Origin of the sequence: Pseudomonas sp. NPDC087029, assembly GCF_044745345.1 — a bacterium.
GTDB classification, from domain to species: Bacteria; Pseudomonadota; Gammaproteobacteria; order Pseudomonadales; family Pseudomonadaceae; genus Aquipseudomonas; species Aquipseudomonas faucium.
Map to the genome: position 1 here is coordinate 1 of NZ_JBIVAB010000006.1, position 56977 is coordinate 56977.

A 56977-nucleotide genomic window follows, 5' to 3' on the forward strand; every position below is an offset into this window, starting at 1 on the left:
CGCGCGGCGCATCGCGGATAAATCCGCTCCTACATTTGTTGCAACGTGCCACGGTCTGTCAGGCCATGGTTGTCCGCCTTTGGTGCCCGCCGAGACATCGTGTCGTACCACCCAGGCTGACAACCATGGCCTATCAGGCATAGGCACGTTGCAACAAATGTGGGAGCGGATTTATCCGCGATGCGCCGCGCGGGCGGCGCTCGATTTCAAAACCGCTAAAAAACCCACGACAAGCACCTCCCCCCGACCCAACCCAAACGAACTTCCCAACCCTGGCCCCGCTCCTAACTGATAACCCCAGCTACCAGCGCCCACGCCATGGACCTCGTCATCGCCCGCCCCGAAGGCCTGTACTGCCCGCCCGGTGATTTCTACATCGACCCCTGGCGCCCGGTGGCACGCGCGATCATCACCCACGGCCATGGCGACCACGCCCGCAGCGGCAATCGCCATTACCTGACGGCCGCCCCCGGCGCCGGCATCCTGCGCAGCCGCCTCGGCCAGGACATCGACCTGCAGACCCTGGCCTACGGCGAGCGCATCCAGCACCACGGCGTCACCCTCAGCCTGCACCCGGCCGGGCATGTGCTGGGCTCGGCGCAAGTGCGCCTGGAGCACCAGGGCGAAGTCTGGGTGGCTTCCGGCGACTACAAGGTCGAACCCGACGGCACCTGCACCCCCTTCGAGCCGGTGCGCTGCCACACCTTCATCACCGAATCGACCTTCGGCCTGCCCATCTACCGCTGGCCCGAGCAGGCGCAGATTTTCGCCGGCATCAACAGCTGGTGGCGCAGCAACCGCGACCAGGGCAAGGCCAGCGTGCTGTTCTGCTACGCCTTCGGCAAGGCGCAGCGGATTCTCCATGGCCTGGACCCAAGCATCGGCCCGATCCTGGTGCACGGCGCAGTCGAACCGCTGAACCGGGTGTACCGCGAAGCAGGCGTGCACCTGCCCTCAACACGCTACGCAGGCGACATTCCACGTAACGACCCGCTGATGCGCCAGGCCCTGGTGCTGGCGCCGCCCTCCGCGGCCGGCAGCAGCTGGATGCGCCGCTTCGGTGACTACAGCGACGCCTTCGCCAGCGGCTGGATGCTGCTGCGCGGCACCCGCCGCCGGCGCGGCGTGGATCGCGGCTTCGTGCTCTCCGACCACGCCGACTGGCCCGGGCTGCTGTGGGCCATCGGCCAGACCGGCGCCGAACGGGTGATGGTCACCCACGGCTCGGTCAACGTGCTGGTGCGCTACCTCAATGAACAGGGCCTGGATGCCCGGTCATTCGTCACCGAATACGGCGACGAAGACGACGCACCTGCCACGGAGCCGGAGCCATGAAAACCTTTGCGGCGCTGTATCTGCGCCTGGATGCGACCACCTCCAGCAACGCCAAGCTCGAGGCCCTGCGCGACTACTTCGCCAGCGCACCGGCCGAAGATGCCGCCTGGGCGGTGTACTTCCTGTCCGGCGGCCGGCCTCGGCAACTGGTGCCAACCCGCCTGTTGCGCGAGCTGACCACAGAACTGGCCGGCCTGCCGGAGTGGCTGTTCGAGGAGAGCTATCAAGCGGTGGGCGACCTGGCAGAAACCATCTCCCTGGTGTTGCCAGAAACCCATCCAGGCAACGACGAGGGCCTGGCCCATTGGGTCGAGGCGCACCTGCTGCCGCTGCGCGGGTTGGCCCCGGAACGCATACGTGAGCGCCTGCCCCTGCTCTGGGCGCAGCTCGATCGGGCGAGCCTGATGCTCTGCCTGAAGCTGATCACCGGCAGCTTTCGCGTCGGCGTGTCGAAACTGCTGGTCACCCGCGCCCTGGCGCAGTTGGCCGGCCTGGACAGCAAACGGGTGGCACAGCGCCTGGTCGGCTATACCGACATCGGCCACCGCCCCACGGCGCAGGCCTACCACAAGCTGATTGCCGCCGAATCGGCCGATGAACACCTGCAGCGTGGCGGCCAGCCTTACCCCTTCTTCCTGGCACACGCCCTGCAAGCGCCCACCGAGCAATTCGACGCCTTGCTCGGCCCGCCCAGTAACTGGCAGGTCGAATGGAAGTGGGACGGCATCCGCGCCCAAGTGGTCAAGCGCGAGGGCACGCTGTGGGTCTGGTCGCGCGGCGAAGAACTGGTCACCGAGCGCTTCCCCGAGCTGCACAGCCTGGCCCAGAGCCTGCCGGACGGCGTCGTGCTCGATGGCGAGATCCTGGTCTGGAAACCCGGCGCCAGCAACGACGCGCTGGCCGTGCAGCCCTTTGCCTTGCTCCAGCAACGGCTGGGGCGCAAGACCCTGGGCAAGAAGCTGCTGGCCGACGCGCCGGTGATCCTGCAGGCCTACGACTTGCTGGAATGGCAAGGCGAGGACTGGCGCAACCGCCCGCAACATGAACGCCGCCGGCAACTGCAATGGCTGGTTGATAACCACTCGCTGGGCCCGGTACGGCTCTCGCCGCTGCTGCATGGCGACAGCTGGGAAGCGCTCGCCGAGCAGCGCGAGCAGTCACGCAGCCTGGGCGTCGAAGGGCTGATGCTCAAGCAGCGCGAGGCCCTGTACGGCGTGGGGCGGACCAAGGACATGGGCCTGTGGTGGAAGTGGAAGATCGACCCGTTCAGTGTCGACGCCGTGCTGATCTACGCGCAACGCGGCCATGGCCGGCGCGCCAGCCTCTACAGCGACTACACCTTTGCCGTGTGGAACGCCCCGGCCGGCACCCCGCAGCGCGCCCTGGTGCCCTTCGCCAAGGCCTATTCGGGGCTCAGCGACGATGAAATGCGCAAGGTCGATGCCATCATCCGCAAGACCACGGTGGAAACCTTTGGCCCGGTGCGCAGCGTCACCCCGACGCTGGTGTTCGAGCTCGGTTTCGAAGGCATTGCCTTGTCCAAGCGGCACAAGAGCGGAATTGCCGTGCGTTTTCCGCGCATGTTGCGCTGGCGCCTGGACAAACCGGTGGAAGAAGCCGACGACCTGGCCACCTTGCAGGCACTGCTGGCCTGATCGCCACGCGGTGAGGCGCGCTGGCCAAATTTATGCTTCTATCTTTGTCGCAGATTGTTTTCGCCACGCCGCCAGGACCACCATGCACCATACGACCCACGACCTACTCTCCCCCGTACCCGGCATCAGCCGCCAGCTGCACAGCTTCCACTTCGGCCCGCGCGGTGGCGCCAAGGTGTATATCCAGGCCTCGCTGCACGCCGACGAACTGCCCGGCATGCTGGTTGCCTGGCACCTCAAGCGCCGGTTCGCCGAACTGGAGCAGCAAGGGCGCCTGCGCCGCGAGATCATCCTGGTGCCGGTGGCCAACCCGGTGGGCCTGGAACAGGTGGTGCTCGACGCGCCGCTGGGGCGTTTCGAGCTGCAGAGCGGCGAGAACTTCAACCGCAAATTCGTCGACCTTTCCGACAGCATCGGCGACCAGATCGACGGCCACCTGACCCAGGACCCCGCGCACAACCTGGCGCTGATTCGCGAGTACCTGCGCCGTGGCCTCGACGCCCACCCGGCCCGCACGCCCCTGCAATCGCAACGCCTGACCTTGCAGCGGCTGGCCTGCGACGCCGACCTGGTGCTGGACCTGCATTGCGACTTCGAAGCCGTCGAACATCTCTACACCACGCCCGAAGCCTGGCCCCAGGTCGAGCCGCTGGCGCGCTACCTGGGCGCCCAGGCCAGCCTGCTGGCCACCGATTCCGGCGGGCAGTCGTTTGACGAATGCTTCAGCCTGGTGTGGTGGCAGCTGCAGCAACGCTTCGGCAAGCGCTACCCGATCCCCCTGGGCAGCGTCGCGGTGACGGTCGAACTGCGGGGCCAGGCCGACGTCAGCCATGACCTTGCCACCCAGGACTGCCAGGCCATCCTCGACTACCTGACCCATGCCGGGGTCATCGAAGGCAGCCCCGCGCCGCTGCCGCCACTGCCACGCCCGGCCACGCCGCTGGCGGCGGTGGAGCCGGTGTCGGCGCCGCTGGGCGGCTTGCTGGTGTATCACGTGCGCCCTGGCCAGCAGGTCGAGGCTGGGCAACTGATCGCCGAGGTCATCGACCCCATCAGCGACCGCGTCACTGCCGTGCGCGCCGAGCAGCCCGGGCTGCTCTACGCCCGCAGCGTGCGCCGCATGGCCACCGCAGGCATGGTCATCGCCCATCTCGCCGGCGAGCAGGTATGCCGCAGCGGCTACCTGCTGGCCAACTGATTCGGTAAAACCAATAGCGCTGGCCAGCGGTCTGTAGAAGCACAGCCCTGCAAGGACCACCGCGCATGCCTGCTTCTACCGACCTTGCCAGCGCCTGGTTCACTGCCCGCGGCTGGAAGCCCTTCGCCTTCCAGCGGCAAGTGTGGGCCGCCATCGGCCGTGGCGAATCCGGGCTGCTGCACGCCAGCACCGGGGCCGGCAAGACCTACGCCGTATGGCTGGGCGCCCTGCGCGCCTTTGCCGACGCTGCCCCTGCCCGCCAACCCGCTGCGCTGCAGGTGCTGTGGATCACCCCCATGCGTGCACTGGCGGCCGACACCGCCCGTGCCTTGCAAGCCCCGCTGGGCGACCTGGGCCTGAACTGGACCGTCGGGGTCCGCAGCGGCGATACCGGCAGCGCGGAACGCGCCCGCCAGGCCCGGCGCCTGCCGAGCACGCTGATCACCACACCCGAGAGCCTGACCTTGCTGCTGACCCGCGCCCAGGCCGAAAACGACTTCGCCAGCCTGCGCCTGGTAGTGGTCGATGAATGGCACGAACTGCTCGGCAACAAGCGTGGTGTGCAGCTGCAGCTCGCCCTCGCCCGCCTGCGCCGCTGGACGCCCGGCCTGGTGACCTGGGGCCTGTCGGCCACCTTGGGTAACCTGACTCACGCCCTGCAAGTGCTGCTGCCCCACGGCGGCCAGCTGATACGCGGCCGCCAGGACAAACGCCTGGTGGTCGATACCCTGCTGCCGCCGGCCATCGAGCGCTTTCCCTGGGCCGGCCACATGGGCCTGAAGATGCTCGACCAGGTCGCCCATGAACTCGATGACTGTGCCAGCAGCCTGGTGTTCACCAATACCCGTGCCCAGGCCGAGCTGTGGTACCAGGCCTTGCTCGATGCGCGCCCTGACTGGGCCGGCCAGATTGCCTTGCACCATGCCTCGTTGGCGCGGGCGACCCGCGACTGGGTGGAACTGAACCTCAAACAGGGCACGCTCAAGGCGGTGGTCTGCACCTCCAGCCTCGACCTGGGCGTGGATTTTCTGCCCGTGGAGCGGGTGCTGCAGATCGGCTCGGCCAAGGGCATCGCACGCCTGATGCAGCGCGCCGGGCGCTCCGGGCATGCGCCGGGGCGGCGCTCGCGCATCACCCTGGTGCCCACCCACAGCCTGGAGCTGGTGGAAGCCGCCGCAGCGCGCGAGGCGCTGGCGGCGGGGCATATCGAGGCGCGCAACTCGCCGCGCCTGTGCATGGACGTGCTGGTCCAGCACCTGGTCAGCATGGCCCTGGGCGCAGGCTTTCGCCCGCCAGAGCTGCTGGCCGAGGTGCGTGATACCTGGGCATTTCACGACTTGCGCGACAGCCAGTGGCAGTGGGCGCTGGATTTCGTCAGCCATGGCGGCAGCTCGCTGAGCGCCTACCCCGACTACCAACGCGTCGAAGCCCACCCCGACGGCATCTGGCGGGTGGCCAGCGAGCGCCTGGCGCGGCGCCACCGGATGGGCATCGGCACCATCGTCAGTGACGCCAGCCTGCAGCTCAAGTATTGGAGCAAGGGGGGCGGCGGCAAGCACCTGGGCAGCGTCGAGGAGGCCTTCATCGCCCGCCTGCGGCCAGGCGACACGCTGGTTTTTGCCGGGCGCGTGCTGGAGCTGGTGAGGGTCGAGAACATGACGGCCTATGTCCGCCGCAGCACCGCCCGCAAAGCCGCGGTGGCCCGCTGGAATGGCGGGCGCATGCCGCTGTCCAGCGAACTGGCCGATGCGCTGGTCGAGCAACTCGATGGCGCCGCCCATGGCCGCTACGCCAGCCCGGAAATGCGCGCGGTGCGCCCACTGCTGGCGCTGCAGGCTCGCTGGTCGGCGTTGCCCACCACGCAGACGCTGCTGGCCGAGACCTTGGCATCGCGCCAGGGCTCGCACCTGTTTCTCTACCCCTTCGCCGGGCGCATGGCCAACCTTGGGCTGGCCACCCTCATCGCCTGGCGCGTCAGCCGCACTCAACCGCTGTCGGTGTCGATCGCGGTGAGCGACTACGGCTTCGAGCTGCTCAGCCCGAGCCCCGTGGATTGGGCCGCGCACCTGCCTGGCGCGCTATCCAGCGAGAACTTGCTGGAGGATGTGTTGGCCAGCCTGAACGCCGGGGAGATGGCCCTGCGGCGTTTTCGCGAAATTGCCCAGATCGCCGGCCTGGTGTTCGGCGGCTACCCTGCGGCGCAAAAAAGCACCCGGCAGATCCAGGCCTCCAGCGGGCTGTTTTTCGAGGTATTTCGCAAACACGACGCCAGCAACCTGCTGCTTGGCCAGGCACGCGATGAAGTGCTGCGCGAAGAGCTGGAAATCGAGCGGCTGCAGCGCCAGCTGCACAAGATGAGCCAGCTGCGGCTGGACCTGCAGGCGCTGCAAAGGCCAGGGCCGCTGGCCTTCACCTTGCTGGTGGAGGGCATGCGCGAAACCTTGAGCACGGAGAAGCTGGCGGATCGCATCGCGCGGATGGTGGCGGACCTGGAAAAAGCAGCCTCACGCGGCAGCGGCGCGCAATGAACAGTCATCTGGTTGTCGAGCATTGCGGCCAAACCCTATGGCTGCTCGCCGACAAGGCCATCTACTGGCCTGCCCGCCACACATTGCTGGTGGCCGACGTGCATATCGGCAAGGCCGCGAGCTACCGGGCGTTGCACCAGCCGGTGCCGCGGGGCACCACCGAGGCGACCCTGGCGCGCCTGGACGCCCTGCTGGCGGCATACGACTGCAGGCAATTGGTGATCCTTGGCGATTTTATCCATGCACGCACGGCGCGGGCACCTAACACACTGGCCAGGCTTCGGGAGTGGCGTAGTCGACACGATGGGCTGCAGATCGTGCTCATTCGCGGCAATCACGATCGCCACGCAGGCGACCCGCCAGCCGAACTGAGCATCGAGGTAATCGACCAACCCTGGCTGCTGGCGCCTTTCGCCTTGCAGCACGAGCCGACCGCTCACCCTGAGCACCCGGTGCTGGCAGGCCATGTGCATCCGGTGTACCTGCTGCGCGGCCGAGCACGCCAGAAACTGCGCCTGCCGTGCTTCGTGCTCGATGCCCGGCTCAGCCTGCTGCCGGCCTTCGGCGAATTCACCGGGGGCTACACGGTCGCCCCCGGCGACGAAACGCGGGTTTTCGTCACCGGCGACGGGCAGGTCTGGGCGCTGGGAGGTTGATCACGCCACAGGCGCGGGAGGCGGCTCGTCGGGCCGGATGGGGTCGCCTGGCTCGCTGGGCTCGGGCGGCTGTGGGGTGTCGGGTTCGGGCTGGTGCGGCACGCCCCCGGCCTGCATCGGCAGCGGGTGGGCCAGCAACGACCAAGGCAGCATGCCGACCTGGTTGGGTTGCAGCACCGCGAGTTTCGCGCTGATTGCGGGATGGAGTTTCATTGGCTGCTCCTGACGAGAGCCGATGCGCTTCATGCACATCGGCACGGTTACCCGTTGGAGTGCCAAAGGCGCAGGGAATTCCCCGCGCTCGTCGGCTCAGGTACGCGGCAGGGTGACGCCGCGCTGGCCCTGGTACTTGCCGCCACGGTCTTTGTAGGACACTTCGCACTCTTCGTCGGATTCGAGGAAGAGCATCTGTGCCACGCCTTCGTTGGCGTAGATTTTCGCCGGCAGCGTGGTGGTGTTGGAGAACTCCAGGGTCACGTGCCCTTCCCACTCGGGCTCGAGTGGCGTCACGTTGACGATGATGCCGCAACGCGCGTAGGTGCTCTTGCCCAGGCAGATGGTCAGCACATTGCGCGGAATGCGGAAGTACTCGACGGTGCGGGCCAGGGCGAAGGAGTTCGGCGGGATGATGCAGACATCGCTTTTGACATCGACGAAGCTGCCGGCGTCGAAGTTCTTCGGGTCGACGGTGGCCGAATTGATGTTGGTGAACACCTTGAATTCGTCGGCGCAACGCACGTCGTAGCCGTAGCTGGAGACGCCGAAGGAGATGACCCGGCTGTCGTGCTCGCCGCGCACCTGGCGCTCGACGAACGGTTCGATCATGCCGTGTTCCTGCGCCATGCGGCGAATCCACTTGTCCGATTTGATGCTCATGGCGGGGTGTCCTGAAGGGTTGCGAGGTGAAAAACAAGACGCGCATCTTACCGGTCCCGGCGCCCAAGTTGAAGTTCCGCGCCGTATCCCGCGCCGGACGGGGGTTGCGGCCGCCGCCGATCTGAATTTCATCAAAGGCCATCTTGGAGATTGGCAGGCTGCGGAAAGTGGGTTAAGGTGGCGCCACTGTGCTGCACGTGACACCGAGAATCTCTAGTTTGATGCACGATCCTGATCGGCCCATCGCTGAATTTTCTGCTCTCTTTGCGCTCAGTCCCGGCCAGGGATTTTCCTGACCGTTTTCAACTTTGTCCAAGGAGACAGAAAAATGTCCAACCGTCAATCCGGTGTTGTTAAGTGGTTCAACGATGAGAAGGGCTACGGCTTCATCACCCCTCAGTCGGGCGACGACCTGTTCGTGCACTTCAAAGCCATCCAAGCTGACGGCTTCAAAACCCTGAAAGAAGGCCAGGCTGTTACTTTCGTCGCTACCCGCGGCCAGAAAGGCATGCAGGCTGAAGAAGTTCAAATCGCCTAAGTCGATTTAGCTTCCTAGCTTTCAAAAAAACCCGCCTTCTGGCGGGTTTTTTTATGCCTGGCTGAAAACCCGTGTCGCTGCCTGCCAGGCAACGACACGGTGCGCCGATCAATCTTCGCTGATGGTAATGCTCGGCATCGCCGGCGCCGCCGCTTCCTGCAGCACGATCCGCGCCCCAACCTGGCGGGCCAGTTCCTGGTAGACCATGGCAATCTGGCTTTCTGGTTCGGCGATCGCCGTCGGCTTGCCGCTGTCGGCCTGCTCGCGAATCAGCATCGACAATGGCAACGAGGCCAGCAGTTCGACGCCGTACTGCGCCGCCAGCTTCTCGCCACCGCCTTCACCGAACAGGTGCTCGGCATGGCCGCAGTTCGAGCAGATGTGCACCGCCATGTTCTCCACCACGCCGAGCACCGGAATGTTGACCTTGCGGAACATTTCCACGCCCTTCTTGGCATCGAGCAAGGCCAGGTCCTGGGGCGTGGTGACGATCACCGAGCCGGCCACCGGCACTTTCTGCGCCAGGGTCAGCTGGATATCACCGGTGCCTGGCGGCATGTCGATCACCAGGTAATCGAGGTCGTCCCAGGCGGTCTGGGTCACCAGCTGCAGCAGCGCCCCCGACACCATCGGGCCGCGCCAGACCATGGGCGTGTTGTCGTCGGTGAGAAACGCCATGGACATGACTTCCACGCCATGGGCCTTGATCGGCACGAACCACTTCTGCTCGCGGATCTGCGGGCGCGTGCCTTCGGCGATACCGAACATCACGCCCTGGCTGGGCCCATAGATGTCGGCGTCGAGAATGCCGACCCGGGCACCTTCGCGGGCCAGGGCCAGGGCCAGGTTGGCCGCGGTGGTCGATTTACCGACACCGCCTTTGCCCGAGGCCACCGCGACGATGTTCTTGACGTTGGCCATGGCCGGCACCTGGGCCTGGGCCTTGTGCGCGGCGACCACGCAATCGATCGACACCTGCGCCGAGGTGACGCCTTCGAGGTTCTCGATCGCGGTCTGCAGCACCTGGGCCCAGCCGTTCTTGAACAGGCCGGCGGCATAGCCGAGCTGCAACTGCACAGCGACCTGCCCGCCCTGGATATCGATGGCGCGCACGCAACCGGCGCTCACCGGGTCCAGGTTCAGGTAGGGGTCGGTGTACTGGCGAAGCGCGCCTTCGACGGCGGCACGGGTGACGACACTCATGGACACTCCCATTGGCAAACTGAATGTGAAACAGGCGCCTATCCTAACCCGTCAATCGTCAGCAGATGCGTGCGCGGGGTGAAATATATTCGCGAGCCCTTTATAGTGGCCGATCACCCTCAATTTTACCCGAGCCGAATAAGTAGCCGAGCCACTATGTCCGAGCCACGTCAGATTCTCGTTACCAGCGCCCTGCCCTATGCCAATGGATCCATCCACCTTGGCCATATGCTCGAGTACATCCAGACGGACATGTGGGTTCGCTTCCAGAAACTACGCGGCAACCAGTGCATCTACGTCTGCGCCGACGACGCCCACGGCTCGGCCATCATGCTGCGCGCCGAAAAGGAAGGCATCACTCCCGAGCAGCTGATTGCCAACGTGCAAGCCGAGCACAGCGGCGACTTCGCCGATTTCCTGGTGGACTTCGACAACTTCCACTCGACCCACAGCGAAGAAAACCGCGAGCTGTCCAGCCTGATCTACACGCGGCTGCGTGACGCCGGGCACATCGCCACCCGTTCGGTGACCCAGTATTTCGACCCGGAAAAGGGCATGTTCCTGGCCGACCGCTTCATCAAGGGCACCTGCCCCAAGTGCGCGGCCGAAGACCAGTACGGCGACAACTGCGAAAAGTGCGGCGCCACCTATGCCCCAACCGAGCTGAAGAACCCGAAGTCGGCGATTTCCGGTGCCACCCCGGTACTGCGTGACTCCCAGCACTTCTTCTTCAAGCTGCCGGACTTCCAGACCATGCTGCAGCAGTGGACCCGCAGCGGCACCCTGCAGGACGCGGTGGCCAACAAGCTCGCCGAATGGCTGGACTCAGGCCTGCAGGAGTGGGACATCTCGCGCGATGCGCCGTACTTCGGCTTCGAGATCCCGGGCGAGCCTGGCAAGTACTTCTACGTCTGGCTGGATGCGCCCATCGGCTACATGGCCAGCTTCAAGAACCTCTGCGCACGCCGCCCGGAGCTCGACTTCGACGCGTTCTGGAACGAAGGCTCCAAGGCCGAGCTGTACCACTTCATCGGCAAGGACATCGTCAACTTCCACGCCCTGTTCTGGCCGGCCATGCTCGAAGGCGCGGGCTTCCGCAAGCCGACCGCGGTCAACGTGCACGGCTACCTGACCGTCAACGGCGCCAAGATGTCCAAGTCGCGCGGCACCTTCATCAAGGCCCGCACCTACCTGGACCACCTGCAGCCGGAATACCTGCGCTACTACTACGCCGCCAAGCTCGGCCGTGGCGTCGACGACCTCGACCTGAACCTCGAGGACTTCGTGCAGAAGGTCAACTCGGACCTGGTCGGCAAGGTGGTGAACATTGCCAGCCGCTGCGCAGGCTTCATCCACAAGGGCAATGACGGCGTCATGGTTGCCGGCGATGCCGCACCGGAGCTGACCGAGGCCTTCCTCGCCGCCGCCCCGTCGATTGCCGAGGCTTACGAAGGGCGCGACTTTGGCCGCGCCATGCGCGAAATCATGGCCCTGGCCGACCGCGCCAACGCCTGGATCGCCGACAAGGCCCCGTGGTCGCTGGCCAAGCAGGAAGGCAAGCAGGACGAAGTGCAGGCAATCTGCGCCCAGGGCGTCAACCTGTTCCGCCAGTTGGTGATCTTCCTCAAGCCGGTATTGCCGGTGCTGGCTGCCGACGCCGAGGCCTTCCTCAACGTCGCGCCGCTGACCTGGAACGACCACCAGTCGCGCCTGGAAAACCACCAGCTCAACCCGTTCAAGGCACTGATGAGCCGCATCGAGCCGGCCAAGGTCGAAGCCATGGTCGCCGCCAGCAAGGAAGACCTGCTGGCCGCCGAAGCCAAGGCCCCGGCCGGCAACGGCGAACTGGCCAAGGACCCGCTGTCGGCGGAAATCGAGTTCGACACCTTCGCCGCCGTCGACCTGCGCGTGGCGCTGATCGTCAAGGCCGAAGCGGTGCCCGGCGCCGACAAGCTGCTGCAGCTGACCCTGGACATCGGCGACGAGCGTCGCAATGTGTTCTCCGGCATCAAGTCGGCCTACCCGGACCCTTCCAAGCTCGAAGGCCGGCTGACCATGATGGTGGCTAACCTCAAGCCGCGCAAAATGCGCTTTGGCGTGTCCGAGGGCATGGTCATGGCCGCCGGCCCAGGCGGCGAAGAGATCTACCTGCTCAGCCCTGACAGCGGTGCCAAGCCAGGCCAGCGCATCAAGTAACGCCCCCCTGCCCCGGCCTTCGTGCCGGGGCATTCTTATCCACCCCTGCATGGCCGCACGCGCAGGCGAAACGCGGCTATCTTCATCTACATGAACGATCATGTCCTGGTTCTGGTCAGCGCTGCGCTGGTCAGCCACCTCTTCCTGCAACAACAGCCCTTGTCACGCCTGCGGGTGCATGTGTGCGGCCTGGCGTGCGCGCTGACCATCGCCCTGGGCATCTGTGGCGGCCAGGTGCTGGAGCACTGGGTGATAGCGCCATGGCAGCTCGAAGACCTGCGCCTGTTCCTGCTCCTGCCCTGGCTGGGGCTGCTGGCGTGGGGCGTGACGCAAGCGCTGGCAAGGTTACGCCCGCAGTGGCCCAGCGCCGGGCTCATGCTGCCTTTGCTGGGCAATGCCACAGCGCTTGGCCTGGCCCTTCAGGGCATGGCCGATCAGCCCGGGTGGCTTGCAACGCTGGGCTGCAGCGTGGTGGCCGGGCTTGGTTTCTGGCTGGCCCTGGCACTGTTCGACGACCTGCTGCAACGCAGCGAACATGCCGAGATTCCGACAGCATTGCGCGGTTTGCCCATTACCCTGCTCGGTGCCGGCGTGATGGCCATGGCGTTCTCGGGACTCAACGGATTATTCGCACAATGAGCGGATCGAGCATCGCCGCACCAGACCCGCGCTTGCGCACTGCCATGGGCCTGGTGCTGCTGGCCTGCATCCCTGGGCTGCTGGCAGCGTTCTGGCTGCAAGGCTGGGGGCTGCTGCTGAGCCTCGCCCTATGCGCCGCCAGCGCGCTGTGCTGCGAAGCCGCCCTGCTGGCCCTGCGCGGCCAGCCGCTGGCCGCCAACTTGAACGACGGCAGTGCCTTGGTGACTGCGGTGCTGCTGGCCATCGCCCTGCCCACTCAGGCGCCCTGGTGGCTGCCAATGACGGCGGCGGCCATCGCCATCGGCCTGGGCAAGCAGGCATTCGGCGGGGTGGGCCGCAATTTGTTCAACCCGGCGATGCTGGGCTATGCGTTCGTCCTGCTGAGTTTTCCGCTGCAGATGAACCATTGGCCCGGGCAACCCCCCGGGTTCGTCGACAGCTTGCACCTGGTGTTTGGCGGTGGCGAGCAGATCGACGCCTGGGCCAGCCCGACCATTCTCGATGGCCTGCGCCACAACCGCAGCCTGACCGTCGATGAACTGTTCGCCAGCCACCCGGGCTTCGGCAGCATCGGCGCCCGGGGCGGCGAGTGGATTAACCTGGCTTTGCTGCTCGGCGGGATGTTTCTGTTGCAGCGCAAGGTGTACAGCTGGCACGCACCGGTGGGCCTGCTGGGCGGGCTGGTGCTGTTCAGCCTGCTGGCCTGGAATGGCTCCGGCTCGGATTCCAATGGCTCGCCTTTGCTGCACCTGTTCTCCGGCTCGACCATGCTGGCGGCCTTTTTCATTGCCACGGAACCGGTGTCCGGGCCGAAGGCCGGCCTGGCCAGGCTGCTGTTCGGGTTTGGCGCCGGGGTGCTGATCTACCTGATCCGCACCTGGGGCAACTACCCGGATGGCACGGCGTTCGCCATCTTGCTGATGAATTTGATGGTTCCGGCCCTCGACCGGCTTGCCTTGCGGCGCCAGCAGGCGGCGCCATGAACCGGCGCATGCTTGGCGCTGCCTTGCTGCTGGTGGTGGCCGGGATCACGGTGACGGCCACACTGGCATGGCGCCAATGGACCCGCGCGCCCATCCTCGAAGCCGAACAGCAGTTGCACGCGCAGCAGTTTCTCGCCGTATTGCCTGAACAACGTTATGACAACCACCCTCTGAGCCAGCCGCTGCCACTTCCAGGCGAGCAGCCCGCGCACAGCCATATCAGCGCCGCCTACCGCGCTACGCTGGGCGCAGTGCCAACAGCGGTGGTTCTGCTGAGCCAGGTGCAAGGCTATGGCGGGCCAATCCGGCTGGTCATCGCCATCAGCGCCGATGGGCGCCTGATTGGCACGCAAGTGATCGAACACCAGGAAAGCCCTGGGCTGGGAGGCCGCATCAGCGATACACAGGTGAACTGGTTGGGGCAATTCGCCAACCGTGGCCTGGATGACCACTGGGCGCTCAAGCGCGATCAGGGCGACTTCGATCAGCTGGCCGGGGCGACGGTTACCTCGCGTGCCGTGATCACTGCGCAGCAGGAGGCGCTGGTCTATTTTGACCAGCATCGCACGCTGCTGCTGGGAAGCCCCGCCCATGAATAGGTATTGCCTGCTGGTGGCCGGCCTGGCGCCGCTGCTTGGCGCAACCGGCACGTTCATCCTAGCCGCTACCCTGGGTACCGGCATGCTGCTGGTGAGCATCCTGCACCAGGCGCTGCTGGCGCCATTGCGCACCAGGCTCAGCGGTGCAATGTACTGGCTGGCCAGCCTGTTGCTGATTGCAGCCCTGGTCAGTTGCCTGCAACTGGCGCTGCGCGCCTGGGCATTGCCGCAGGCCTTGGCACTCGGCCACTTCCCGGCGCTGCTCTGCCTGCAGTGCGTGGTTGCTGATGGGCTGCTGCCAGCCGCCGGGCGCTGGCGGCAATTGCTCACGCAGCTGGCGGGCCTGCTGCTGCTCTACCTGCTGCTCGGTGCCAGCCGTCAATGGCTCGAACAAGGCCTGGGCTGGCATGGGGCCAGTCTCGGCTTCGGCGCACTGCTACTGCTCGGCAGCCTGTTGGCCTTGTACAATCGCCTACGTCTGGGCCACGCCCCCTCTCGTCGTCAAGGAACCCGTTGACCCCATGAATGCTGCCAAACGCCTGGAGATCTTTCGCAGGCTGCACGAAGACAATCCCGACCCGAAGACAGAACTGGCCTACACCACGCCCTTCGAACTGCTGGTCGCCGTGACCCTTTCGGCACAATCCACCGACGTCGGGGTCAACAAGGCCACCGCCCGCCTGTTCCCGGTCGCCAATACCCCGCAAGCCATCTACGCGCTGGGCGTCGAAGGCTTGAGCCAATACATCAAGACCATCGGCCTCTACAACAGCAAGGCCAAGAATGTCATCGAAGCCTGCCGCCTGCTGATCGAACGCCATGGCGGTGAGGTGCCGCAAACCCGTGAAGCGCTCGAGGCCCTTCCGGGCGTAGGGCGCAAGACTGCCAACGTGGTCCTCAACACGGCCTTCCGCCAGCCGACCATGGCGGTGGACACACACATCTTCAGGGTCAGCAATCGCACCGGCATCGCGCCAGGCAAGACCGTACTCGAGGTGGAAAAGAAGCTGGTGAAGTTCGTGCCCAAGGACTACCTGCTCGATGCGCACCATTGGCTGATCCTGCACGGGCGCTATGTGTGCCAGGCACGCAAGCCCCGCTGTGGCAGTTGCCGTATCGAAGATTTGTGCGAGTACAAGCAGAAGACGTCCGACGATTGATTCGATAGCGAAAAGGCATGGGTTTCGATTGAAAAAATCTTTTTTACCAGGCTTCGCTTTCTGGTTATAAGGACGGCCAATGGCCCATTGGCTTGGAGCGACCCATGAGTACCGATAAAGACGACCTGTCGATCGAAGATGACTTTGCCACCGCTGACGACGAAGCGGAGCCGCAGGTGGAACCCGCGAAGACCAACCTGAGCAAGCGCCGGACCATTGACAACCTGCTGGAAGAACGCCGCCTGAAGCGGCAACTCGCCGATTTCGACTACGATTTGTAGTCCAGACAGAAAGCCTCCCTGCGGAGGCTTTCTGCATTGTGGCCTCACGAAAGGCCGTGCCGCCGGGCCAGCTCGATCAGGTCTACCAGCGAGTGGGCGTTGAGCTTCAGCAGCAAGCGGGTCTTGTAGGTACTGACCGTCTTGTTGCTGAGGTACATGCTCTCGGCGATTTCCTTGTTCGACCTGCCCCGCGCCAATTGCTGCAACACCATCATTTCCCTTGCCGACAGGCGATCGACCATCTCCATCTCACTCACCGCCCCTACCCGCCCTCGCGACTTGTGCAAGGCCTGGTTGGGGAAGTAACTGTAACCAGACAGCACCGCCTTGATCGCGCTCAGCAACTCCGTGAGCTCCTGCTGCTTGCACACGTAACCAGACGCGCCCGCCTGCATGCAACGCATGGAGAAGTGCCCAGGTGCCTGCGAGGTCAATACCAGCACGCGACTTCCGGGGCTGGCAGATGACAGACGGGCAATTACCTCCAACCCGTCAAGTTTGGGAATACCGATATCCAGCACCACGATATCGGGGAGGTATTCCCGCGTAAGCTGCAAGGCTGCCACTCCGTTGTCGGTTTCCGCGACCACATCGTAGCCATGCCGCTCCATCAGCATGCGCACTGCCAGGCGTATGACCGGATGGTCATCCACGATTAGGACTTTATTCATGCGATATCCATTCATTCATTATTTTCTTTGAGACGGCTCACCTTAACCGAGCCGCACGTTCAATGGCGCGCCAAACACCAGAGCAAATACATGAATAGATGAGCCTTACGTCGCTTTAGGAATTTTCCTACAAGTAGGAATTTTCATCGCACCTGAAAACCGCTCGAAAAATGCAGGATTACTTCATGGCTCGGAAACAGTCCAGCATTCGCTTGCACGACATACTCGGCTATAGATGGGCAAAAGCGCAGGAGGCGCACGATGACAAGCCAGCCCGCAGCCCCATTGACCATCATCGCCATCTTCGCCGGGATCATCGAATCCTCGGCGCTGGCGACACTCCCTTTCTTGAGCGATGAGAGCCAGAATCTGTACACCTGGTTCCTGGTGGGTTTTCCGTTTTTTCTCACAGCGCTGTTTTTTCTTACGCTCAACTTCAACTACAAATCACTCTACAAACCCGAAGTTGCCGGCGCCGGAACCGTGAACGCCGCAAGCACCTTGGCAAACAATGGCAAACCTCTCACTTGCAGCGAGGAGGAGCCTATTACCATCATGCTGTCTGGCCCAAGTGCACAATCGATGATTACCCAACACATACTCCACACCCTGGCCCAACCTCAGGCGCTGGGCCGCACTTGGGTTTTCTGCGACCTGGATAAACAACAATGCGTTCGCCTTTGCGTGAGCGAGCTGCCAGAGAACACAACACCGTTCATGAAATAGACGCATAAAAAAACCCCGACAGGTGTCGGGGTTCTTCATGCGCGTTGCCTAACTTGAAGTTAGAGCATGCCGCGGCCTTTGTTAGCTGCAATGCGCATGCGCAGCGCGTTGAGCTTGATGAAGCCAGCGGCATCGGCCTGGTTGTAGGCGCCGCCATCTTCCTCGAAGGTCGCGATGTTGGCATCGAACAGCGAGTCGTCCGACTTGCGGCCGACCACGGTCACGTTGCCCTTGTACAGCTTCAGGCGCACTACGCCATTCACGTTGACCTGCGAAGCATCGATCATCTTCTGCAGCATCAGACGCTCCGGGCTCCACCAGTAGCCGGTGTAGATCAGGCTGGCGTACTTGGGCATCAGCTCATCTTTAAGGTGAGCGACTTCGCGGTCCAGGGTGATCGACTCGATGGCACGGTGGGCCTTGAGCATGATGGTGCCGCCAGGGGTTTCGTAGCAGCCGCGCGACTTCATGCCCACGTAGCGGTTTTCGACGATGTCCAGGCGACCGATGCCGTTGGCCCCGCCAATGCGGTTCAGGTCGGCCAGCACGGTGGCTGGGGACTTCTCGACACCGTCGATGGCGACGATGTCACCGTTGCGGTAGGTAAGCTCGATGTAGGTGGCCTGGTCCGGTGCATTTTCCGGCGAGACGCTCCAGCGCCACATGTCTTCCTCGTGCTCGGTCCAGGTATCTTCCAGGACACCGCCTTCGTAGGAGATGTGCAGCAGGTTGGCGTCCATCGAGTAGGGCGACTTCTTCTTGCCATGGCGCTCGATCGGGATGCCGTGCTTCTCGGCGTAGTCCATCAGCTTCTCGCGGGACAGCAGGTCCCACTCACGCCATGGCGCGATGACCTTGACGCCGGGCTTGAGTGCGTAGGCACCCAGCTCGAAACGCACCTGGTCGTTACCTTTGCCGGTAGCGCCGTGGGAAATGGCGTCAGCGCCGGTTTCGTTGGCGATCTCGATCAGGCGCTTGGCGATCAGCGGACGGGCGATGGACGTACCCAGCAGGTACTCGCCTTCGTAAACGGTGTTGGCGCGGAACATCGGGAAGACGAAATCACGCACGAATTCTTCGCGCAGGTCGTCGATGTAGATCTCTTTGACGCCCATAGCCTGGGCTTTGGCGCGAGCCGGCTCGACTTCTTCGCCCTGACCCAGGTCAGCGGTGAAGGTCACCACTTCGCAGTCATAGGTATCCTGCAGCCACTTGAGAATCACCGAAGTATCAAGGCCGCCGGAATACGCCAGTACGACCTTTTTTACGTCCGCCATGCCATCACTCCACGGGGTTGTACGGAAAAGGCCCGATTCTACCGGCGTTACGGATAAATTTACAGTGGGGCGACAGCTTCTGACGACAAAGCGACAGGAACTGTCGTGGGCGCGACGCCCTGTCGCACGCTCAGGATGCTTTGGCAGCAGGCGTGGCAGGGGCGTTGCCAGGGGCGCTGGTGGCAGGCGCCGCCGCCGGCGCTGCAGCAGGCGCGGGAACGGGCTGCTGGGCCGGCTGCTGGGCCGGCTTTTCGATCGGCGTGACGCGGTCCAGCTCGATGTTCACGCGGCGGTTGCGGGCGCGGTTGGCGGCGCTGTTGTTCTTCACCAGCGGGTAGCGCTCGCCATGGAAGCGCACGGTGATCTGGTCTTCGGCGATGCCATGGGCCACCAGGTAATCGGCGACTGCCAGCGCGCGGCGGCGCGAGGTGTCGCGGTTGGTCAGGCGGTTGCCGCTGTTGTCGGAGTGGCCGTTGAGTTCGATGTGGTTGACCGTCGGGTCTGCCTTCAGGTACTCGACGACCAGGTCCAGGCGCGCGCGGGCCGCGGCATCCAGGTCGATACCTGCCCCCGGGAAGCCGATCTGGGTCTGGCGCACCTGGTCGTAGTTCATCGCCAGCATCTTGCCGGCACAGACCTGGTAATCGCTGTAGGCCTTGGCAAAGCTCACCGGCAGCACCCGCACTTCCATCGGCCGCCCGCCTTCGCTGGCGTAGCTGCGCACCACGGTGCTGCGGCCATCGAGCAGGCCATTGATCAGGCGGCTGGCCTGGCCCTGGGAGGTGGTGAACAGCACACCGTTGCGGGCCATGCGCACGGCGCCGAGGTTGATGTCGCCACGCCCTGGCTGCCAGGGCGCGGCCGCTGCCAGCAAGGTCGCCGAACCGGCGCCGAGCACATTGCTGCTGGAGCGAAGCTGGAACACCGGCTGCTCACCCGCCCTGCGCACGAATTCGCCACTGCCAAAGCCGTCGATCGGCTGAATCAGGCGGCATTCGAACTGGTCACCCTCGACCTTCCAGGCAATGCTCTCCATGCGGGTCTGGAAAGTCAGCGCGCCGGCCGGCAGGCTGGCGAACAGGGTCAACAGGGCTAGGTAACGCTGGCGCACAGGCGGCTCCACTATTTCTGACGGCTTACCTGGAGGCTATCGGACGCCGATCGGAAAACTTGATAGCCGTGCTCAGCCCAGGGATTTCCGGTAGCATTGGCGCTTGAGTTCGACCCGCCTGGAATCCCCAATGTCCGATCGCCTGACCCTCCTGCGTCCCGACGACTGGCACATCCATCTGCGCGATGGTGCCGTCCTGCCCCATACCGTTGGCGATGTGGCGCGTACCTTCGCCCGTGCCATCATCATGCCCAACCTGGTTCCGCCGGTGCGCAATGCCGTCGAAGCCAGTGCCTACCGCGAGCGCATCCTCGCCGCCCGCCCGGCCGGCAGCCGTTTCGAGCCGCTGATGGTGCTGTACCTCACCGACCGCACCAGCCCCGAGGACATCCGCGCGGCCAAGGCCAGCGGCATCGTGTACGCCGCCAAGCTGTACCCGGCCGGCGCGACCACCAACTCCGATTCGGGCGTGACCAGCATCGACAACATCTTCCCGGCCATCGAGGCACTGGCAGAAGTCGGCATGCCATTGCTGGTGCACGGTGAAGTGACGCGCAGCGAGATCGACGTGTTCGACCGCGAAAAGCGCTTCATCGATGAGCACATGCGCCGCCTGGTCGAGCGCTTCCCGACCCTGAAAGTGGTGTTCGAGCACATCACCACCGCCGATGCCGCGCAGTTCGTCAGCGAAGCGCCGGCCAACGTCGGCGCGACCATCACCGCCCAGCACCTGCTGTACAACCGCAACCACATGCTGGTCGGCGGCATTCGCCCGCACTTCTATTGCCTGCCGATTCTCAAGCGCAACACCCACCAGGTGGCGCTGCTGGACGCGGCCACCAGCGGCAACCCGAAGTTCTTCCTCGGTACCGACTCGGCGCCCCACGCCCGCCACGCCAAGGAAGCGGCCTGCGGTTGTGCCGGCTGCTACACCGCCTACGCGGCGATCGAGATGTACGCCGAGGCCTTCGAGCAGCGCAACGCCCTGGACAAACTGGAAGGTTTCGCCAGCCTGCATGGCCCGGCCTTCTATGGCCTGCCGGCAAACACCGACAGCATCACCCTGGTCCGCGAAGAGTGGACTGCCCCGGACAGCCTGCCCTTCGGCGAGCAGACCGTGATCCCGCTGCGCGCCGGTGAGAAACTGCGCTGGCGCCTGCTGGAGGGCAACGCGTGAGCGAAGATCTCTACGAAGACGACCAGGACGGCCAGGCCGGCGGCGGCTCGCGCCACCCGATGGCCGAGCGCTTCCGTGGCTACCTGCCAGTGGTGGTGGATGTCGAGACTGGCGGCTTCAACAGCGCCACCGACGCCCTGCTGGAAATCGCCGCCGTGACCATCGGCATGGACGAGAAGGGCTTCCTGTTCCCCGAGCACACCTACTTCTTCCGGGTAGAGCCGTTCGAGGGCGCCAACATCGAGCCTGCTGCCCTGGAGTTCACCGGCATCAAGCTGGACCACCCGCTGCGCATGGCAGTGAGCGAAGAAAGCGCGCTCACCGACATCTTCCGTGGCGTGCGCAAGGCGCTCAAGGCCAATGGCTGCAAGCGGGCGATCCTGGTCGGCCACAACAGCAGCTTCGACCTGGGTTTCCTCAATGCCGCCGTGGCGCGCAACGATCTGAAACGCAACCCGTTCCACCCGTTCTCGAGCTTCGATACCGCCACCCTCGCGGGCCTGGCCTACGGCCAGACCGTACTGGCGCGGGCCTGCCAGAGCGCCGACATCGACTTCGACGGGCGCGAGGCGCACTCGGCGCGGTACGACACCGAGAAGACCGCCGAGCTGTTCTGCGGCATCGTCAACCGCTGGAAGGAAATGGGCGGCTGGCGCGACTTCAACGACTGAGTCGGGCCCCCATCGCCGGCAAGCCGGCTCCCACAATCACCAGCCTGTGGTGCCCCCTGTGGGAGCCGGCTTGCCGGCGATGGGGCCAGAACAGGCACTGCAAGCCTTGAATGCCAAGCATAAAAAAACCGGCCACCAGGGCCGGTTTTTTTCATTCACGCGGCAATTACAGCTTGCCAGCGTTCTCGCTCAGGTAGGCAGCAACGCCTTCTGGCGAAGCGTTCATGCCCTTGTCGCCTTTCTTCCAGTTGGCCGGGCAGACTTCGCCGTGCTCTTCGTGGAATTGCAGGGCATCGACCAGACGCAGCAGCTCGTCCATGTTGCGGCCCAGTGGCAGGTCGTTGACGATCTGCGAACGCACGACACCGTTGGTGTCGATCAGGAAGGCGCCACGGAAGGCCACGCCGCCTTCGGACTCGACGTCGTAGGCCTTGCAGATTTCGTGGGTCATGTCGGCCGCCAGGGTGTACTTGACCTGGCCGATGCCGCCGTTGTTGACCGGGGTGTTACGCCAGGCGTTGTGGGTGAAGTGCGAGTCGATCGACACGCCGATCACTTCCACGTTGCGCGCCTGGAAGTCAGGAATGCGGTTGTCCAGGGCGATCAGCTCGGACGGGCAGACGAAGGTGAAGTCCAGTGGGTAGAAGAACACCAGGCCGTACTTGCCCTTGATGGCCGAGGCCAGGTTGAAGCTGTCGACGATCTCGCCGTTGCCCAGCACAGCTGGAACGGTGAAGTCGGGGGCTTGTTTGCCAACGAGTACGCTCATTGTAATCTCCTGATGAGGGTGAAGAACCGTTTGCCGGGCCAAGGCAGGCTTGCCCGACTTCCAACAAAGGCCGACCATCATACACGGCTTCTGATGACAGGCCGAATCCAACCGCCGGTCGCTCAAGCGCGGCCCTTTCAGAAAGTCCTTTGACAAGCATTCTCATTAACATTAAGCTCCAACCCATCGACTCAACCCGCGATGGTCAGCCCTTATGTATGTGTGTCTTTGTGTCGGCGTTACCGACGGACAGATCCGCGATGCGATCTATGAAGGATGCTGCAGTTACAAGGAAGTCCGGGCTGCGACCAACGTCGCCAGCCAATGTGGCAAATGCGCCTGCCTGGCCAAGCAAGTGGTCCGCGAAACGATCACCGAGCTGCAGGTAAGCCAGCAAGCCGCCCTGCCCTACCCGGTGGAATTTACCGCCGCTTGATTTCACAGAATTTGAAGAACCGGACCTCGTGTCCGGTTTTTTTATGCCCATAATTCAATAAGTTAGCGTTCCAACGCGGTTCACAAACATTCTTATTCCTATTAATTTTCACTTATTATTCAAGAACTTAGGTTTGACAGCCCTAAGTATCGGGCTCAAACTTCCCTGTATTGGCACACTTATCAGGGCAGGAACCCGAAATGAAAGGCGACGTAAGCGTCATCCAGCATCTCAACAAGATCCTCGGAAACGAGCTGGTCGCGATCAACCAGTACTTCCTGCACGCCCGCATGTACGAAGATTGGGGCCTGAACAAACTCGGCAAGCACGAGTACAAGGAATCGATCGACGAGATGAAGCACGCTGACAAACTGATCAAGCGTATTCTCTTCCTCGAAGGCATCCCCAACGTCCAGGACCTGGGCAAGCTGCTGATCGGCGAACACACCAAGGAAATGCTCGAGTGTGACCTGAAGATCGAACAGAAAGGCCTGATCGACCTGAAAGCCGCCATCGCCCATTGCGAAACCGTCGGCGACTTCGGCTCGCGCGATCTGCTCGAAGACATCCTCGAATCCGAGGAAGAGCACATCGACTGGCTGGAAACCCAATTGAGCCTGATCGACAAGATCACCATCGAGAACTACCTGCAGTCGCAGATGGGCGAAGAGTAATTTTCGCAGGCAATAAAAAACCCGCCTTGAGCGGGTTTTTTATTGCCTGCGTGTTGCTCAGGCTTCGGAAGCCTTGGCCTTGGCGGCCGCTTCCTTGATCAGGGTCTGCAGCTCACCCTTCTCGAACATTTCCAGCATGATGTCGCTGCCGCCGACCAGCTCGCCCGCTACCCACAGCTGCGGGAAGGTTGGCCAGTTGGCGTATTTGGGCAGGTTGGCGCGGATTTCCGGGTTCTGCAGGATGTCGACGTAGGCGAACTTCTCGCCACAACCCATCACGGCCTGCGAGGCACGCGCAGAAAAGCCACACTGTGGGGCATTCGGCGAGCCTTTCATGTAAAGCAGAACGGTGTTGTTGGCAATCTGCTCTTTGATCGTTTCGATGATATCCATGTAGCACCTCGGCTGAACTTTGCGACGCTGTCGTCGGACGGTGACGCATTGTAACGGAATCCCAAGCGGCGCGCTCGGCCTCTCCATCGCTCAAGCGGCCTCCACCTGCACAGGCACGCCATTGAGCGCCGCGTTGCCGGACACTTGGTCGCGCAGGCGCTCGTCGGTCAGGTCGTTGGCACTCACGCCAGGCTGCGCCTGGGCGATCTCCAGCTGCACGCCCAGGCGCGAATGGCCGAAGCCATGGGGCAGGCTGACCACACCGGGCATCATCTCCTCGCTGGCCTGCACCTCGACTTCCAGAGTGCCGGTGCGCGAACGGATGCGCACCTGCTGGCCATCCTGCAAGTGCCGTTGCTGCAGATCCTGCGGGTGCATCAACAGCTGATGGCGCGGCTTGCCTTTGACCAGACGATGGAAGTTGTGCATCCAGGAGTTGTTGCTGCGGATGTGGCGGCGGCCAATCAGCAGCAGCTCGCCAGCCCTCGGCGGCGCCTGCCGGGCAAGGCGCTGCAGGTCGTCCAGCAGCACCTGGGGCGCTGCCTCGACGGCCTTGCTGGCGGTGCCCAGGCGCCCCGCGAGGTTGGCCCGCAGCGGGCCAAGGTCCAGGCCGTGGGGATGTTGGGCCAGGGTTTCCAGCGAGAGTTTCAGGGTAGAAGTATCGCCATAGCGCCCCTTGCGCAGCGCATGGTCGATCATCTGTGCCGGCGCCAGAGTGGGTTTGAGCACCAGCTCGGCACGCTCGGCAAACGCCCGTGCCAAGCCGACGAAGATCTCCCAGTCATGCAGCGCCCCCTCAGGCTTGGCCAGGATCGCTCGGTTGAAGCGCGTGACATTGCGCACCGCCAGCAGGTTGAAGGTGCTGTCGTAGTGGTCGTTTTCCAATGCCGAGGTGGACGGCAGGATCAGGTCGGCGTGGCGCGTGCTCTCGTTGATGTAGAGGTCGATGCTGAGCATGAACTCCAGGCCCTGCAGCGCGCGGTCCAGTTGCCGGCCATTGGGGGTCGACAGCACCGGGTTGCCAGCCACGGTCACCAGTGCGCGAACCTGGCCCTCGCCAGGGGTGAGCATTTCTTCGGCCAGGGCCGCAACAGGCAGCTCTCCGCCATATTCGGGCAAGCCCGACACGCGGCTTTGCCAGGCGTTGAAATGCCCACCTGAAGTGCTCGCCACCAGGTCCACGGCAGGTTCGGTGCACAGCGCCCCGCCCTCGCGGTCAAGATTGCCGGTGACCAAATTGATCAGTTGCACCAGCCAATGGCAGACGCTGCCGAAGGCTTGGGTCGAAACGCCCATGCGGCCATAGCACACGGCTTTGTCGGCCGCCGCGAAATCCCGTGCCAGCTGGCGAATGTCTGCCGCGTCGATGCCGCAGTGCGCGCTCATGGCCTCGGCACTGAACGGCGCGATGGCCTCGCGCACCTGCTGCAGGCCGTTCACCGGCAAGTGCGTGCCACGTGCCAGGTCTTCGTCGAACAAGGTGTGCAAAAGGCCGCCGAGCAGGGCCGCATCGCCCCCGGGGCGCACGAACAGGTGCTGGTCGGCCATCGCGGCAGTTTCGCTGCGCCGCGGGTCTACCACCACCAAGCGCCCGCCCCGGGCACGCAGGGCCTTCAGGCGCTTTTCCACGTCTGGCACGGTCATGATGCTGCCGTTGGAGGCCAAAGGGTTGCCGCCGAGGATCAGCATGAACTGGGTCTGGTCGATATCAGGGATCGGCAGCAGCAGGCCGTGGCCGTACATCAGGTGGCTGGTCAGGTGCTGGGGCAGTTGGTCCACCGAGGTGGCGGAGAAGCGGTTGCGGGTCTTGAGCAGGCCAAGAAAGTAGTTGCTATGGGTCATCAACCCGTAGTTGTGCACGCTGGGGTTGCCTTGATAGACCGCCACGGCGTTGCGCCCGTGGGCCTGCTGTATCGCCCAGAGCTTGTCGGCGGCCAGGGCGAAGGCTTCGTCCCAGCCAATGGCCTGCCACTGCTCGCCGACCCGCTTGTGCGGTTGGCGCAGGCGGTCGGGGTCGTGCTGGATGTCCTGCAATGCCACGGCCTTGGGGCAGATATGGCCGCGGCTGAACGGGTCGTCAGGGTCGCCCTTGATCGAGCTGATGCGCGCAGTACCATCAGGCTCATGGCTGATTTCGATGTTCAGCCCGCAGATGGCTTCGCACAGGTGACAGGCACGGTGATGCAGGGTCTTGGTCATGGCCGCCTCTGCCTTGTTGTTGTCAAAGGGTGACTATGCGCCCCGCCCCGCCCCCCTTCCAGCCGGCTTCGTGGCGTGAATCCTGCGACATCAGGCAGACGATTCGCGCCAGCGCCGGGCAAAGCCATTTGCCAAATTGCCAGCAAGCCGTGTACAAACCCTGTAGCAAATAAAAAACAGCACGGGCTCAACGGGTAAATACACCCTTTGCAACAGAGCCGCTGTTTCCCCTCTTGGTTTCAGGCGACATTTAATTATAGTATTGCGCCTTTCCCTATTTCGTCCGCCCCGTGCGGCTTACGCCGCAGGTCACTCCCGTTGTCAAAAAAAACCATACGGTCGACCTGCATTTCGTTGCAGATAAGGTAGTCAATCATGAGCGCTAGGCACTTTCTCTCCCTGCTGGACTTCACCACCGACGAATTGCTCGGGGTGATCCGCCGCGGCATCGAGCTGAAGGACCTGCGCAAGCGAGGCGTGCTGTTCGAGCCGCTGAAGAACCGCGTGCTGGGCATGATCTTCGAGAAATCCTCGACCCGTACCCGCGTGTCGTTCGAGGCCGGCATGATCCAGCTCGGCGGCCAGGCCATCTTCCTGTCCCCGCGCGACACCCAGCTGGGCCGCGGCGAGCCGATCAGCGACAGCGCCATCGTGCTGTCGAGCATGCTCGATGCGGTGATGATCCGCACCCATGCCCACAGCACCCTCACCGAATTCGCCGCCAACTCGCGGGTGCCGGTGATCAACGGCCTGTCGGACGAATCGCACCCCTGCCAACTGCTGGCCGACATGCAGACCTTCCTCGAACACCGTGGCTCGATCCAGGGCAAGACCGTGGCCTGGATCGGTGATGGCTTCAACATGTGCAACTCGTACATCGAAGCTGCCCGGCAGTTCGACTTCCAGCTGCGCATCGCCTGCCCGCAAGGCTACGAGCCGGACCCACGCTTCATGGCCCTGGGCGGTGACCGCGTGCAGATCATCCGCGACCCGCAGGAAGCAGTGCGTGGTGCCCACCTGGTGACCACCGACGTCTGGACTTCCATGGGTCAGGAGGAGGAAACTGCACGGCGCCTGGCGCACTTCGCGCCTTACCAGGTCACCCGCGAAATGCTCGACCTGGCGGCACCCGATGCCCTGTTCATGCATTGCCTGCCCGCCCACCGTGGTGAGGAAATCAGCCAGGACCTGCTCGACGACCCGCGTTCGGTCGCCTGGGACCAGGCTGAAAACCGGCTGCATGCGCAGAAGGCCCTTCTCGAATTCCTTGTCGAACCGGCTTACCACCACGCATGAGTCAACCCCTACTGCTCAACCTGCGCAACCTCGCCTGCGGCTATGGCGACCAGCGCATCGTCCAGAACCTCAACCTGCACCTCAACGCAGGCGACATCGGTTGCCTGCTGGGGTCTTCGGGGTGCGGCAAGACCACCACGCTGCGCGCCATCGCCGGCTTCGAGCCGGTTCACGAGGGTGAAATCCAGCTGGCCGGCGAAGTCATTTCCCGCGCAGGCTTCACCCAGGCACCGGAAAAACGCCGCATCGGCATGGTGTTCCAGGACTACGCGCTGTTCCCGCACCTGACCGTGGCGCAGAACATTGCCTTTGGTATCGCCAAGCACCCGCGCCAGGCGCAGGTGGTCGAAGAAATGCTCGAGCTGGTCAAGCTCGGCGGCCTCGGCGGGCGCTACCCGCACGAGCTGTCAGGCGGCCAGCAACAGCGCGTGGCCCTGGCCCGTGCGCTCGCCCCCGAGCCACAATTGCTGCTGCTCGACGAGCCGTTCTCCAACCTCGACGTGGAACTGCGCCGGCGCCTGAGCCATGAAGTCCGCGACATCCTCAAAAGCCGTGGCACCAGCGCGATCCTGGTCACCCATGACCAGGAAGAAGCCTTCGCGGTCAGCGACCACGTGGGCGTGTTCAAGGAAGGCCGCCTGGAGCAGTGGGATACCCCCTACAACCTCTACCACGAGCCGCAGACGCCATTCGTTGCCAGTTTCATCGGCCAGGGCTACTTCATCCGTGGCCAGATGAGCAGCCATGAGGCGGTCAACACCGAACTGGGCGAGTTGCGTGGCAACCGCGCCTACACCATGGCCCCGGGCAGCTCGGTGGACGTGCTGCTGCGCCCCGATGACATCGTCCATGCGCCCGACAGCGCATTGCGCGCGGCCATCGTTGGCAAGAGCTTCCTTGGCGCATCGACGCTGTATCGCCTGCAACTGCCGACCGGCAGCCAGCTGGAAGCGATCTTCCCAAGCCATGTCGACCATCAGGTGGGTGAGGATGTGGGGATTGCGGTGAAGGCCGACCACCTGGTGCTGTTCCCGGTGCCCGGCAGTGTCGCGGCGCAGCTGCCGCGACAAGAGAATGGGGTTCGCCGCTACAGTTCGGCGACCTGACCACCACACCCGGGGCTGCAGTGCAGCCCCGGGTGCTTTCTAGCCCCGGCCAATTCCGGCGAACGTGCCCTGGGTATGCTCCGCCAGCACCTTCGCTGCCAACTCGACTTCCAGCCCTCGCCGTCCAGCACTGACATGGATGGTTGCAAAGTTTTGCGCGGAATCATCGATGAAGGTGCGCAGGCGCTTCTTCTGCCCCAATGGGCTGATGCCTCCCACCAGGTAGCCGGTGGCGCGCTGCGCGGCGGCCGGGTCGGCCATCTCGCACTTCTTAACGCCCGCGGCATGGGCCAGCGCCTTGAGGTCCAGGGTGCCCACCACCGGCACCACCGCCACCAGCAACTCGCCCTTCTCACTGCTCGCAAGCAACGTCTTGAACACTTGTTGCGGGTCGAGCCCCAGCTTTTCTGCCGCCTCCAGCCCGTAGGACGCCGATTTCGGGTCATGTTCATAACTGTGCACGCGGTGTTCGGCACGGGCTTTTTTCAGCAGGTCGAGGGCGGGGGTCATGCAAGGCTCCGGTCTGGGACAGGTCGGCGGCTACTTTAGGATAAATCCCACATCCCAGCCAGCTTATGGCCTACGCGACTGTCTAGCCTGCGGATTCGGCCCGGCATGGGGCGTTCAGAACGTGACCAATGGTTCACTTTCGACCTTTGACATAAGCGTTTCTTGTCTATATTTTTTCGTTTCTGAATAAATGGTGCACTTTTTAGGTGCATTCCTGTATCCGTCCGGGGTCAATGGGGATAGGCCCCGGGCATTGCTGTCGAGCGCCACGCGCCTCACAACAAAAAAAACCGAGGTCATACATGACGATTGCTCTGCGCGAACCCACATTGTCCAGCCAATGCCTGGCCGAATTTCTCGGCACGGCACTGCTGATCTTCTTCGGTACCGGCTGTGTCGCCGCCCTCAAGGTCGCCGGCGCCAGCTTCGGCCTGTGGGAAATCAGCATCATCTGGGGGGTCGGCGTGAGCATGGCGATCTACCTCACCGCCGGCATTTCCGGCGCGCACCTGAACCCCGCCGTGAGCATTGCGCTCACCGTGTTCGCCGGTTTCGACAAACGCAAGCTGCCGTTCTACGTGCTTGCCCAGGTGTGCGGAGCGTTCTGCGGCGCCGCGCTGGTCTACACCCTGTACAGCAACCTGTTCTTCGATTTCGAACAGGCCCATGCCATGTTGCGCGGCAGCCGCGAGAGCCTGGAGCTGGCCTCGGTGTTTTCCACCTATCCGCACCCACTGCTTTCCACTGGCCAGGCATTTCTGGTTGAAGTGGTGATCACGGCCATCCTGATGGCGGTGATCATGGCCCTTACCGACGACAACAACGGCCTGCCACGCGGGGCCATGGCACCGCTGCTGATCGGCCTGCTGATCGCCGTGATCGGCAGCGCCATGGGCCCGCTGACCGGCTTCGCGATGAACCCCGCGCGCGATTTCGGGCCAAAACTGATGACTTTCCTGGCTGGCTGGGGCGAAATCGCCTTCACTGGCGGTCGGGACATCCCCTATTTCCTGGTTCCGGTGTTCGCACCGATCCTCGGCGCCTGCCTCGGTGCCGCGACCTATCGCGGCCTGATCGCCCGCAACCTGCCGGAGGCGGCAAGCGCGAACCCAGAGACAAACGACAATCGCCAGGGCGATACTCAAGCCAACTGATGCGGCGCCCTGACCCCCTCATTTTGCAAGGCCTACGACCATGACAGACACCCAGGATAAGCACTACATCATTGCCCTGGACCAGGGCACGACCAGTTCGCGGGCCATCATTTTCGACCGCGACGCCAATGTGGTCGGCACCTCCCAGCGCGAGTTCGCCCAGCACTACCCGCAAGCGGGCTGGGTCGAGCACGACCCGATGGAAATCTTCGCCACCCAGAGCGCAACCATGGTCGAAGCCCTGGCCCAGGCCGGCATCAGCCACGCCCAGGTGGCTGCGCTGGGCATCACCAACCAGCGCGAAACCACGGTGGTATGGGACAAGGAAACCGGCCGCCCGGTGTACAACGCCATTGTCTGGCAGTGCCGGCGCAGCACCGAAATCTGCGCGCAGCTCAAGCGAGACGGGCATGAGCAGTACATCCGCGAGACCACCGGCCTGGTCACCGACCCGTACTTCTCGGGCACCAAGCTCAAGTGGATCCTGGACAATGTCGAGGGCGCCCGCGAACGCGCCGAGCGTGGCGAGCTGCTGTTCGGCACCATCGATACCTGGCTGATCTGGAAGTTCTCCGGTGGCAAGGTGCATGTCACCGACTACACCAACGCCTCGCGCACGCTGATGTTCAACATCCACGAGCTGCAGTGGGACGACAAGCTGCTGGAAATCCTCGGCATCCCGCGCCAGATGCTGCCGCAGGTGCGCCCGTCCTCCGAAGTCTATGGCCACACCAAGAGCGGCATCGCCATCGCCGGTATCGCCGGCGACCAGCAGTCCGCGCTGTTCGGCCAGATGTGCGTGGAGCCGGGCCAGGCCAAGAACACCTATGGCACCGGCTGCTTCCTGCTGATGAACACCGGGGACAAGGCAGTGAAGTCGTCCCATGGCCTGCTCACCACCATTGCCTGCGGCCCGCGGGGCGAAGTGGCCTATGCACTGGAAGGCGCCGTATTCAACGGCGGCTCGACCGTGCAATGGCTGCGTGATGAGCTGAAGATCGTCAACGACGCCCTCGATACCGAGTATTTCGCCAGCAAGGTCAAGGACAGCAACGGCGTGTACCTGGTGCCCGCCTTCACCGGCCTCGGCGCGCCGTACTGGGACCCGTATGCACGCGGTGCGCTGTTCGGCCTGACCCGTGGGGTGAAGGTCGATCACATCATCCGCGCCGCGCTGGAGTCGATCGCCTACCAGACCCGCGACGTGCTCGACGCCATGCAGCAGGACTGCGGCCAGCGCCTGTCCGAGCTGCGCGTGGACGGTGGCGCGGTGGCCAACAACTTCCTCATGCAGTTCCAGGCCGACATTCTCGGCACCTGCGTCGAGCGCCCGCAGATGCGCGAAACCACGGCCCTGGGTGCGGCATACCTGGCGGGCCTGGCCTGTGGTTTCTGGAGTGGCCTGGAGGAGTTGCGCGGCAAGGCGATCATCGAGCGCGAGTTCAGCCCGCAGCTGGATGAGGCGCAGAAGGAGAAGCTGTACGCCGGCTGGCGTAAAGCGGTCGATCGTACCCGTGACTGGGAAGACCACGAGGCCTGATGTGATGTGATTGTGGCCTCATCGCCGGCAAGCGCTGTTCCTGTGGCAGCCGGCTTGCCGGCGATGAGGCCGCCTGGCGGCCCATCGTCTACTGGCCGTGATCCCCTTCCTACGGCATCATTGCAGAATTTGTCCGGCTGCCCCAAAGGACCGCCCATGAATCTGCCCCCACGCCAACAACAAATTCTCGAGCTGGTTCGCGAACGCGGCTATGTCAGCATCGAGGAAATGGCGCAGCTTTTCATCGTCACCCCGCAAACCATCCGCCGCGATATCAACCAGCTGGCCGAGCTCAACCTGCTACGCCGTTACCACGGCGGTGCGGCCTACGACTCGAGCATCGAGAACACCGCCTACGCCATGCGCGCCGACCAGATGCGCGATGAGAAGCAGCGCATCGCCGAAGCCGTGGCCCGGCAGATTCCCGACCATGCCTCGCTGTTCATCAACATCGGCACCACCACCGAGTCGATCGCCCGCGCCCTGCTCAACCACAACCACCTCAAGGTCATCACCAACAACCTGCACGTGGCCGCGATCCTGGCCGCCAAGGACGACTTCGAAGTCCTGGTCGCCGGCGGCACGGTGCGCCGCGACGGCGGCGTGGTCGGCCAGGCCAGCGTCGACTTCATCAGCCAGTTCAAGGTCGACTTCGCCCTGGTCGGCATCAGCGGCATCGATGAAGACGGCAGCCTGCTGGATTTCGACTACCAGGAAGTACGTGTTTCCCAGGCGATCATCGCCAACGCCCGGCAGGTGATCCTCGCCGCCGACTCCAGCAAGTTCGGGCGTAACGCCATGGTGCGCCTGGGCTCGATCAGCCTGGTCGACTGCCTGGTCACCGACCAGCCGCCCACCCCGGCGCTGGGCGAGCTGCTCAACCAGCACAAGATCCGCCTCGAGGTGGTGTGAGCCCATGGCGGGCCATTTCGCGGCCCGCCATTTTCGTTAATGTTCACTTTATTGTCATTTGATCAGTTTTTTCTATTAAGACTGACTGGCGACCGGCTTTCTCTTGCGCTAGTATTTTCGGAAACGAACATCAATGTTCATATTCGATGTGAACAGCCCCAGGAGGCCTTGCCCGTGTCCCAACCCGTTTCGTCCCAGCCCCCCCTCGCCGACTGCTATGACCTCGCCGTGATCGGCGGTGGCATCAATGGCGTGGGCATTGCTGCCGACGCCGCCGGGCGTGGCCTCAGCGTGTTTCTCTGTGAGAAGGACGACCTTGCGCAACACACCTCCTCGGCCAGCAGCAAGCTGATCCACGGTGGCCTGCGTTACCTGGAACACTACGAATTCCGCCTGGTGCGCGAGGCCCTGGCAGAGCGCGAAGTGCTGTTGGCCAAGGCGCCGCACATCGTCAAGCCGATGCGTTTCGTGCTGCCCCATCGCCCGCACCTGCGCCCGGCCTGGATGATCCGTGCCGGCCTGTTCCTGTACGACCACCTGGGCAAGCGCAAGCGCCTGGGCGCCTCGCGCAGCCTGCGCTTCGGCGCCGACTCGCCGCTCAAGCCTGCAATCAGCCGTGGCTTCGAATACGCCGACTGCGCGGTCGACGACGCCCGCCTGGTGGTGCTCAATGCCATGGCCGCCCGCGAGCACGGCGCGCATATCCACACCCGCACCCGTTGCCTGCGCGCCGAACGCACCGACGGCGTGTGGGAAGTCGAACTGCAGGCCGCCGACGGCAGCGTGCGCACGATCCGCGCCCGTGCCCTGGTCAACGCCGCCGGGCCTTGGGTCGCCAGCTTCATCAAGGACGACCTCAAGCTCGATGCGCCCTACGGCATCCGCCTGATCCAGGGCAGCCACCTGATCGTGCCGCGCCTGTACGAGGGCGAACATGCCTACATCCTGCAGAACGAAGATCAGCGCATCGTCTTCTGCATCCCTTACCTGGACCGCTTCACCCTGATCGGCACGACCGACCGCGAGTACAGCGGCGACCCGGCCAAGGTAGCGATTACCGAGCAGGAAACCGACTACCTGCTGAACATCGTCAATGCCCACTTCAACCGCCCGCTGAGCCGCGAAGACATCCTGCACACCTACTCCGGTGTACGGCCGCTGTGCAATGACGAATCGGACAACCCTTCGGCAGTCACCCGCGACTACACCCTGGCGCTGTCGGCCGAACAGGGCCAGGCACCGCTGCTGTCGGTGTTCGGTGGCAAGCTGACCACCTACCGCAAGCTGGCGGAATCGGCCATGGCCGAGCTCAAGCCCTTCTTCACCCAGATGCGTGGCAGCTGGACGGCCGAAGCGGCCCTGCCCGGTGGCGAACAGATGTCCAGCGTGCAGGCGCTGGTCGATGCCCTGATGGCACGTCACAACTGGCTGCCAGTGGATATCGCCAAGCGCTGGGCCTTGACCTACGGCACCCGCGCCTGGCAACTGCTCGATGGCGTACAGGGCCCGGAAGACCTGGGCCAGGCCATCGGTGGCGGGCTGTTCAGCCGCGAGGTGGACTACCTGCGCAGTGCCGAATGGGCAATCAGTGCCGACGATATTCTCTGGCGCCGGACCAAGCTCGGCCTGTTCACCACCGCCGCAGAGCAGCAGGCGCTGGTTACCTACCTCGCGCTTGCACAGCAGCAGCGCGCCGCCTGACCCACCCCTCCTCCTCCTCCACTGCAGCGGCCACGGCCGCTGCAGCTGTTTTTGCACCCTTGCCCCGCGGTAAAGGGCACGCGCCAACCACCCACCTTTCACCCAGCTGTGGTAGATAGATCACAACCCCCTTCGTTCGGCTTTCCGAACAAGTGGCCGCATTGCATTCGGCCAGCCGTACAAAAGGCCAGCCGAGCGCCTCGTACCAAAGGTGTAATACCTAGTATTTTCAATGCGTAAGGTTGAAAGTGGCAGCTTGGCACGACTCATGCTCTACACTTCAGACCCGAATGCACACCGCTTCATGCTGTATTCGTTGAACGAAAGAGTCCGCCAACGGCTCCATAAAAAAAACAAACACGTCGAGGAAAATTTGATGCGTATCGTTCGTCAATTGCTGGGCGCCGCCATCGCGGCTGCAGTCATCGCTTCGCCGGCCATGGCCGAGGAGCTGACCGGCACCCTGAAGAAGATCAAGGACTCGGGCACCATCACCCTGGGGCACCGCGACTCCTCCATTCCATTTTCCTACCTGGCCGGCAAGCCCGAGCCCGTGGGCTACTCGCATGACATCCAGCTGGCTGTCGTCGACGCCCTGAAGAAGCAACTGGGTACGGACATCAAGGTCCGTTACAACCTGGTCACCTCGCAAACCCGCATCCCGCTGGTGCAGAACGGCACCGTCGACCTGGAGTGCGGCTCCACCACCAACAACGTCGAGCGCCAGCAGCAGGTCGGCTTCTCGGTGGGCATCTTCGAAGTCGGTACGCGCCTGCTGACCAAGGTCAAGGACGGTCAGCCTTCCTACAAGGACTTCCCGGACCTGGCCGGCAAGAACGTGGTGACCACCGCCGGCACCACCTCCGAGCGCATCCTCAAGGCGATGAACGCCGACAAGCAGATGAAGATGAACGTGATTTCCGCCAAGGACCACGGTGAAGCCTTCAACATGCTCGAAAGCGGCCGCGCCGTGGCCTTCATGATGGACGACGCCCTGCTCGCCGGTGAAATGGCCAAGGCCCGCAACCCGAAAGACTGGGTCATCACCGGTACCCCACAGTCGTACGAAATCTACGGCTGCATGGTGCGCAAGGACGATGCGGCGTTCAAGAAAGCGGTCGACGACGCCATCGTGGCCTACTTCAAGTCGGGCGAAGTCAACAAGAGCTACGACAAGTGGTTCACTCAGCCAATCCCACCGAAGGGGCTGAACCTGAACTTCCAGATGAGCGACGAGCTGAAGAAACTGATCGCCGAGCCGACCGACAAGGCCGCGGACGAGAAGAAGTCCTGATCCTCAGATAGTGGCCTGGTGCTCAACGGCACGAATCAACTCTGCAGGCCACCCATTAGTGTCTAACCTTTCATCCGAGGGCGCCCTGCGCCCCCGGATGCTCGAAGGTGCCCGTGAAACAACCGTCTGAGGGGAAATCCCGATGAATTACAACTGGGACTGGGGCGTGTTCTTCAAGTCCACCGGCGTGGGCAGCGAAACCTATCTGGACTGGTACATCACCGGCCTGGGCTGGACCATCGCCATCTCCATCACCGCCTGGATCATTGCCCTGTTGCTGGGGTCGGTGCTCGGTGTCATGCGCACCGTGCCCAATCGCCTGGTATCAGGCATCGCCACCGCCTATGTGGAATTGTTCCGCAACGTGCCGCTGCTGGTGCAGCTGTTCGTCTGGTACTTCCTGGTACCAGATTTGCTGCCCGAAGGCCTGCAGGAATGGTTCAAGCAAGACCTCAACCCGACGACTTCGGCGTTGATCAGCGTGGTCATCTGCCTGGGCCTGTTCACCGCCGCACGTGTCTGCGAGCAGGTGCGCACCGGTATCCAGGCACTGCCCAAGGGCCAGGAGGCCGCCGCTCGCGCCATGGGCTTCAGCCTGCCGCAGATCTACAACAACGTGCTGCTGCCGCAGGCCTACCGGATCATCATCCCGCCGCTCACCTCCGAGTTTCTCAACGTGTTCAAGAACTCCTCGGTGGCGTCGCTGATCGGCCTGATGGAGCTGCTCGCGCAGACCAAGCAGACCGCCGAGTTTTCCGCCAACCTGTTCGAGGCATTCACCCTGGCCACGCTGATCTACTTCACCCTGAACATGGGCCTGATGCTGATCATGCGCATGGTCGAGAAGAAAGTCGCCGTGCCTGGCCTGATTTCCGTGGGAGGCAAGTAAATGGACATGGATTTCAGCCAGATCATCCCCGCCCTGCCCGCCCTCTGGGAAGGCATGGTCATGACCCTCAAGCTGATGGTCATGGGCATCGTCGGCGGTATCGCCCTGGGTACCATCCTGGCGTTGATGCGCCTGTCGTCGAGCAAGCTGCTGTCGCGCCTGGCCGGCGCCTACGTCAACTACTTCCGCTCGATCCCGCTGCTGCTGGTGATCACCTGGTTCTACCTGGCGGTACCCTTCGTGCTGCGCTGGATCACCGGCGAAGACACCCCGATCGGCGCCTTCACCTCGTGCGTCGTGGCCTTCATGATGTTCGAGGCCGCGTACTTCTGCGAAATCGTCCGTGCCGGCGTGCAGTCGATCTCCAAAGGCCAGATGGGCGCCGCGCAGGCGCTGGGCATGAACTACGCGCAGACCATGCGCCTGATCATCCTGCCCCAGGCCTTTCGCAAGATGACCCCGCTGCTGCTGCAGCAGAGCATCATCCTGTTCCAGGACACCTCGCTGGTGTACACCGTGGGCCTGGTGGACTTCCTCAACTCGGCACGTTCCAACGGCGACATCATCGGGCGCTCCCATGAGTTCCTGATCTTCGCCGGGGTCGTCTACTTCCTCATCAGCTTCTCCGCTTCGTGGCTGGTCAAGCGCCTGCAAAAAAGGATCACCGTATGATTTCCATCAAGAACGTCAACAAGTGGTACGGCGACTTCCAGGTACTGACCGACTGCAGCACCGAGGTCAAGAAAGGTGAAGTGGTGGTGGTCTGCGGCCCGTCCGGCTCGGGCAAGTCCACCCTGATCAAGTGCGTCAACGCGCTGGAGCCGTTCCAGAAGGGCGACATCGTGGTCGATGGCACCTCGATCGCCGACCCCAAGACCAACCTGCCGAAGCTACGCTCGCGGGTGGGCATGGTGTTCCAGCATTTCGAGCTGTTCCCGCACCTGACCATCACCGAGAACCTGACCATTGCCCAGCGCAAGGTCCTGGGCCGCAGCGAGGCGGAAGCCAGCAAGAAGGGCCTGGCCCTGCTCGACCGTGTCGGCTTGAGCGCCCACGCCAAGAAGCACCCCGGCCAGCTCTCCGGCGGCCAGCAGCAGCGCGTGGCGATCGCCCGCGCGCTGGCCATGGACCCGATCGTCATGCTGTTCGACGAACCCACCTCGGCGCTGGACCCGGAAATGGTCAGCGAGGTGCTCGACGTGATGGTGCAGCTGGCCCACGAAGGCATGACCATGATGTGCGTGACCCACGAGATGGGCTTTGCCCGCAAGGTTGCCAACCGGGTCATCTTCATGGACAAGGGCAGCATCATCGAAGACTGCACCAAGGAAGAGTTCTTCGGCGACCAGAGCGCCCGCGACCAACGCACCCAGCACTTCCTCAGCAAGATCCTGCAACACTAAGTCGGCCACAGTTTCCGCTGCCCCTGGCTACCGGGGGCAGCGGATGCTGGCCGTGACAAGGCCACTGTGATGAAATGCGACCCCTCGCTTCTTCGCCCTGCCAAGCCCGCCGTGAAATCCCGCCTGATCCGTCAATTGCTGCTGCCGCCCCTGGTCCTCCTGCTGATGGTCGGCCTGGGCCTGGCCGGTTTCCTGATCAGCGAAAGCAACGGCATCCGCACCCTCAGCGAAAACGGTGAACGCCAGCTGGAGCTGCACGCGCGCACGGTGGAAAGCGAAATCAGCAAGTACACCTACCTGCCAAGCCTGCTGGAGCTCGAAGACAGCGTCTCGCTGCTGCTCACCGACCCCGACGGCGCCAACCGGCAAACCGTCAACGAATACCTCGAAGGCCTCAACCGCCGCAGCCGCAGCCGGGCGATCTTCGTGCTCGACACCAACGGCCGGGTTCAGGCCAGCAGCAACTGGCGCGATGCCGACTCGTTCCTCGGCGAAGACTTGTCGTTCCGCGCCTACTTCCAGAACGCCGTGCGCGGCGAGCCGGGGCGTTTCTACGGCATCGGCAGCACCACCGGCGAAGCGGGCTACTACCTGGCCCACGGCCTGGAAGAGCACGGCAAGATCATCGGCGTGGCGGTTATCAAGGTGCGCCTGGACACCCTGGAAGAGCGCTGGCAGCGGGCGCGCCTGGAAGCCTTCGTCAGCGACGAGAACGGCATCATCATCCTCTCCAGCGACCCCGCCCGGCGGCTCAAGTCGGTGCGCCCGCTGACGCCGCAGATCAAGGAGCGCCTGGCGCGCAGCCTGCAGTACTACTGGTGGCCGCTCAACGAGCTGCAACCGCTGGCCCGCGAAACCCTGGCCGATGGCGTGGAAAAACTCACCTTCCCGGCCAACAGCGAAACCGCCCAGGGCAAGCCCCACGAAGTGGCCTACCTGGCACAGACCCGGCGCCTGGTCGACACCCCCTGGCACTTCACCCTGCTCACCCCGCTGCAGGACCTGCGCCGCGAATCGATGGTGCAAGGCATCCTGGTGGCCGTGGCATTCGCCTTGCTGGCGATCCTCGGCATCGCCTGGAACGAGCGGCGCAAGGTGATTGCCACGCGCCTGGCCGCCCGTGAAGCGCTGGAGGAAGCCAACAGCCAGCTGGAGCGGCGCATCGCCGACCGCACCGCCGACCTGCGCGCCAGCAATGAACGGCTCAAGGGCCAGATCCGCGAACGCCGGCATGCCGAACAGACCCTGCGCCACGCCCAGGACGAGCTGGTGCAGGCCGGCAAGCTGGCGGCCATCGGCCAGATGTCCACCAGCATCGCCCACGAACTCAACCAGCCGCTGGCGGCGCTGCGCACCTTGTCCGGCAACACCGTGCGCTTCCTCGAACGCGGCGCGCTGGAAACCGCCAGCACCAACCTGCGCACCATGAACGACCTGATCGACCGCATGGGCCGCATCACCGCCAGCCTGCGCTCCTTCGCCCGGCGCGGCGACGACCGCGGCCAGGCTTCGCTGGCCAAGGCGGTGGAGGCCACGCTGCAGGTACTGGGCAACCGCATCAGCGCCTGCCACTTGCAGTTGCACAGCCAGTTCGACGACCATCAACTGGCCATCGACCAGACGCGCCTGGAGCAGATCCTGGTCAACCTGATCGGCAACGCCCTCGACGCCATGGCCACGCAGCCGCTGCCTGAGCTGTGGCTCGAAGGCGAGCTGCAAGGCGACAAGTACCGCCTGCGGGTACGCGACAATGGCCACGGCATCGACGCCGAAGCGCGCAAGCACCTGTTCGAACCTTTCTTCACCACCAAACCCGGCGAACACGGCCTGGGCCTGGGCCTGACCTTGTCGGCGAGCCTCGCCGCCGCCGCCAAGGGCAGCCTGAACGTCGAGCACCCCGCCAGTGGCGGGACCGCCTTCGTCCTTGCCCTGCCCCTGGTCACGCCCCCTAGCGAAACGGCAGAGCAACCATGAACCCAGCGCCTCTTACCGTCCTGATTGTCGAAGACGACCCGCATGTGCTGCTCGGCTGCCAGCAAGCCCTGGCCCTGGAAGACATCGCCTGCGAAGGCGTGGGCAGCGCCGAACAGGCCCTGGAACGCATCGGTGATGACTTCGCCGGCATCGTCGTCAGCGACATCCGCCTGCCAGGCATCGATGGCCTGGAACTGCTCAACCGCCTCAAGGCGCGTGACCGCAGCCTGCCCGTGGTACTGATTACCGGCCACGGCGATATCGACATGGCCGTGGGCGCCATGCGCAACGGCGCCTACGACTTCATGGAAAAACCGTTCTCGCCCGAGCGCCTGGTCGAGGTGGTCAGGCGCGCCCTGGAGCAACGTGGGCTGTCACGCGAGGTGTTCGCCCTGCGCCGCCAGCTGGCCGAGCAGAACAGCCTCGAAGGGCGCATCATCGGCCACTCGCCGGCCATGGAGCACCTGCGCGAGCTGATCGCCAACGTGGCCGACACCTCCGCCAACGTTCTGATCGAAGGCGAAACCGGCACCGGCAAGGAGCTGGTTGCCCGTTGCCTGCACGACTTCAGCCGGCGCCAGGGCCAGCCCTTCGTGGCGCTGAACTGCGGCGGCCTGCCAGAGAACCTGTTCGAGAGCGAAATCTTCGGCCACGAGGCCAACGCCTTCACCGGCGCCGGCAAGCGGCGCATCGGCAAGATCGAGCATGCCAATGGCGGCACGCTGTTTCTCGATGAGGTCGAGAGCATGCCGATCAACCTGCAGATCAAGCTGCTGCGCGTGTTGCAGGAACGTACATTGGAGCGCCTGGGCTCGAACCAGAGCATCGCGGTGGATTGCCGGGTGATCGCTGCAACCAAGGCCGACCTGGCCACCCTCGGCCAGAGCGGCCAGTTCCGCAGCGACCTGTACTACCGGCTGAACGTGGTCACCCTGGAATTGCCGCCGCTGCGCGAGCGCCGCGAAGACATCCGCCAATTGTTCGAGCACTTCCTCCAGCAGTCGGCGCTGCGTTTCGACCGCGAGCTGCCGCCGCTCGACAGCCAGACCCTGTCACGGCTGATGTCCCACGACTGGCCGGGTAACGTGCGCGAGCTGCGCAACGTTGCCGAGCGTTTCGCCCTGGGCTTGCCGGCCTTCAAGAAGGGGCCCAGTGGCGGCGCCAGCCAGGGGCTGGGTTTTGCCGAGGCGGTGGAGGCGTTCGAACGCAACCTGCTCAGCGACGCGCTGCAGCGCACCGGCGGCAACCTCAGCCAGGCCAGCCAGGAGCTGGGCATGGCCAAGACCACGCTGTTCGACAAGGTGAAGAAGTACGGGCTCGGCTGAGATCCGGCAAGGAACTTGTGGGAGCCGGCTTGCCGGCTCCCACAGGCGCTTTGCTACAGGCCGGCGATATGCGTCACGTCCTGGCGGTGTGACTGCAGGTAGGGCAATACCGCCCCGAGCAACGGCGCCTTGAACGGCTCCTGGAAGCGATGCGCCAGCCCCGGGATCAACTTCAGCTGGCTCCCCTGGATATGCGCCGCCAGGTGCACCCCATGCATCACCGGCAACAGCGGGTCGGCCGTGCCGTGCACCACCAGGGTCGGCACGCGCAGTTTGTTGAGCAGCTCGACCCGGCTGGGCTCGGCCAGGATCGCCATGATCTGGCGCTTGGCGCCGTCGGGGTTGAACGCCCGGTCATAGGCCACCGCCGCCTGCTGCAACAACACCGCCCGATCGTCACGCACCTGCGGGCTGCCCAATGCCGCCAGCAAGTCGGCCTGCTGTTCGATGGCAACCTCCCGATTCGGCGCGCTGCGCCGGGCCAGCAACTGCACCAGGGCAGGGGCCGGCGCCGGCAGGCCTGCCGCGCCCGAGCTGGACATCACCAGCGTCAGGCTACGCACCCGCTGCGGCGCCATCGCCGCCAGGTGCTGGGCGATCATCCCGCCCATGCTCACACCCAGCACATGAAATTGGCGGATGCCCAGCGAGTCCATCAGGTGCAGGCCATCGCCGGCCATGTCGGTCAGCGTGTAGGGCGCGGCAACCGGCAGGCCCAGCTTGTAGCGCAGCAGCTCGACCGTCAGGTTGGCACTGGGCGGCAGCTGGTTCCAGCGCGACAGGCCGACATCGCGGTTGTCATAGCGAATGACCCGAAAACCCTGCAGGCACAACGCCTCGACCACGTCGTCGGGCCAGTGGATGAGCTGCCCGCCAAGGCCCATGACCAGCAGCAACGCAGGGTCGCGCGGCGCGCCCACGCTCTGGTACACCAGGCTCAGCTCGCCCAGCTCGGCCCGTTGCACCGGCACATGTGGGTCACAGCGCTGCTCGGCGAAGCTCGCCGGCACGCTGACAAGGAAGAAGAAAAACAGCAGAAAAGCCCGCATGAAAGAAACACCAGAATGCAGATCCCCAGTAGAGCGCGAGTCTGATGACTTTCATTCAAGCGCGCTGCCACAGTTCGGTGACAGTTTGATGAACGCTGCCGAGCGGTTGGGCGAAGGTCCAGTCGACAGCCGGGGGCAACATGAGAGAAACTCAACTAATTCCCTGTTTCCTCAAATTTTCCTCTCGGAGTCAGCTGTGCTGGAGATCCGCCACCTGAAAACCCTTCATGCCCTGCGCGAGGCTGACAGCCTGGTGGAGGCCGCCGAACGCCTGCACCTGACGCAATCGGCGCTGTCGCACCAGTTCAAGGAGCTCGAAGAGCGCCTGGGGTTGCCGTTGTTCGTGCGCAAGACCAAGCCCATCCGCTTCACCAGCGCCGGCCTGCGCCTGCTGCAACTGGCCGATGCCACCCTGCCGCTGCTGCGCGGCGCCGAGCGCGACATCGCCCGCCTGGCCGGTGGCACGGCCGGGCGCCTGCACATGGCCATCGAATGCCACAGCTGCTTCCAGTGGCTGATGCCGACCATCGACCAGTTCCGCGACGCCTGGCCGGAAGTGGAGCTGGACCTGGCCTCGGGCTTCGCCTTCGCCCCACTGCCGGCCCTGGCCCGGGGCGACCTCGACCTGGTGGTGACGTCCGACCCGCTCGACCTTGCCGGCATCACCTACGTGCCGCTGTTCACCTACGAAGCCATGCTGGCGGTGGCCAACCAGCACCCGCTGGCGAGCAAACCCTACATGGTGCCCCAGGACCTGATCGACCAGACGCTGATCACCTACCCGGTGGAGCGCGACCGCCTGGACATCTTCACCCGCTTCCTGGAGCCGGCCGACATCGAACCTGCGGCCGTGCGCACCTCGGAGCTGACGGTGATGATGATGCAGCTGGTGGCCAGCGGCCGCGGCGTTTGCGGCATGCCCCACTGGGCCCTGCACGAATACAGCTCGCGCGGCTACGTGAAGGGCAAGCGCCTGGGCGAGAAAGGCCTGTTCGCCACGCTCTATGCGGCCGTGCGCACCGACATGCTCGATGCACCGTACATGCGCGACTTCCTGCTGACCGCCAAGGACACCTCGTTCGCCACCCTCGATGGGGTCAGCGCGGTACGCTGAGCGCCTGGCGATACAGCGGCAGGATCAGGTCGCGGGTCAGCGGCGCCAGTTGCAGCGCGGGCAGTTGATCAGCGGCCAGCCACACCACTTCTTCGATTTCCGCCGCCGGGACCACCTGCTCGGCGCAGTCGACCCTGAACAACTGCGCCTGCACTTCGAAGCCCGGCTCGTTGGCCGCAGGGGCACTGAACTGGCCCAGCGGGATGGCCTGCGCCGGGTCGATGCGCAGTCCCAGCTCTTCGTGCAGTTCGCGCACCAGGGCTTGCACCGGCGTTTCCCCCGCGTCGATCTTGCCGCCTGGCTGCATGAAGGCCTGGGTGCCGCGCTTGCGCACCAGCAGGGTGCGGCCCTGGGGGTCGATGAGCAGGGCGGCGGCGATGCGAATGACGTTGGGCATGGGCTAGGCTCCCGGGCAAAGGCACGGAGGATCCCATGGCCCCCCTTGGCTGACAAGGACAGTGCGGCCTGCCCCGCGAAAGGGCCAGAACAGACGAACGGCCCCTTGCCAAGCCACCGCGCACCCTCCATAACCAACACATGAACCTGCCCGCCCATCAGCACCCGGTGCTGGAGCTTTTCCACCCTGCCGTCGGCACCTGGTTCCGTCGCCATTTCGCCACGGTCACCGACGCCCAAGCGCGTGCCTGGCCGTTGATCCATGCCGGTCAATCGATGCTGCTGGCCGCCCCCACCGGCTCGGGCAAGACCCTCAGCGCCTTCCTTGCCGTACTCGACGAACTGTTCCGCCAGGGCCTGGAGCATGGCGGCGAGCTGCCAGCGCAAACCCAGGTCATCTACGTATCGCCACTCAAAGCGCTGTCCAACGACATCCGCCTGAACCTGCAGGCCCCGCTCGAAGGCATCAGCCAGGGCCTCGCGGAGCAGGGCCTGAAGGCGCCACGCATCACCACCGCCGTGCGCACCGGCGATACGCCGCAGAAGGAGCGTGCGGCCATGCGCAAACTGGCGCCGCATATCCTGGTGACCACCCCCGAATCGCTGTACGTGCTGATGGGCTCGGCCTCCGGGCGCGCGGGGCTGGCCGGCGTGCACACGGTGATCGTCGACGAGATCCACGCCCTGGCCGGCAACAAGCGCGGCGCCCACCTGGCGCTGACGCTGGAACGCCTGCAAGCCCTGTGCGGGCGGCCGCTGCGGCGTATTGGCCTGTCTGCCACCCAGCGCCCGGTAGAACGGGTGGCGCAGTTTCTGGTCGGCCACCGGCGCCCTTGCGCGATCGTCGACATCGGCCACGCCCGCCAGCGCGACCTGGCCATCGAGGTGCCGCCGGTGCCGCTGGGCGCGGTGCTGGCCACCGATGTCTGGGGCCTGGTCTACGACCGCCTGGCCGCCCTGGCCCGGCAACATCGCACCACGCTGGTGTTCGTCAACACCCGGCGCCTGGCCGAGCGCCTGACCCGCCACCTCAGCGACCGCCTGGGCAAGCAAGCGGTGGCGGCGCACCACGGCAGCCTGGCCAAGGAGCTGCGCCTGGATGCCGAGCAACGCCTGAAGAACGGGCAATTGCAGGTGCTGGTCGCCACCGCTTCGCTGGAGCTTGGCATCGACATCGGCGATGTCGACCTGGTCTGCCAAATTGCCTCGCCGGGCTCGATCGCCGCCTTCCTGCAGCGTGTCGGGCGCTCCGGGCACCAGGTCGATGGCGTGCCCAAGGGGCGCTTGTTCGCCACTTCGCGCGACGACCTGATCGAATGCGTGGCCCTGCTCGACTGCGTTCGCCAGGGCGAGCTCGATGAACTGCACATCCCCAAGGCGCCGCTGGACGTGCTGGCGCAACAGATCGTCGCCGAAGCCAGCAACCAGCCCTGGCAGGAGCAGGCGCTGTTCGACTGCCTGCGCCAGGCAACGCCCTATGCCGAACTCGACGTGAACCATTACCAGGCGCTGCTGCGCATGCTCGCCGAAGGCTACAACGGCCGCCTCGGCGTGCGCAGCGCCTACCTGCACCGCGATGCGGTCAGCGGCACATTGCGCGGGCGCCGGGGCAGCCAGCTGACCGCGCTGACCAGCGGCGGCACCATCCCCGAGACCGCCGACTACAGCGTGCTGCTCGAACCCCAGGCATTGAACATCGGCAGCGTCAACGAAGACTTCGCGGTGGAGAGCATTGCCGGTGACATCTTCCAGCTGGGCAATGCCTCCTACCGTATTTTGCGGGTCGAGCCCGGCCGGGTGCGGGTCGAAGATGCCCAGGGCCTGCCGCCGACCATACCGTTCTGGCTCGGCGAGGCGCCGGGGCGCAGTGACGAATTGTCGGCCGCGGTGGCCCGCCTGCAGGCGCGCATCGACGAGCAGCTGGGGCGCTGCAACGGTGATCTCGCTGAGGTATTGCAGTGGCTGCAAAGTACCTTCGCGCTGGACGAAGCCTGTGCCAGCCAGTTGCTCGACTACCTGGGCCGCACCCGGGAAGCCTTGGGCGCCCTGCCCTCGCAGCAAACCCTGGTGATGGAACGTTTTTTCGACGAGGCCGGCGGCACCCAGCTGATCATCCATTCGCCCTATGGCAGCCGCATCAACCGGGCCTGGGGCCTGGCATTGCGCAAGCGCTTCTGCCGCACGTTCAATTTCGAGCTGCAGGCGGCGGCCAGCGAAGACGCCATCGTGCTGTCGCTGTCCACCAGCCACAGCTTCGCGCTCGACGAAGTCTGGCGTTACCTGCCCAGCCGCAATGCCGAGCAGGTGCTCATCCAGGCCCTGCTCGACGCCCCGCTGTTCGGTGTGCGCTGGCGCTGGAACGCCGCCGTGGCCATGGCCCTGCCGCGTTATGTCGGCGGGCGCAAGGTAGCCCCGCAAATCCAGCGCATGAAGAGCGAAGACCTGATCGCCGCCGTGTTTCCCGACCAGATCGCCTGCCTGGAGAACATCGCCGGCGAACGGCAGATTCCCGACCACCCGCTGGTCGAGCAGACCCTCGACGACTGCCTGCACGAGGCCATGGACAGCGAAGGCTGGCTGGCCCTGCTCAGGCGCATGGAGCGCGGCGAGATACAGCTGCTGTGCCGCGACCTGCCCGCGCCCTCGCCGTTGGCCTCGGCCATCCTCAATGCCCGGCCCTATGCCTTCCTCGACGATGCCCCGCTGGAGGAACGGCGCACCCAGGCGGTGCTCAACCGGCGCTGGAACCCGGTACAGAGCAGCGACGACCTGGGCGCGCTGGACGCCGATGCCATCGCTGCCGTCGAAGCCGAGGCATGGCCTCAACCGCGCAACGCCGACGAGATGCACGAAACCTTGATGAGCCTTGGCGCCATCAGCCAGCAAGAGGTGCACGCCAACCCCAGCTGGGACTTGCAGTTGCGCCAGCTGGCCAAGGCCGGGCGCGCCTTGCAGATGCCGGCCCAACAACTTTGGCTGGCGCGCGAGCGCCTCAACCTGCTGCAGGCGCTGTACCCGCAAGCAACCCTGACCCCTGCGCTTGGCGTGTTGCCGGGGTTCGACCAGGCCATCGACCCGGACAGCGCCCTCAGCGAGCTGCTGCGCGCCCGCCTGAGCGGCCACGGGCCCTTGACCCTGGCGCAGATCGCCAGCCCGCTGGGCAAACCGGATGCAGCTGTCGAGCAGGCCCTGGCGCGGCTGGAGGCCGAAGGCTATGTCCTGCGCGGCCACTTCAGCCCCGGCCAGCCCGCGCTGCAGTGGTGCGAACGCCACCTGCTGGCGCGTATCCACCGCTACACGGTCAAGCGCCTGCGCCGGGAGATCGAACCGGTCAGCCTGCAGGACTTCATGCGCTTTCTGTTCGACTGGCAGCACCTGGCGCCAGGCGAGCGCTTGCGTGGCCCGCTGGCCGTGGCCGAGGTGCTGGGCCAGCTGCAGGGCTTCCCCAGCGCTGCCGGGGCATGGGAGGCGGAGCTGCTGCCAGCGCGGATCGAGGACTACAGCCCGCACTGGCTCGACGATGCCTGCCGCAGCGGGCAGTTCGCCTGGAGCCGCCTGGCAGCGACCGCGGCCAGCAGTACCTTGGCCAGCACGCCGCTGGTGCTGCTGCCGCGCGAGCACCTGGGCACCTGGCGCAGCCTGGCCCCGGCGGTTGCCGTGGATGCCCTGGGCCTGCGCGCGCAACGGGTGCACGAGGTGCTGCAAACCCAAGGGGCGTTGTTTTTCGATGAACTGGCGCACGATGCCCACTTGCTGCCCAGCGAGCTGGAAACCGCGCTGCAAGCGCTGGTGGGCGCCGGGCTGGTGGGTGCCGACAGCTTCATCGGCCTGCGCAGCCTGATCACCCCGGCGGCCAAGCGCACCGTGCGCCACAGCCGGCGTGGCCACCCGCCGCTGTCCAGCAGCATGGCCCATGCAGGGCGCTGGGCCTTGCTGCGCCAGGGCAGCGCCGATGACAGCGAACGCCTGGAGCATATCGCCCGCGCCCTGCTGCGCCGGTATGGGGTGATGTGCTGGCGGCTGCTGGAGCGCGAGAGCGATGTCTTGCCGCCCTGGCGCGAGCTGTTGCGCTGCTATCACCGCCTGGAGGCACGTGGCGAGATCCGTGGCGGGCGTTTCATTGCCGGGCTGGCGGGCGAGCAGTTCGCCTTGCCCGAAGCGGTCGGCCTGCTCCGCCAGGTACGCCGACAGGCGCTGGACGGGGCGCTGGTCGTGGTCAGCGCCAGCGACCCGTTGAACCTGGTGGGCTCGCTGCTACCTGGGGCGAAAGTGCCGGCCGTGAGCGGCAACCGCCTGCTGTACCGCGATGGCGTGCCGGTGGCGGTGCGCATTGCCGGGCGCTACGGCTACCTGGTCGAAACATCGGTGGCTGAACAGCAAGGCTGGCGGCAGAAACTCTTGCGCGAATGATTTTCGATACCCCAATTTTCATTTCCAGCACCGCGCAACCGGGCTATGGTCGGGGTTTGTTCCAGGCCCTGAGCCTGACCGAGCCATCGTAAGGACCCCGTATGAGCCTGTCACTTCTCAGTCGCTACGCCTTTTTCGCCGCTTGTGTACTGTTCACCCTGGCGAGCCTGCCGTTGCTCCACCACGAATGGCTGTGGCCATTCACCCTGGCCACCGCGCTGCTCAGCCTGATCGGCCTGTTCGACCTGCTGCAGCAACGCCACGCGGTGCGCCGCAACTACCCGATCCTGGGGAACATCCGCTACCTGGTCGAAGCCATCCGCCCGGAAATCCGCCAGTACCTGCTGGAATCCGACAGCGATGCCCTGCCCTTCTCCCGCGCCCAGCGCTCGCTGGTGTATTCCCGGGCCAAGAACGAGGCGTCGGACAAGCCCTTCGGTACCCTGATCGACGTGTACGAATCGGGCTTCGAGTTCATCGGCCACTCCATGCGCCCGGCGCCGCTGGCCGACCCTGCGAGCTTTCGCATCATCATCGGCGGCCCGCAGTGCAGCCAGCCGTACTCGGCTTCGATCTTCAACATCTCCGCCATGAGCTTCGGCTCGCTCAGCGCCAACGCCATCCGCGCGCTGAACCAGGGCGCCAAGCTGGGCAACTTCCACCACGACACCGGCGAAGGCAGCATCAGCCCCTACCACCGTGAACATGGCGGCGACCTGGTCTGGGAGCTGGGCAGCGGCTACTTCGGTTGCCGCACCGCAGACGGGCGCTTCGACCCCGAACGCTTCGCCGCCCAGGCGCGCACCCCGCAGGTGCGGATGATCGAAATCAAGATGAGCCAGGGCGCCAAGCCCGGCCATGGCGGCATCCTGCCCAAGCACAAGGTGACCCAGGAAATTGCCGACACCCGCGGCGTGCTGATGGGCGAGGACTGCATCTCGCCGTCACGCCACAGCGCCTTCTCCACGCCCATCGAGATGATGCAGTTCATCGCCCAGTTGCGTGAGCTGTCCGGCGGCAAGCCGGTGGGCTTCAAGTTCTGCCTCGGCCACCCGTGGGAGTTCATGGGCATCGCCAAGGCCATGCTGGAAACCGGCATCCTGCCCGACTTCATCGTCGTCGACGGCAAGGAAGGCGGTACCGGCGCCGCGCCGGTGGAGTTCACCGACCACATTGGCGTGCCGCTGCGCGAGGGCCTGCTGTTCGTGCACAACACCCTGGTGGGCCTGAACCTGCGCGACAAGATCAAGCTCGGCGCCAGCGGCAAGATCGTCAGCGCCTTCGATATCGCCAGCGTGCTGGCCATCGGCGCCGACTGGGCCAACTCCGCGCGTGGCTTCATGTTCGCCATCGGCTGCATCCAGTCGCAAAGCTGCCACACCAACAAGTGCCCGACCGGCGTGGCCACCCAGGACCCGCTGCGCCAGCGGGCGCTGGTGGTGCCGGACAAGGCCCAGCGGGTGCTGAACTTCCACCACAACACCCTGCGCGCGCTGGCCGAGATGCTGGCCGCAGCGGGCCTGGAACACCCGGCGCAACTGGAGGCCAAGCACCTGGTGCGGCGTGTGTCGGCCACCGAGATCAAGCTGTTCTCGCAGATGCATGTGTTCCTCAAGCCGGGTGAGTTGCTCACCGGCGAAGTGGATGGGCAGTTCTATTCGCGCATGTGGCAGATGGCCCGGGCGGACAGCTTCGAGCCGCAAGCGGCCTGACGGTCGATCAGGGTTGGCGAGCGGCTTGCTCAGGCACTGTGAACAGCAGCGCCTTGATCGGGCCCTCGGCCAGCTCGCCGGTTTTCATCCAGCCGCCGACGGGCACGATCGGCGTGTACACCGACGAGGGGTCGGTGATCAGCCAGAGCCGCTTGTAGTGTTTGGCAAGATCCTCGGGGTTTGCCACGTACAGCACATCCGACCGCTCATAGAACAAGGTCAAGGTCCCATAGGTGGTGGGCGACGTGCCGCTGGTATCGGGCCGGATGTAGGTGAAGAGAAAGGCCGGCTGCCCGGTAGCGTTGTAGTACTGGATCGACAGGTAGGTTCTCTTGCGATCGCCCAGCAGCGCATCCCCCGGCCGCCACTGCGCATTGACCTGCGCCATGATCGTGGCCAGGTCGCCGCCTGGCTTGGCCTTGTAATCGTAGAAACCCGCCAGCCCCGCCACTTCCATGAGCAGACAGCCCATCACCGCCAACAGCAGGGTTCGCCTTGGCGATACATCTGCAGCGATGGCGACCACCAGCGGCAACGCCAGAAGCGCAAACAGCAGGTACCGGTTGATGTACATCGGCATGGCATAGGACACCAGCCACACCACCAGCACCGGGATGAAGCAGTAGCCCAGCAGCAGCACGCTGGGCTGGCCTGGCTTGGAAACCCGCAGCAGCACCCGCAGTGATGCCAATAGCAGGAACATCGTGAACAGCACGGCAAGCACGCCTGGGGCGCTGCCGTTGAGGGTGAAGGCCTTCCAGAATGTCGACGGCATGCTCATGGCAGAGGGCGGAAAGCGCTCGATCCAGCCAACCAGCTCGCGATGGTCGAGCTGGCGATACAACACGGGCAACCAGGGCAGATAGGCAATCGCGATGGCCGCATTTCCCAGCCACCAGGGCCGAGAAAGCGTCAGCACCTTGCCTTGCGCATCCCTCGTCAGCAGCAGATAGACCCAGTTGGCCAATGCCCCCAGCACGGCAAAGTAGTGGGTGTAGAGGGCCGCGACCATCAACAGGCAGTAGGCGGCCAGATAGGCTTTTTTCTGCCGGCTGACCCACAGCCACAGCATGTACACGGCGGTCAGCAGCAGCAGGCCCAGCAACGCATACATCCGCGCTTCCTGGCTGAAACGTATGCCCATCGGAAAGAACGCCATCAATACCCCCGCCATGACTGCGGCGCGCCAGGACGCCAGTTGGCGTGCCAGCAGCATGCCCACGCCTACGGTCGCGATGCCCGCGCAAACGCTCAGGCTTCGTACCGCCAGGGCGTCACTGCCGAACCCTTGCATCCAGTAATGCAGGGTCAGGTAATAGAGCGGTGGATGAACGTCCCTGGCGGTATGAAAGAGGATCTGCGCAGGCTCCAAGCGGCTGAGCAACACACTGAATGCTTCATCCAGCCAGATGCCCGGTATCGACACCTGGTGCAAGCGCAACGCAGCACTGGCGAGCAGGATGGCCAGCACCACACCGGCTCTGGACCAGCGCCCCTGCCATCGCCGCGAGCCGCTCACCGTTGCTCCTTGAACACGCCCCGGCCAGGCCGCGCGGCCTTGCGCCCTGCCAGGCCCTTCACGACGTAACGCGGGCGGTGCTTGGACTCCAGGTAGATACGGCCGATGTATTCGCCCAGCACGCCGATCCCGATCAGCTGCACCCCACCGAGAAACAACATGGCCGTCATCAGCGAGGGGTACCCCGGCACGGGGTTACCGAAGATGAACTTGTCTGCAACCAGCACTGCCGCATAGGCAAACGCTGCGAAGGCTATGCTGCCGCCCAGGTAAGTCCAGAGCCGCAGCGGCACCGTGCTGAACGAGGTAATGCCATCGAGTGCCAGGTTCCACAGTTTCCAGGCATTGAAACGGCTGCCACCCTGCGCCCGCGAAGCGCGCTGGTACTCCACCACCGTGGTGCTGAACCCTGCCCAGGACAGCATGCCTTTCATGAACAACTGCTGCTCCGGCATCGACTTGATCACCTCCACGACCTTGCGGTCGAGCAGGCGAAAGTCGCCGACGTTTTTCTCGATGCGTATCTGCGAGATGCGGTTGAGCAGGAAGTAGAACGCGGCGGCGCTCAGGCGCTTCGGGTAACCCTCGCTGGAACGGTCTCGGCGCTTGGCCAGCACCACATCGAAACCGGCGCGCCACTGTTCGATGAGCAAGGGGATGACATCCACCGGGTCCTGCAGGTCGACATCGATCGGAATGACCGCGTCGCCCCCAGCCATTTCCAGGCCGGCGAACAGCGCCGCTTCCTTGCCGAAGTTGCGCGACAGATCGACCAGCATGACGTCCGGGTCGCCCGCGATCAGTTGGCGGATCTGCAGTTCGGTGCCGTCCTCGCTGCCATCGTTGACGAAAATCAGCTCGATGCGCGCCGTACAGCCACGCATCGCCTGGCGAACCGCGTCATAGAACGGCCGGATCGCCAGCGCCTCATTGAACACCGGCACGATCAGCGAAATATCCATTTGCGCCGTACCGTGAAGAGCCACCGCCAAAGCAGGAAGCCAAGCAGCAGACTGATGGCCGAGTACAGCAGGACGGTGGCCGCCGGATGCCACCCCTGCTCATCTGCAAGCGCCCCCAGGGCCCCGCTGAAGCTGCCCATGCACACAACGAACGACAAGTAGCGCGCAAGCGACAGGGGCACCCTGAAGGTGTACCGGGAGTTGGCCACAAAGGAGAACGACAGCGCCACGAAGAAGGCCGTCAGGTTGCTGGTTGCCTGGTCGGTGCCGGCGATCAGCTGCATTGCAGTGAACGCTGCAACGTGGATGGCGCTATTGAAGACGCCGACGATCAGGTATTTGAGGAACGCGGGTGCACTGCGCTGCATGGTCGGTCACGCCTTCCTTGCCTGCCCTGAACGCCACGTTAGGCGATAGGTGCAAGGTGTTCTACTGACAAAAATGCCAGTAGACGGCTACAGCGACCGAAGATATCTGCCTGCAAAAGGGCCGCCCGAAGGCGGCCCCCAAGCCTGTCAGGCAGCTGGGCTGACCACGCCCTGCGCCTGCTTGGGCGCCAGGCGGAAGGTGTAGTACAACGCCGTCAGCAGCACCAGGAACGCCGGGCCGATGTACAGCGCCACGCGGGTGTCCTCGAAGTAGGCCATCAGGCCCACCACCAGCACCAGGAACGCCAGGGCCAGGTAAGAGCTCAGCGGCCACAGCCACATGCGGTATTTCAGGGCCTTGCGCTCGGCGCTCGACAGCCCCGCGCGGAATTTCAGCTGGGCCAGCAGGATCATCACCCAGGTCCAGATCGCGCCGAAGGTGGCGATCGACGTTACCCAGACGAATACCTTCTCCGGCACCAGGTAGTTGGCCAGCACGCCTAGCAGCAAGGCTGCGATCGACAGCAGCAGCGCATTGCGCGGCACGCCGCTTTTCGAGGTGCGGGCGAACGCCGCCGGGGCCTGGCCGTTCTGCGCCAGGCTGTAGAGCATGCGCCCGGTGCTGAAGATGCCGCCGTTGCACGACGACAGCGCCGCGGTGATGACCACGAAGTTGATGATGCCGGCGGCGGTCTTGATGCCCAGGCGCTCGAAGGTCATGACGAACGGGCTGCCCTGGCTGCCGATTTCGTTCCACGGGTAGATCGACAGGATCACGAACAACGCGCCCACATAGAACAGCAGGATGCGCCAGAACACCGAGCCGATGGCCTGCGGAATGGTTTTTTGCGGGTTGCGTGCTTCGCCGGCGGTCAGGCCGATCATTTCCACGCCCAGGTAGGCGAACATCACCATCTGCAGCGACATCAGCACACCGGTCACGCCATTGGGCATGAAGCCGCCGTTGCTCCACAGGTTGGAAATACCCACTGCCACGCCATCATTGCCGAAGCCGAAGGCAATGATGCCGATGCCGCCCAGCACCATGGCAATGATGGTGACGATCTTGATCAGGGCGAACCAGAACTCGAACTCACCGAACGCCTTGACCGCGATCAGGTTGACCGCGCCCATGCTGCCCAGCGCCATCAAGGCCCAGATCCAGCGGGGCACGTCAGGGAACCAGATGCCCATGTAGATGGCCACCGCGGTGATTTCCGCAACACAGGTCACCAGCCACAGGAACCAGTAGTTCCAGCCGGTGAGAAAGCCCGCGAGTGGGCCAAGGTAGTCCTGCGCATAGCTGCTGAACGAACCGGCGACCGGGTTGTGCACGGCCATTTCGCCGAGCGCACGCATGATCACCAGGATCGCCAGGCCGCCAATGATGTAGGAAAGCATGATGGCAGGCCCGGCCATTTCAATGGCTTTGGCCGAACCGAGGAAGAGACCGACACCGATACAGGCGCCCAGCGCCATCAGACGGATGTGCCGTTCGCCCAGTTCACGCTTGAGAGGGCCGCCCTGGGCGGTCTCTGCATGGGCAGGGTGGTTGCCGACTGGCATAGCAATACAACCTCATTTTGTTATTGGATTTGACCTTCGTGCAGCCGCAACCTGCCGATAGGCATGGTGTTGGCTCGCCAGGCTGGCCTTGTGGGCCGGCCCGTGTGCCGGAATAGAGCGCCCGGCAGGGCGAAGGGGCCGAGCAGTATAGGAAGCCCGACGTAGGGCTTTTCACTGTAAATATTCAGAAATTTGGCGAGAAGTCGGGGGATTAAGGCTTACCCCCCCACGCCATGCAGCCACCCTAGCAATATCGCCGTCGGAAGAAACCAACACCAAAGCCGCATATCCCACATCAGTTTTCTACTCTTCCTACAATTTTTTCACCGCCTGCTGTCACCGTCTAAGCTTCAGGCAAGTAACGAGAAATAACCTGGCCGGATTGAAGACTATGGGCGCACTGTGGCAATCGGAACCAACCAGAACGGAAGCACCCGAACCACCTCTGGCCGAGACGCCACCGCCGAAGCCCACTCGCAAGCGTCGGCTGTGGTGGCGGCTGATTGTGTTGATCCTGCTGGTGGCGATCGTGGCCATCGGCTTTGCCGCCTATGATGAATTTCGCACCTCCGAGCTGCAGTCGCGCGAATTCAGCAAGCTGGCCACCACCCTCACCTACTCGCTGCAGCCTGGCCCCAGCGACGCCATCGTCTACCCCGGTGACGGGCCGTTCGACAAGCGCCTGGGCTACAGCGCGCTGGGCGAATTCCTGCCACGCCTGCTCAAGCGCGACTACCTGATCAGCGAACAGGTGAAGTTCTCCCCGGCCCTGATGAACTACGTCGACCACGGCCTGTTCGCCCCCTACATCGAGAAAATCCAGGCGGGCCTGGCGATCACCGACTGCCGTGGCGACACCCTCTACCAGTACAACTATCCCCAGCACCTGTACCCCAGTTTCGCGGCCATCCCGCCGGTGATGGTCAACAGTCTGCTGTTCATCGAAAACCGCGACCTGCTCGACCCGCAAGACCCGAAGAACAACCCGGCCGTGGACTGGCCGCGCTTTGCCAAGGCCGCCTACAGCCAGATCGCCAAGTACCTGGCCCTGCCAGGCCAGTCGGCCGGTGGCAGTACCCTGGCGACCCAGCTGGAAAAGTACCGCCACTCGCCCGACGGCCTGACCGTGTCTGGCGCAGAGAAGATCCGCCAGATGATTTCCGCCAGCGTGCGCGCCTACCAGGGCGGCACCGACACCACCGAAGCCCGCCAGCGCATCGTGCGTGACTACCTCAACAGCGTGCCGCTGTCAGCGGTACCCGGGCATGGCGAGGTGCATGGCATGGCCGAAGGCCTGCGGGTGTGGTACGGCGCCGATTTCGACCAGGTCAACCAGGCCCTCACCTCCACCGCCACCGACCCCGACAGCATGGCCGCGCGCGGCCTGGCCCTGCGCCAGGTGCTGTCGCTGATGATCGCCCAGCGGCGCCCCTCGCATTACCTGTCCAAAGGCCGCGTGGAGCTGGCCGACCTTACCGATTCGCACATCCGCGTGCTGGCCGCCAGCAATGTCATCGACCGCCCCCTGGCCGACGCGGCGCTGGCCAGCAAGGCGGTGTACCGCGACTGGGTGGCGCAACCGACCATCGTGCCGATCATCACCAACAAGGGCATCAGCCTGGCGCGCAACCGCCTGGCCGCCATGCTCAACCGCCCGCTGTACGACCTCGACCGCCTCGACGTGTCGGCCACCAGCACCTTGCAGGCCGACCTGCAGATGCAGGCCAGCCAATACCTGAAAAACCTCTCCGACCCGGTGTTCGCCGCGCAGATGGGCCTGATCGGCGAGCGCCTGCTGACCGCCAAGACCACCGACCAGGTGCGCTACAGCTTCACCCTGTTCGAACGCACCGCCGATGGCTCGCGGGTGCGGGTGCAGACCGACAGCACCGACCAGCCCTTCGACATCAACGAAGGCAGCAAGCTGGAGCTGGGCTCCACCGCCAAGCTGCGGGTGCTCACCACCTACCTGGAAATCATCGCCGAGCTGCACGACAAGTACGCCGGCAAACCCGCCGCCGAGCTCAAGAAAGTGGAAGTCGCCGAGCTTGACCGCATCACCCAGTGGTCGCTGGAGTGGCTGGCGCAGAACAGCAAGAACCAGAGCCTGGATGCCATGCTCGACGCCGCCCTTGAGCGCAAGTATTCGGCCAACACCGGCGAGGCGTTCTTCACCGGCGGCGGCATGCACGTGTTCAACAACTTCCGCAAGGAAGACAACAACCGCAACCCGACCCTCAAGGAAGCCCTGCGCGAGTCGATCAACCTGCCGTTCATTCGCCTGATGCGCGACCTGGTGCGCTACGTGACCTACCAGCAGCCGTTCAACCGGGTGCCGCTGCTCAAGGACGATTCCGACCCGCGCCGCCAGGAATACCTGGCGCGCTTCGCCGACAAGGAAGGCACCAACTACCTGATGCGCTTCTGGAAGAAGTACCAGCGCAAGACCTCGCAGCAACGCCTGGACACCTTCATCGACAGCATGCGCGTGACCCCGCAGCGCCTGGCGGCGGTGCACCGCTACCTGTTCCCCGAAGCCGGCCAGGAAACCTTCAACGCCTTCGTCCGCGCCCACAGCAAGGACGACAAGATTGCCCTGGGCAAGCTCACCGACGGCCGCCTGGCGGAGATGTACGAAGCCTACGGCCCCGGCAAGTACGACCTGCCCGACCAGGGCTACATCGCCAAGGTGCACCCGCTGGACCTGTGGCTGCTCGGCTACCTGCTGAAGAACCCGAGCGCGACCCTGACCGAAATGGTCAATGCCAGCCGTTTCGAGCGCCAGGAGGTGTATGGCTGGCTGTTCAAGAGCCGCTACCCGGGCGC

General features: G+C 64.5%; 50 protein-coding genes (1 of these 50 cut by a window edge). 34 read left to right on the forward strand and 16 right to left on the reverse strand.

Going from position 1 to position 56977, the window contains the following annotated elements; all coding sequences use genetic code 11:
- Positions 1-318: 318 nt before the first annotated feature.
- The 5 genes from ACIPG5_RS12145 to pdeM all read left to right on the forward strand — a co-directional run bounded on the left by ACIPG5_RS12145 (position 319) and on the right by pdeM (position 7372).
- Positions 319-1335, forward strand: coding sequence for a ligase-associated DNA damage response exonuclease (locus tag ACIPG5_RS12145; protein ID WP_176511081.1), 1017 nt, complete (start codon positions 319-321; stop codon positions 1333-1335).
- On the forward strand, positions 1332-2990 hold the full coding sequence (locus tag ACIPG5_RS12150; RefSeq protein WP_401375223.1) for an ATP-dependent DNA ligase: 1659 nt from the start codon (positions 1332-1334) through the stop codon (positions 2988-2990). The genes ACIPG5_RS12145 and ACIPG5_RS12150 overlap by 4 nt, the downstream gene beginning before the upstream one ends.
- A gap of 82 nt (positions 2991-3072) precedes the next feature.
- Positions 3073-4188, forward strand: a complete 1116-nt coding sequence (locus ACIPG5_RS12155) for a succinylglutamate desuccinylase/aspartoacylase family protein (RefSeq protein WP_176511079.1) — start codon at positions 3073-3075, stop codon at positions 4186-4188.
- A gap of 65 nt (positions 4189-4253) precedes the next feature.
- Entirely contained in the window at positions 4254-6716 is a 2463-nt protein-coding gene (locus tag ACIPG5_RS12160; protein WP_401375227.1) for a ligase-associated DNA damage response DEXH box helicase, read from the forward strand.
- Positions 6713-7372, forward strand: coding sequence for a ligase-associated DNA damage response endonuclease PdeM (gene pdeM, locus ACIPG5_RS12165; protein ID WP_401375230.1), 660 nt, complete (start codon positions 6713-6715; stop codon positions 7370-7372). Before ACIPG5_RS12160 ends, pdeM begins: the two co-directional genes overlap by 4 nt.
- On the opposite strand, the gene ACIPG5_RS12170 is transcribed toward pdeM, so the two are convergent.
- Both ACIPG5_RS12170 and dcd read right to left on the reverse strand, forming a co-directional pair.
- Positions 7373-7585 carry a hypothetical protein gene (locus ACIPG5_RS12170; protein ID WP_176511076.1) on the reverse strand — a complete coding sequence of 71 codons (213 nt, stop codon included), beginning with the start codon at positions 7583-7585 and terminating at the stop codon, positions 7373-7375.
- Between the two features lie 96 nt (positions 7586-7681).
- Complete coding sequence (gene dcd / locus ACIPG5_RS12175; protein ID WP_012313046.1) at positions 7682-8248, reverse strand: dCTP deaminase; 567 nt, start codon at positions 8246-8248, stop codon at positions 7682-7684.
- A 328-nt stretch (positions 8249-8576) separates the two neighbouring features.
- Here dcd and ACIPG5_RS12180 point away from each other — a divergent pair, with 328 nt between their 5' ends.
- Positions 8577-8786: a cold-shock protein gene (locus ACIPG5_RS12180; protein ID WP_003254922.1), complete on the forward strand. Its 210-nt coding sequence runs from the start codon at positions 8577-8579 to the stop codon at positions 8784-8786.
- Positions 8787-8894: 108 nt separating this feature from the next.
- Here ACIPG5_RS12180 and apbC read toward each other — a convergent pair whose 3' ends face one another.
- Positions 8895-9989 carry an iron-sulfur cluster carrier protein ApbC gene (apbC, locus tag ACIPG5_RS12185; protein ID WP_176511075.1) on the reverse strand — a complete coding sequence of 365 codons (1095 nt, stop codon included), beginning with the start codon at positions 9987-9989 and terminating at the stop codon, positions 8895-8897.
- A 156-nt stretch (positions 9990-10145) separates the two neighbouring features.
- On the opposite strand from apbC, the gene metG reads away from it, so the two are divergent.
- The 7 genes from metG (at position 10146) to ACIPG5_RS12220 (ending at position 15847) form a co-directional block, all read left to right on the forward strand.
- Complete coding sequence (metG, locus tag ACIPG5_RS12190) at positions 10146-12185, forward strand: methionine--tRNA ligase (RefSeq protein ID WP_401375234.1); 2040 nt, start codon at positions 10146-10148, stop codon at positions 12183-12185.
- Positions 12186-12275: 90 nt separating this feature from the next.
- Entirely contained in the window at positions 12276-12824 is a 549-nt protein-coding gene (locus tag ACIPG5_RS12195) for an Rnf-Nqr domain containing protein (protein WP_401375236.1), read from the forward strand.
- A gap of 11 nt (positions 12825-12835) precedes the next feature.
- Positions 12836-13807 carry an RnfABCDGE type electron transport complex subunit D gene (locus ACIPG5_RS12200; RefSeq protein ID WP_286912790.1) on the forward strand — a complete coding sequence of 324 codons (972 nt, stop codon included), beginning with the start codon at positions 12836-12838 and terminating at the stop codon, positions 13805-13807.
- Complete coding sequence (locus ACIPG5_RS12205) at positions 13804-14406, forward strand: RnfABCDGE type electron transport complex subunit G (RefSeq protein WP_286912787.1); 603 nt, start codon at positions 13804-13806, stop codon at positions 14404-14406. The genes ACIPG5_RS12200 and ACIPG5_RS12205 overlap by 4 nt, the downstream gene beginning before the upstream one ends.
- On the forward strand, positions 14399-14923 hold the full coding sequence (locus ACIPG5_RS12210) for an Rnf-Nqr domain containing protein (protein WP_401375239.1): 525 nt from the start codon (positions 14399-14401) through the stop codon (positions 14921-14923). Before ACIPG5_RS12205 ends, ACIPG5_RS12210 begins: the two co-directional genes overlap by 8 nt.
- 4 nt (positions 14924-14927) lie before the next feature.
- Complete coding sequence (gene nth / locus ACIPG5_RS12215) at positions 14928-15566, forward strand: endonuclease III (protein ID WP_176511070.1); 639 nt, start codon at positions 14928-14930, stop codon at positions 15564-15566.
- A 104-nt stretch (positions 15567-15670) separates the two neighbouring features.
- Positions 15671-15847, forward strand: a complete 177-nt coding sequence (locus ACIPG5_RS12220) for a PA3496 family putative envelope integrity protein (protein ID WP_176511069.1) — start codon at positions 15671-15673, stop codon at positions 15845-15847.
- A 44-nt stretch (positions 15848-15891) separates the two neighbouring features.
- On the opposite strand, the gene ACIPG5_RS12225 is transcribed toward ACIPG5_RS12220, so the two are convergent.
- Positions 15892-16518 carry a response regulator transcription factor gene (locus tag ACIPG5_RS12225; RefSeq protein WP_176511068.1) on the reverse strand — a complete coding sequence of 209 codons (627 nt, stop codon included), beginning with the start codon at positions 16516-16518 and terminating at the stop codon, positions 15892-15894.
- Between the two features lie 261 nt (positions 16519-16779).
- On the opposite strand from ACIPG5_RS12225, the gene ACIPG5_RS12230 reads away from it, so the two are divergent.
- Positions 16780-17244 (forward strand): hypothetical protein, encoded by a 465-nt coding sequence (locus tag ACIPG5_RS12230; protein ID WP_176511067.1) that lies wholly within the window; start codon positions 16780-16782, stop codon positions 17242-17244.
- A gap of 59 nt (positions 17245-17303) precedes the next feature.
- Here ACIPG5_RS12230 and ACIPG5_RS12235 read toward each other — a convergent pair whose 3' ends face one another.
- Together ACIPG5_RS12235 and ACIPG5_RS12240 are read right to left on the reverse strand one after the other, a co-directional pair.
- The gene (locus ACIPG5_RS12235; protein WP_176511066.1) at positions 17304-18521 is read right to left on the reverse strand and encodes an argininosuccinate synthase; all 1218 of its coding nucleotides are present in this window, start codon (positions 18519-18521) and stop codon (positions 17304-17306) included.
- 130 nt (positions 18522-18651) lie between these two features.
- Complete coding sequence (locus ACIPG5_RS12240; RefSeq protein ID WP_401375245.1) at positions 18652-19632, reverse strand: OmpA family protein; 981 nt, start codon at positions 19630-19632, stop codon at positions 18652-18654.
- Positions 19633-19762: 130 nt separating this feature from the next.
- Between ACIPG5_RS12240 and pyrC the strand changes: the two genes are divergently transcribed.
- The gene (pyrC, locus tag ACIPG5_RS12245) at positions 19763-20809 is read left to right on the forward strand and encodes a dihydroorotase (RefSeq protein ID WP_176511064.1); all 1047 of its coding nucleotides are present in this window, start codon (positions 19763-19765) and stop codon (positions 20807-20809) included.
- A 59-nt stretch (positions 20810-20868) separates the two neighbouring features.
- A complete protein-coding gene (gene rnt / locus ACIPG5_RS12250; protein WP_236409926.1) occupies positions 20869-21480 on the forward strand; it encodes a ribonuclease T in 612 nt (203 codons plus the stop codon).
- 166 nt (positions 21481-21646) lie between these two features.
- On the opposite strand, the gene ACIPG5_RS12255 is transcribed toward rnt, so the two are convergent.
- Positions 21647-22249 (reverse strand): peroxiredoxin, encoded by a 603-nt coding sequence (locus ACIPG5_RS12255; protein ID WP_023629028.1) that lies wholly within the window; start codon positions 22247-22249, stop codon positions 21647-21649.
- Between the two features lie 214 nt (positions 22250-22463).
- On the opposite strand from ACIPG5_RS12255, the gene ACIPG5_RS12260 reads away from it, so the two are divergent.
- Entirely contained in the window at positions 22464-22685 is a 222-nt protein-coding gene (locus ACIPG5_RS12260; protein ID WP_008099571.1) for a bacterioferritin-associated ferredoxin, read from the forward strand.
- Positions 22686-22885: 200 nt separating this feature from the next.
- Positions 22886-23359: a bacterioferritin gene (bfr, locus tag ACIPG5_RS12265; RefSeq protein ID WP_054899445.1), complete on the forward strand. Its 474-nt coding sequence runs from the start codon at positions 22886-22888 to the stop codon at positions 23357-23359.
- 57 nt (positions 23360-23416) lie between these two features.
- On the opposite strand, the gene grxD is transcribed toward bfr, so the two are convergent.
- Positions 23417-23752: a Grx4 family monothiol glutaredoxin gene (grxD, locus tag ACIPG5_RS12270; protein ID WP_027918973.1), complete on the reverse strand. Its 336-nt coding sequence runs from the start codon at positions 23750-23752 to the stop codon at positions 23417-23419.
- A gap of 90 nt (positions 23753-23842) precedes the next feature.
- Positions 23843-25951 carry a molybdopterin oxidoreductase family protein gene (locus tag ACIPG5_RS12275; RefSeq protein ID WP_401375251.1) on the reverse strand — a complete coding sequence of 703 codons (2109 nt, stop codon included), beginning with the start codon at positions 25949-25951 and terminating at the stop codon, positions 23843-23845.
- A gap of 375 nt (positions 25952-26326) precedes the next feature.
- Between ACIPG5_RS12275 and argF the strand changes: the two genes are divergently transcribed.
- Together argF and ACIPG5_RS12285 are read left to right on the forward strand one after the other, a co-directional pair.
- Positions 26327-27247, forward strand: a complete 921-nt coding sequence (gene argF / locus ACIPG5_RS12280; protein ID WP_176511060.1) for an ornithine carbamoyltransferase — start codon at positions 26327-26329, stop codon at positions 27245-27247.
- Positions 27244-28353 carry an ABC transporter ATP-binding protein gene (locus ACIPG5_RS12285; protein WP_176511059.1) on the forward strand — a complete coding sequence of 370 codons (1110 nt, stop codon included), beginning with the start codon at positions 27244-27246 and terminating at the stop codon, positions 28351-28353. The genes argF and ACIPG5_RS12285 overlap by 4 nt, the downstream gene beginning before the upstream one ends.
- Positions 28354-28392: 39 nt before the next feature.
- Here ACIPG5_RS12285 and ybaK read toward each other — a convergent pair whose 3' ends face one another.
- On the reverse strand, positions 28393-28863 hold the full coding sequence (ybaK, locus tag ACIPG5_RS12290) for a Cys-tRNA(Pro) deacylase (RefSeq protein WP_286912779.1): 471 nt from the start codon (positions 28861-28863) through the stop codon (positions 28393-28395).
- Positions 28864-29165: 302 nt separating this feature from the next.
- Between ybaK and ACIPG5_RS12295 the strand changes: the two genes are divergently transcribed.
- From ACIPG5_RS12295 to ACIPG5_RS12340, 10 genes are all read left to right on the forward strand, one after another.
- Positions 29166-30017, forward strand: coding sequence for an MIP/aquaporin family protein (locus ACIPG5_RS12295; protein WP_401375256.1), 852 nt, complete (start codon positions 29166-29168; stop codon positions 30015-30017).
- A 40-nt stretch (positions 30018-30057) separates the two neighbouring features.
- Positions 30058-31557: a glycerol kinase GlpK gene (glpK, locus tag ACIPG5_RS12300; protein WP_401375259.1), complete on the forward strand. Its 1500-nt coding sequence runs from the start codon at positions 30058-30060 to the stop codon at positions 31555-31557.
- 156 nt (positions 31558-31713) lie between these two features.
- Positions 31714-32469, forward strand: coding sequence for a DNA-binding transcriptional repressor GlpR (gene glpR, locus ACIPG5_RS12305; protein ID WP_176511055.1), 756 nt, complete (start codon positions 31714-31716; stop codon positions 32467-32469).
- Between the two features lie 174 nt (positions 32470-32643).
- On the forward strand, positions 32644-34170 hold the full coding sequence (gene glpD / locus ACIPG5_RS12310) for a glycerol-3-phosphate dehydrogenase (protein WP_401375263.1): 1527 nt from the start codon (positions 32644-32646) through the stop codon (positions 34168-34170).
- Positions 34171-34546: 376 nt separating this feature from the next.
- Positions 34547-35464, forward strand: coding sequence for a glutamate/aspartate ABC transporter substrate-binding protein (locus ACIPG5_RS12315; protein ID WP_176511053.1), 918 nt, complete (start codon positions 34547-34549; stop codon positions 35462-35464).
- A gap of 142 nt (positions 35465-35606) precedes the next feature.
- Positions 35607-36353: an amino acid ABC transporter permease gene (locus ACIPG5_RS12320; protein ID WP_176511052.1), complete on the forward strand. Its 747-nt coding sequence runs from the start codon at positions 35607-35609 to the stop codon at positions 36351-36353.
- Complete coding sequence (locus ACIPG5_RS12325; RefSeq protein ID WP_176511051.1) at positions 36354-37025, forward strand: amino acid ABC transporter permease; 672 nt, start codon at positions 36354-36356, stop codon at positions 37023-37025. It begins immediately after the preceding gene.
- Positions 37022-37756 (forward strand): amino acid ABC transporter ATP-binding protein, encoded by a 735-nt coding sequence (locus ACIPG5_RS12330; protein ID WP_176511050.1) that lies wholly within the window; start codon positions 37022-37024, stop codon positions 37754-37756. Before ACIPG5_RS12325 ends, ACIPG5_RS12330 begins: the two co-directional genes overlap by 4 nt.
- Positions 37757-37825: 69 nt before the next feature.
- Positions 37826-39730 carry an ATP-binding protein gene (locus tag ACIPG5_RS12335; RefSeq protein ID WP_401375268.1) on the forward strand — a complete coding sequence of 635 codons (1905 nt, stop codon included), beginning with the start codon at positions 37826-37828 and terminating at the stop codon, positions 39728-39730.
- Positions 39727-41055, forward strand: a complete 1329-nt coding sequence (locus ACIPG5_RS12340) for a sigma-54-dependent transcriptional regulator (protein WP_401375271.1) — start codon at positions 39727-39729, stop codon at positions 41053-41055. The genes ACIPG5_RS12335 and ACIPG5_RS12340 overlap by 4 nt, the downstream gene beginning before the upstream one ends.
- Positions 41056-41108: 53 nt before the next feature.
- Here the strand turns inward: ACIPG5_RS12340 and ACIPG5_RS12345 are convergent, their stop codons facing one another.
- Complete coding sequence (locus tag ACIPG5_RS12345) at positions 41109-42104, reverse strand: alpha/beta fold hydrolase (RefSeq protein WP_236235150.1); 996 nt, start codon at positions 42102-42104, stop codon at positions 41109-41111.
- A gap of 196 nt (positions 42105-42300) precedes the next feature.
- Here ACIPG5_RS12345 and metR point away from each other — a divergent pair, with 196 nt between their 5' ends.
- Entirely contained in the window at positions 42301-43218 is a 918-nt protein-coding gene (metR, locus tag ACIPG5_RS12350; RefSeq protein ID WP_176511046.1) for a transcriptional regulator MetR, read from the forward strand.
- Here metR and ACIPG5_RS12355 read toward each other — a convergent pair.
- A complete protein-coding gene (locus ACIPG5_RS12355) occupies positions 43202-43615 on the reverse strand; it encodes an NUDIX domain-containing protein (protein WP_401375275.1) in 414 nt (137 codons plus the stop codon). The two genes, metR and ACIPG5_RS12355, sit on opposite strands and share 17 nt — an antisense overlap.
- Before the next feature lie 140 nt (positions 43616-43755).
- On the opposite strand from ACIPG5_RS12355, the gene ACIPG5_RS12360 reads away from it, so the two are divergent.
- A complete protein-coding gene (locus tag ACIPG5_RS12360; protein ID WP_401375277.1) occupies positions 43756-48024 on the forward strand; it encodes a DEAD/DEAH box helicase in 4269 nt (1422 codons plus the stop codon).
- Between the two features lie 101 nt (positions 48025-48125).
- Positions 48126-49736, forward strand: coding sequence for an FMN-binding glutamate synthase family protein (locus tag ACIPG5_RS12365; RefSeq protein WP_401375279.1), 1611 nt, complete (start codon positions 48126-48128; stop codon positions 49734-49736).
- Positions 49737-49743: 7 nt separating this feature from the next.
- Here ACIPG5_RS12365 and ACIPG5_RS12370 read toward each other — a convergent pair whose 3' ends face one another.
- The 4 genes from ACIPG5_RS12370 to ACIPG5_RS12385 all read right to left on the reverse strand — a co-directional run bounded on the left by ACIPG5_RS12370 (position 49744) and on the right by ACIPG5_RS12385 (position 54151).
- Positions 49744-51255, reverse strand: coding sequence for a glycosyltransferase family 39 protein (locus tag ACIPG5_RS12370; protein WP_401375282.1), 1512 nt, complete (start codon positions 51253-51255; stop codon positions 49744-49746).
- Positions 51252-52217, reverse strand: coding sequence for a glycosyltransferase family 2 protein (locus ACIPG5_RS12375; RefSeq protein ID WP_401375285.1), 966 nt, complete (start codon positions 52215-52217; stop codon positions 51252-51254). Before ACIPG5_RS12375 ends, ACIPG5_RS12370 begins: the two co-directional genes overlap by 4 nt.
- Entirely contained in the window at positions 52202-52585 is a 384-nt protein-coding gene (locus ACIPG5_RS12380) for a GtrA family protein (protein WP_401375287.1), read from the reverse strand. Before ACIPG5_RS12380 ends, ACIPG5_RS12375 begins: the two co-directional genes overlap by 16 nt.
- Positions 52586-52732: 147 nt before the next feature.
- Positions 52733-54151 carry an amino acid permease gene (locus ACIPG5_RS12385; protein WP_176511039.1) on the reverse strand — a complete coding sequence of 473 codons (1419 nt, stop codon included), beginning with the start codon at positions 54149-54151 and terminating at the stop codon, positions 52733-52735.
- A 391-nt stretch (positions 54152-54542) separates the two neighbouring features.
- Between ACIPG5_RS12385 and ACIPG5_RS12390 the strand changes: the two genes are divergently transcribed.
- Positions 54543-56977: the 5' portion of a transglycosylase domain-containing protein gene (locus tag ACIPG5_RS12390; protein ID WP_176511038.1), read on the forward strand. 703 nt of this gene lie beyond the right edge of the window; 2435 of the gene's 3138 nt are visible here — the first part of the coding sequence; the start codon lies at positions 54543-54545; the stop codon falls past the right edge of the window.

Bases quoted from the DNA above. Each gene is read 5' to 3' on its own strand.
- ACIPG5_RS12150 (WP_401375223.1), top strand. From the start codon at position 1,332: ATGAAAACCTTTGCGGCGCTGTATCTGCGCCTGGATGCGACCACCTCC.
- ACIPG5_RS12320 (WP_176511052.1), top strand. From the start codon at position 35,607: ATGAATTACAACTGGGACTGGGGCGTGTTCTTCAAGTCCACCGGCGTG.
- ACIPG5_RS12160 (WP_401375227.1), top strand. From the start codon at position 4,254: ATGCCTGCTTCTACCGACCTTGCCAGCGCCTGGTTCACTGCCCGCGGC.
- ACIPG5_RS12345 (WP_236235150.1), bottom strand. From the start codon at position 42,104: ATGCGGGCTTTTCTGCTGTTTTTCTTCTTCCTTGTCAGCGTGCCGGCG.
- ACIPG5_RS12315 (WP_176511053.1), top strand. From the start codon at position 34,547: ATGCGTATCGTTCGTCAATTGCTGGGCGCCGCCATCGCGGCTGCAGTC.
- pyrC (WP_176511064.1), top strand. From the start codon at position 19,763: ATGTCCGATCGCCTGACCCTCCTGCGTCCCGACGACTGGCACATCCAT.
- ACIPG5_RS12365 (WP_401375279.1), top strand. From the start codon at position 48,126: ATGAGCCTGTCACTTCTCAGTCGCTACGCCTTTTTCGCCGCTTGTGTA.
- ACIPG5_RS12230 (WP_176511067.1), top strand. From the start codon at position 16,780: ATGACAAGCCAGCCCGCAGCCCCATTGACCATCATCGCCATCTTCGCC.
- ACIPG5_RS12335 (WP_401375268.1), top strand. From the start codon at position 37,826: ATGAAATGCGACCCCTCGCTTCTTCGCCCTGCCAAGCCCGCCGTGAAA.
- ACIPG5_RS12205 (WP_286912787.1), top strand. From the start codon at position 13,804: ATGAACCGGCGCATGCTTGGCGCTGCCTTGCTGCTGGTGGTGGCCGGG.
- pdeM (WP_401375230.1), top strand. From the start codon at position 6,713: ATGAACAGTCATCTGGTTGTCGAGCATTGCGGCCAAACCCTATGGCTG.
- ACIPG5_RS12340 (WP_401375271.1), top strand. From the start codon at position 39,727: ATGAACCCAGCGCCTCTTACCGTCCTGATTGTCGAAGACGACCCGCAT.
- ACIPG5_RS12295 (WP_401375256.1), top strand. From the start codon at position 29,166: ATGACGATTGCTCTGCGCGAACCCACATTGTCCAGCCAATGCCTGGCC.
- ACIPG5_RS12255 (WP_023629028.1), bottom strand. From the start codon at position 22,249: ATGAGCGTACTCGTTGGCAAACAAGCCCCCGACTTCACCGTTCCAGCT.
- ACIPG5_RS12380 (WP_401375287.1), bottom strand. From the start codon at position 52,585: ATGCAGCGCAGTGCACCCGCGTTCCTCAAATACCTGATCGTCGGCGTC.
- ACIPG5_RS12385 (WP_176511039.1), bottom strand. From the start codon at position 54,151: ATGCCAGTCGGCAACCACCCTGCCCATGCAGAGACCGCCCAGGGCGGC.
- apbC (WP_176511075.1), bottom strand. From the start codon at position 9,989: ATGAGTGTCGTCACCCGTGCCGCCGTCGAAGGCGCGCTTCGCCAGTAC.
- ACIPG5_RS12355 (WP_401375275.1), bottom strand. From the start codon at position 43,615: ATGCCCAACGTCATTCGCATCGCCGCCGCCCTGCTCATCGACCCCCAG.
- ACIPG5_RS12325 (WP_176511051.1), top strand. From the start codon at position 36,354: ATGGACATGGATTTCAGCCAGATCATCCCCGCCCTGCCCGCCCTCTGG.
- ACIPG5_RS12155 (WP_176511079.1), top strand. From the start codon at position 3,073: ATGCACCATACGACCCACGACCTACTCTCCCCCGTACCCGGCATCAGC.
- dcd (WP_012313046.1), bottom strand. From the start codon at position 8,248: ATGAGCATCAAATCGGACAAGTGGATTCGCCGCATGGCGCAGGAACAC.
- ACIPG5_RS12180 (WP_003254922.1), top strand. From the start codon at position 8,577: ATGTCCAACCGTCAATCCGGTGTTGTTAAGTGGTTCAACGATGAGAAG.
- ACIPG5_RS12360 (WP_401375277.1), top strand. From the start codon at position 43,756: ATGAACCTGCCCGCCCATCAGCACCCGGTGCTGGAGCTTTTCCACCCT.
- argF (WP_176511060.1), top strand. From the start codon at position 26,327: ATGAGCGCTAGGCACTTTCTCTCCCTGCTGGACTTCACCACCGACGAA.
- ACIPG5_RS12285 (WP_176511059.1), top strand. From the start codon at position 27,244: ATGAGTCAACCCCTACTGCTCAACCTGCGCAACCTCGCCTGCGGCTAT.
- glpK (WP_401375259.1), top strand. From the start codon at position 30,058: ATGACAGACACCCAGGATAAGCACTACATCATTGCCCTGGACCAGGGC.
- ybaK (WP_286912779.1), bottom strand. From the start codon at position 28,863: ATGACCCCCGCCCTCGACCTGCTGAAAAAAGCCCGTGCCGAACACCGC.
- ACIPG5_RS12195 (WP_401375236.1), top strand. From the start codon at position 12,276: ATGAACGATCATGTCCTGGTTCTGGTCAGCGCTGCGCTGGTCAGCCAC.
- nth (WP_176511070.1), top strand. From the start codon at position 14,928: ATGAATGCTGCCAAACGCCTGGAGATCTTTCGCAGGCTGCACGAAGAC.
- ACIPG5_RS12275 (WP_401375251.1), bottom strand. From the start codon at position 25,951: ATGACCAAGACCCTGCATCACCGTGCCTGTCACCTGTGCGAAGCCATC.
- ACIPG5_RS12210 (WP_401375239.1), top strand. From the start codon at position 14,399: ATGAATAGGTATTGCCTGCTGGTGGCCGGCCTGGCGCCGCTGCTTGGC.
- rnt (WP_236409926.1), top strand. From the start codon at position 20,869: ATGGCCGAGCGCTTCCGTGGCTACCTGCCAGTGGTGGTGGATGTCGAG.
- ACIPG5_RS12375 (WP_401375285.1), bottom strand. From the start codon at position 52,217: ATGGATATTTCGCTGATCGTGCCGGTGTTCAATGAGGCGCTGGCGATC.
- metG (WP_401375234.1), top strand. From the start codon at position 10,146: ATGTCCGAGCCACGTCAGATTCTCGTTACCAGCGCCCTGCCCTATGCC.
- ACIPG5_RS12170 (WP_176511076.1), bottom strand. From the start codon at position 7,585: ATGAAACTCCATCCCGCAATCAGCGCGAAACTCGCGGTGCTGCAACCC.
- ACIPG5_RS12235 (WP_176511066.1), bottom strand. From the start codon at position 18,521: ATGGCGGACGTAAAAAAGGTCGTACTGGCGTATTCCGGCGGCCTTGAT.
- ACIPG5_RS12330 (WP_176511050.1), top strand. From the start codon at position 37,022: ATGATTTCCATCAAGAACGTCAACAAGTGGTACGGCGACTTCCAGGTA.
- ACIPG5_RS12260 (WP_008099571.1), top strand. From the start codon at position 22,464: ATGTATGTGTGTCTTTGTGTCGGCGTTACCGACGGACAGATCCGCGAT.
- grxD (WP_027918973.1), bottom strand. From the start codon at position 23,752: ATGGATATCATCGAAACGATCAAAGAGCAGATTGCCAACAACACCGTT.
- ACIPG5_RS12145 (WP_176511081.1), top strand. From the start codon at position 319: ATGGACCTCGTCATCGCCCGCCCCGAAGGCCTGTACTGCCCGCCCGGT.
- glpR (WP_176511055.1), top strand. From the start codon at position 31,714: ATGAATCTGCCCCCACGCCAACAACAAATTCTCGAGCTGGTTCGCGAA.
- ACIPG5_RS12225 (WP_176511068.1), bottom strand. From the start codon at position 16,518: ATGAATAAAGTCCTAATCGTGGATGACCATCCGGTCATACGCCTGGCA.
- bfr (WP_054899445.1), top strand. From the start codon at position 22,886: ATGAAAGGCGACGTAAGCGTCATCCAGCATCTCAACAAGATCCTCGGA.
- ACIPG5_RS12220 (WP_176511069.1), top strand. From the start codon at position 15,671: ATGAGTACCGATAAAGACGACCTGTCGATCGAAGATGACTTTGCCACC.